The 56,185-nt window shown below is 49.6% G+C and carries 63 protein-coding genes (1 of these 63 running past the window's edge); 15 read left to right on the forward strand and 48 right to left on the reverse strand.

Going from position 1 to position 56,185, the window contains the following annotated elements; genetic code table 11:
- The 5 genes from VN23_RS12600 to VN23_RS12620 form a co-directional block, all read left to right on the forward strand.
- On the forward strand, positions 1-1,516 hold the 3' portion of the coding sequence (locus VN23_RS12600) for a phage tail tape measure protein (protein ID WP_046352212.1). Its footprint begins 1,073 nt before the window's first position; the window shows 1,516 of its 2,589 coding nt (coding positions 1,074-2,589); its start codon lies off the left edge, out of view; it ends in the stop codon at positions 1,514-1,516.
- Positions 1,516-1,926 carry a phage tail protein gene (locus VN23_RS12605; RefSeq protein WP_046352213.1) on the forward strand — a complete coding sequence of 137 codons (411 nt, stop codon included), beginning with the start codon at positions 1,516-1,518 and terminating at the stop codon, positions 1,924-1,926. The genes VN23_RS12600 and VN23_RS12605 overlap by 1 nt, the downstream gene beginning before the upstream one ends.
- The gene (locus tag VN23_RS12610; RefSeq protein WP_046352214.1) at positions 1,923-2,978 is read left to right on the forward strand and encodes a phage late control D family protein; all 1,056 of its coding nucleotides are present in this window, start codon (positions 1,923-1,925) and stop codon (positions 2,976-2,978) included. The genes VN23_RS12605 and VN23_RS12610 overlap by 4 nt, the downstream gene beginning before the upstream one ends.
- A gap of 67 nt (positions 2,979-3,045) precedes the next feature.
- The gene (gene relB / locus VN23_RS12615; protein ID WP_046352215.1) at positions 3,046-3,270 is read left to right on the forward strand and encodes a type II toxin-antitoxin system RelB family antitoxin; all 225 of its coding nucleotides are present in this window, start codon (positions 3,046-3,048) and stop codon (positions 3,268-3,270) included.
- Positions 3,254-3,523 (forward strand): type II toxin-antitoxin system RelE family toxin, encoded by a 270-nt coding sequence (locus VN23_RS12620; protein WP_046352216.1) that lies wholly within the window; start codon positions 3,254-3,256, stop codon positions 3,521-3,523. The genes relB and VN23_RS12620 overlap by 17 nt, the downstream gene beginning before the upstream one ends.
- 406 nt (positions 3,524-3,929) lie before the next feature.
- Here VN23_RS12620 and VN23_RS12625 read toward each other — a convergent pair whose 3' ends face one another.
- Positions 3,930-4,382 carry a helix-turn-helix domain-containing protein gene (locus tag VN23_RS12625; protein ID WP_082752775.1) on the reverse strand — a complete coding sequence of 151 codons (453 nt, stop codon included), beginning with the start codon at positions 4,380-4,382 and terminating at the stop codon, positions 3,930-3,932.
- A gap of 41 nt (positions 4,383-4,423) precedes the next feature.
- On the opposite strand from VN23_RS12625, the gene VN23_RS12630 reads away from it, so the two are divergent.
- From VN23_RS12630 to VN23_RS12660, 7 genes are all read left to right on the forward strand, one after another.
- On the forward strand, positions 4,424-4,705 hold the full coding sequence (locus VN23_RS12630) for a hypothetical protein (protein ID WP_046352217.1): 282 nt from the start codon (positions 4,424-4,426) through the stop codon (positions 4,703-4,705).
- A 110-nt stretch (positions 4,706-4,815) separates the two neighbouring features.
- Positions 4,816-5,073 (forward strand): hypothetical protein, encoded by a 258-nt coding sequence (locus VN23_RS12635; protein ID WP_156455198.1) that lies wholly within the window; start codon positions 4,816-4,818, stop codon positions 5,071-5,073.
- A gap of 81 nt (positions 5,074-5,154) precedes the next feature.
- Positions 5,155-5,616: a hypothetical protein gene (locus VN23_RS12640; RefSeq protein WP_046352219.1), complete on the forward strand. Its 462-nt coding sequence runs from the start codon at positions 5,155-5,157 to the stop codon at positions 5,614-5,616.
- Positions 5,613-7,520 carry a replication endonuclease gene (locus tag VN23_RS12645; protein ID WP_052746616.1) on the forward strand — a complete coding sequence of 636 codons (1,908 nt, stop codon included), beginning with the start codon at positions 5,613-5,615 and terminating at the stop codon, positions 7,518-7,520. Before VN23_RS12640 ends, VN23_RS12645 begins: the two co-directional genes overlap by 4 nt.
- 81 nt (positions 7,521-7,601) lie before the next feature.
- Positions 7,602-7,841 carry a hypothetical protein gene (locus tag VN23_RS12650; protein WP_046352220.1) on the forward strand — a complete coding sequence of 80 codons (240 nt, stop codon included), beginning with the start codon at positions 7,602-7,604 and terminating at the stop codon, positions 7,839-7,841.
- A 160-nt stretch (positions 7,842-8,001) separates the two neighbouring features.
- Positions 8,002-8,232 (forward strand): DUF4224 domain-containing protein, encoded by a 231-nt coding sequence (locus VN23_RS12655; RefSeq protein WP_046352221.1) that lies wholly within the window; start codon positions 8,002-8,004, stop codon positions 8,230-8,232.
- A complete protein-coding gene (locus tag VN23_RS12660; RefSeq protein WP_052746617.1) occupies positions 8,232-9,374 on the forward strand; it encodes a tyrosine-type recombinase/integrase in 1,143 nt (380 codons plus the stop codon). The genes VN23_RS12655 and VN23_RS12660 overlap by 1 nt, the downstream gene beginning before the upstream one ends.
- Before the next feature lie 553 nt (positions 9,375-9,927).
- On the opposite strand, the gene VN23_RS21555 is transcribed toward VN23_RS12660, so the two are convergent.
- The 8 genes from VN23_RS21555 to VN23_RS21560 all read right to left on the reverse strand — a co-directional run bounded on the left by VN23_RS21555 (position 9,928) and on the right by VN23_RS21560 (position 16,700).
- A complete protein-coding gene (locus tag VN23_RS21555) occupies positions 9,928-11,280 on the reverse strand; it encodes a thymidylate synthase (protein WP_197432914.1) in 1,353 nt (450 codons plus the stop codon).
- Positions 11,277-11,618 carry a MazG nucleotide pyrophosphohydrolase domain-containing protein gene (locus tag VN23_RS12670; RefSeq protein ID WP_046352223.1) on the reverse strand — a complete coding sequence of 114 codons (342 nt, stop codon included), beginning with the start codon at positions 11,616-11,618 and terminating at the stop codon, positions 11,277-11,279. Before VN23_RS12670 ends, VN23_RS21555 begins: the two co-directional genes overlap by 4 nt.
- Before the next feature lie 7 nt (positions 11,619-11,625).
- Complete coding sequence (locus tag VN23_RS12675) at positions 11,626-12,522, reverse strand: hypothetical protein (RefSeq protein ID WP_046352224.1); 897 nt, start codon at positions 12,520-12,522, stop codon at positions 11,626-11,628.
- Positions 12,515-13,138, reverse strand: coding sequence for a dTMP kinase (gene tmk / locus VN23_RS12680; RefSeq protein WP_046352225.1), 624 nt, complete (start codon positions 13,136-13,138; stop codon positions 12,515-12,517). The genes VN23_RS12675 and tmk overlap by 8 nt, the downstream gene beginning before the upstream one ends.
- A gap of 18 nt (positions 13,139-13,156) precedes the next feature.
- Positions 13,157-13,978: a metallophosphoesterase family protein gene (locus VN23_RS12685; RefSeq protein WP_046352226.1), complete on the reverse strand. Its 822-nt coding sequence runs from the start codon at positions 13,976-13,978 to the stop codon at positions 13,157-13,159.
- Positions 13,979-14,322: 344 nt separating this feature from the next.
- Positions 14,323-15,564 carry a Fic family protein gene (locus tag VN23_RS12690; RefSeq protein ID WP_046352227.1) on the reverse strand — a complete coding sequence of 414 codons (1,242 nt, stop codon included), beginning with the start codon at positions 15,562-15,564 and terminating at the stop codon, positions 14,323-14,325.
- Between the two features lie 178 nt (positions 15,565-15,742).
- Positions 15,743-16,543: a DNA adenine methylase gene (locus tag VN23_RS12695; protein WP_046352228.1), complete on the reverse strand. Its 801-nt coding sequence runs from the start codon at positions 16,541-16,543 to the stop codon at positions 15,743-15,745.
- Positions 16,506-16,700, reverse strand: coding sequence for a Com family DNA-binding transcriptional regulator (locus tag VN23_RS21560; protein ID WP_082752780.1), 195 nt, complete (start codon positions 16,698-16,700; stop codon positions 16,506-16,508). Before VN23_RS21560 ends, VN23_RS12695 begins: the two co-directional genes overlap by 38 nt.
- A gap of 370 nt (positions 16,701-17,070) precedes the next feature.
- Between VN23_RS21560 and VN23_RS12700 the strand changes: the two genes are divergently transcribed.
- Positions 17,071-17,514, forward strand: coding sequence for a LexA family protein (locus VN23_RS12700; RefSeq protein ID WP_082752781.1), 444 nt, complete (start codon positions 17,071-17,073; stop codon positions 17,512-17,514).
- Positions 17,514-18,785, forward strand: coding sequence for a Y-family DNA polymerase (locus VN23_RS12705; protein WP_046352229.1), 1,272 nt, complete (start codon positions 17,514-17,516; stop codon positions 18,783-18,785). Before VN23_RS12700 ends, VN23_RS12705 begins: the two co-directional genes overlap by 1 nt.
- On the opposite strand, the gene VN23_RS12710 is transcribed toward VN23_RS12705, so the two are convergent.
- From VN23_RS12710 to VN23_RS12815, 22 genes are all read right to left on the reverse strand, one after another.
- On the reverse strand, positions 18,782-19,117 hold the full coding sequence (locus tag VN23_RS12710; RefSeq protein ID WP_046352230.1) for a hypothetical protein: 336 nt from the start codon (positions 19,115-19,117) through the stop codon (positions 18,782-18,784). The genes VN23_RS12705 and VN23_RS12710 overlap by 4 nt on opposite strands.
- A 74-nt stretch (positions 19,118-19,191) precedes the next feature.
- Positions 19,192-20,298: a DUF6708 domain-containing protein gene (locus tag VN23_RS12715; protein ID WP_046352231.1), complete on the reverse strand. Its 1,107-nt coding sequence runs from the start codon at positions 20,296-20,298 to the stop codon at positions 19,192-19,194.
- A gap of 99 nt (positions 20,299-20,397) precedes the next feature.
- On the reverse strand, positions 20,398-21,534 hold the full coding sequence (locus VN23_RS12720) for a DUF6708 domain-containing protein (protein ID WP_046352232.1): 1,137 nt from the start codon (positions 21,532-21,534) through the stop codon (positions 20,398-20,400).
- The gene (locus VN23_RS12725) at positions 21,531-24,395 is read right to left on the reverse strand and encodes a T6SS effector BTH_I2691 family protein (protein WP_046352233.1); all 2,865 of its coding nucleotides are present in this window, start codon (positions 24,393-24,395) and stop codon (positions 21,531-21,533) included. The genes VN23_RS12720 and VN23_RS12725 overlap by 4 nt, the downstream gene beginning before the upstream one ends.
- A complete protein-coding gene (locus VN23_RS12730; RefSeq protein ID WP_046352234.1) occupies positions 24,392-25,387 on the reverse strand; it encodes a DUF4123 domain-containing protein in 996 nt (331 codons plus the stop codon). The genes VN23_RS12725 and VN23_RS12730 overlap by 4 nt, the downstream gene beginning before the upstream one ends.
- Before the next feature lie 17 nt (positions 25,388-25,404).
- Positions 25,405-28,050, reverse strand: a complete 2,646-nt coding sequence (tssI, locus tag VN23_RS12735) for a type VI secretion system Vgr family protein (RefSeq protein ID WP_046352235.1) — start codon at positions 28,048-28,050, stop codon at positions 25,405-25,407.
- A gap of 290 nt (positions 28,051-28,340) precedes the next feature.
- Positions 28,341-28,700: a hypothetical protein gene (locus tag VN23_RS12740; RefSeq protein WP_046352236.1), complete on the reverse strand. Its 360-nt coding sequence runs from the start codon at positions 28,698-28,700 to the stop codon at positions 28,341-28,343.
- Positions 28,697-29,164 (reverse strand): lysozyme, encoded by a 468-nt coding sequence (locus tag VN23_RS12745; RefSeq protein WP_231743257.1) that lies wholly within the window; start codon positions 29,162-29,164, stop codon positions 28,697-28,699. The genes VN23_RS12740 and VN23_RS12745 overlap by 4 nt, the downstream gene beginning before the upstream one ends.
- A complete protein-coding gene (locus VN23_RS12750) occupies positions 29,154-29,357 on the reverse strand; it encodes a hypothetical protein (RefSeq protein ID WP_046352237.1) in 204 nt (67 codons plus the stop codon). Before VN23_RS12750 ends, VN23_RS12745 begins: the two co-directional genes overlap by 11 nt.
- An 80-nt stretch (positions 29,358-29,437) precedes the next feature.
- Positions 29,438-30,502, reverse strand: coding sequence for a contractile injection system protein, VgrG/Pvc8 family (locus VN23_RS12755; RefSeq protein ID WP_046352238.1), 1,065 nt, complete (start codon positions 30,500-30,502; stop codon positions 29,438-29,440).
- Between the two features lie 3 nt (positions 30,503-30,505).
- Positions 30,506-30,712 carry a tail protein X gene (locus VN23_RS12760; RefSeq protein WP_046352239.1) on the reverse strand — a complete coding sequence of 69 codons (207 nt, stop codon included), beginning with the start codon at positions 30,710-30,712 and terminating at the stop codon, positions 30,506-30,508.
- On the reverse strand, positions 30,687-31,508 hold the full coding sequence (locus tag VN23_RS12765) for a phage tail protein (protein ID WP_197432915.1): 822 nt from the start codon (positions 31,506-31,508) through the stop codon (positions 30,687-30,689). The genes VN23_RS12760 and VN23_RS12765 overlap by 26 nt, the downstream gene beginning before the upstream one ends.
- An 11-nt stretch (positions 31,509-31,519) precedes the next feature.
- Positions 31,520-34,978: a phage tail tape measure protein gene (locus tag VN23_RS12770; RefSeq protein ID WP_046352240.1), complete on the reverse strand. Its 3,459-nt coding sequence runs from the start codon at positions 34,976-34,978 to the stop codon at positions 31,520-31,522.
- Between the two features lie 144 nt (positions 34,979-35,122).
- Positions 35,123-35,380 carry a phage tail assembly protein gene (locus VN23_RS12775; protein ID WP_046352241.1) on the reverse strand — a complete coding sequence of 86 codons (258 nt, stop codon included), beginning with the start codon at positions 35,378-35,380 and terminating at the stop codon, positions 35,123-35,125.
- Between the two features lie 41 nt (positions 35,381-35,421).
- Positions 35,422-35,925 carry a phage major tail tube protein gene (locus VN23_RS12780; protein ID WP_046352242.1) on the reverse strand — a complete coding sequence of 168 codons (504 nt, stop codon included), beginning with the start codon at positions 35,923-35,925 and terminating at the stop codon, positions 35,422-35,424.
- Between the two features lie 12 nt (positions 35,926-35,937).
- A complete protein-coding gene (locus tag VN23_RS12785; RefSeq protein ID WP_046352243.1) occupies positions 35,938-37,113 on the reverse strand; it encodes a phage tail sheath subtilisin-like domain-containing protein in 1,176 nt (391 codons plus the stop codon).
- Between the two features lie 77 nt (positions 37,114-37,190).
- Positions 37,191-38,543: a hypothetical protein gene (locus VN23_RS12790; protein ID WP_046352244.1), complete on the reverse strand. Its 1,353-nt coding sequence runs from the start codon at positions 38,541-38,543 to the stop codon at positions 37,191-37,193.
- A gap of 9 nt (positions 38,544-38,552) precedes the next feature.
- The gene (locus VN23_RS12795; protein ID WP_052746620.1) at positions 38,553-39,050 is read right to left on the reverse strand and encodes a phage tail-collar fiber domain-containing protein; all 498 of its coding nucleotides are present in this window, start codon (positions 39,048-39,050) and stop codon (positions 38,553-38,555) included.
- The gene (locus VN23_RS12800) at positions 39,047-39,676 is read right to left on the reverse strand and encodes a phage tail protein I (RefSeq protein ID WP_052746621.1); all 630 of its coding nucleotides are present in this window, start codon (positions 39,674-39,676) and stop codon (positions 39,047-39,049) included. Before VN23_RS12800 ends, VN23_RS12795 begins: the two co-directional genes overlap by 4 nt.
- Positions 39,673-40,638 (reverse strand): baseplate assembly protein, encoded by a 966-nt coding sequence (locus VN23_RS12805; RefSeq protein ID WP_046352245.1) that lies wholly within the window; start codon positions 40,636-40,638, stop codon positions 39,673-39,675. Before VN23_RS12805 ends, VN23_RS12800 begins: the two co-directional genes overlap by 4 nt.
- Entirely contained in the window at positions 40,635-40,961 is a 327-nt protein-coding gene (locus VN23_RS12810) for a GPW/gp25 family protein (RefSeq protein ID WP_046352246.1), read from the reverse strand. Before VN23_RS12810 ends, VN23_RS12805 begins: the two co-directional genes overlap by 4 nt.
- 4 nt (positions 40,962-40,965) lie before the next feature.
- A complete protein-coding gene (locus VN23_RS12815; RefSeq protein WP_046352247.1) occupies positions 40,966-41,169 on the reverse strand; it encodes a hypothetical protein in 204 nt (67 codons plus the stop codon).
- Between the two features lie 157 nt (positions 41,170-41,326).
- On the opposite strand from VN23_RS12815, the gene VN23_RS12820 reads away from it, so the two are divergent.
- Positions 41,327-41,995, forward strand: coding sequence for a hypothetical protein (locus VN23_RS12820; RefSeq protein ID WP_156455201.1), 669 nt, complete (start codon positions 41,327-41,329; stop codon positions 41,993-41,995).
- Between the two features lie 39 nt (positions 41,996-42,034).
- Here VN23_RS12820 and VN23_RS12825 read toward each other — a convergent pair whose 3' ends face one another.
- The 17 genes from VN23_RS12825 to VN23_RS12905 form a co-directional block, all read right to left on the reverse strand.
- A complete protein-coding gene (locus VN23_RS12825; protein ID WP_052746623.1) occupies positions 42,035-42,652 on the reverse strand; it encodes a phage baseplate assembly protein V in 618 nt (205 codons plus the stop codon).
- Positions 42,653-42,663: 11 nt separating this feature from the next.
- Entirely contained in the window at positions 42,664-43,164 is a 501-nt protein-coding gene (locus VN23_RS12830) for a hypothetical protein (RefSeq protein WP_052746624.1), read from the reverse strand.
- Positions 43,164-43,715: a hypothetical protein gene (locus VN23_RS12835; RefSeq protein ID WP_052746625.1), complete on the reverse strand. Its 552-nt coding sequence runs from the start codon at positions 43,713-43,715 to the stop codon at positions 43,164-43,166. The genes VN23_RS12830 and VN23_RS12835 overlap by 1 nt, the downstream gene beginning before the upstream one ends.
- A complete protein-coding gene (locus VN23_RS12840; RefSeq protein WP_046352248.1) occupies positions 43,708-44,007 on the reverse strand; it encodes a head-tail joining protein in 300 nt (99 codons plus the stop codon). The genes VN23_RS12835 and VN23_RS12840 overlap by 8 nt, the downstream gene beginning before the upstream one ends.
- A gap of 3 nt (positions 44,008-44,010) precedes the next feature.
- On the reverse strand, positions 44,011-45,006 hold the full coding sequence (locus VN23_RS12845; RefSeq protein WP_046352249.1) for a major capsid protein: 996 nt from the start codon (positions 45,004-45,006) through the stop codon (positions 44,011-44,013).
- A 65-nt stretch (positions 45,007-45,071) separates the two neighbouring features.
- The gene (locus tag VN23_RS12850; protein WP_046352250.1) at positions 45,072-45,419 is read right to left on the reverse strand and encodes a head decoration protein; all 348 of its coding nucleotides are present in this window, start codon (positions 45,417-45,419) and stop codon (positions 45,072-45,074) included.
- The gene (locus tag VN23_RS12855) at positions 45,416-46,558 is read right to left on the reverse strand and encodes a head maturation protease, ClpP-related (RefSeq protein ID WP_046352251.1); all 1,143 of its coding nucleotides are present in this window, start codon (positions 46,556-46,558) and stop codon (positions 45,416-45,418) included. Before VN23_RS12855 ends, VN23_RS12850 begins: the two co-directional genes overlap by 4 nt.
- The gene (locus VN23_RS12860; RefSeq protein ID WP_046352252.1) at positions 46,548-48,017 is read right to left on the reverse strand and encodes a phage portal protein; all 1,470 of its coding nucleotides are present in this window, start codon (positions 48,015-48,017) and stop codon (positions 46,548-46,550) included. Before VN23_RS12860 ends, VN23_RS12855 begins: the two co-directional genes overlap by 11 nt.
- Positions 48,017-48,226: a phage head-tail joining protein gene (locus tag VN23_RS12865; protein ID WP_046352253.1), complete on the reverse strand. Its 210-nt coding sequence runs from the start codon at positions 48,224-48,226 to the stop codon at positions 48,017-48,019. Before VN23_RS12865 ends, VN23_RS12860 begins: the two co-directional genes overlap by 1 nt.
- Before the next feature lies 1 nt (position 48,227).
- Positions 48,228-50,177, reverse strand: a complete 1,950-nt coding sequence (locus VN23_RS12870; protein ID WP_046352254.1) for a phage terminase large subunit family protein — start codon at positions 50,175-50,177, stop codon at positions 48,228-48,230.
- A 10-nt stretch (positions 50,178-50,187) separates the two neighbouring features.
- Complete coding sequence (locus VN23_RS12875) at positions 50,188-50,778, reverse strand: hypothetical protein (RefSeq protein ID WP_046352255.1); 591 nt, start codon at positions 50,776-50,778, stop codon at positions 50,188-50,190.
- Positions 50,779-51,114: 336 nt separating this feature from the next.
- Positions 51,115-52,416: an FRG domain-containing protein gene (locus tag VN23_RS12880; RefSeq protein WP_046352256.1), complete on the reverse strand. Its 1,302-nt coding sequence runs from the start codon at positions 52,414-52,416 to the stop codon at positions 51,115-51,117.
- A gap of 409 nt (positions 52,417-52,825) precedes the next feature.
- Positions 52,826-53,317, reverse strand: a complete 492-nt coding sequence (locus VN23_RS12885) for a hypothetical protein (protein WP_046352257.1) — start codon at positions 53,315-53,317, stop codon at positions 52,826-52,828.
- Between the two features lie 70 nt (positions 53,318-53,387).
- Positions 53,388-53,975, reverse strand: a complete 588-nt coding sequence (locus VN23_RS12890; protein WP_046352258.1) for a hypothetical protein — start codon at positions 53,973-53,975, stop codon at positions 53,388-53,390.
- 1 nt (position 53,976) lies between these two features.
- Complete coding sequence (locus VN23_RS12895) at positions 53,977-54,792, reverse strand: hypothetical protein (RefSeq protein ID WP_046352259.1); 816 nt, start codon at positions 54,790-54,792, stop codon at positions 53,977-53,979.
- Entirely contained in the window at positions 54,752-55,696 is a 945-nt protein-coding gene (locus tag VN23_RS12900; protein WP_046352260.1) for a hypothetical protein, read from the reverse strand. The genes VN23_RS12895 and VN23_RS12900 overlap by 41 nt, the downstream gene beginning before the upstream one ends.
- Positions 55,693-56,169 (reverse strand): hypothetical protein, encoded by a 477-nt coding sequence (locus tag VN23_RS12905; protein WP_046352261.1) that lies wholly within the window; start codon positions 56,167-56,169, stop codon positions 55,693-55,695. The genes VN23_RS12900 and VN23_RS12905 overlap by 4 nt, the downstream gene beginning before the upstream one ends.
- Positions 56,170-56,185: the final 16 nt, after the last annotated feature.

Raw genomic sequence — 56,185 nt, forward strand, 5'->3', positions numbered from 1 at the left:
GATGACCGGTAAGCTAGGTGACGCGGGGATTCAAGCTAGTATGGGCGGCACGGCCTTACGCGCCATTATGTCCCGCCTAGCGGCTCCTCCCAAAATGGCCGCAGAAGCCATCAAAGAACTCGCCCTACAGACCAAAGATGCAAAGGGCAATCTGCGCGACCTGCCGACGATCCTTGCTGAGCTGGAAGCCAAAACCAAAAACATGGGGAACGCCCAGCGGGCGGGATACTTTAAGCATATTGCGGGCGAAGAAGCTTTTAGTGCCTTGAGCGTGCTCACTGCACAAGCTGGTAGCGGCAAGCTGCAAGAACTAATTGCCACCCTCAGACAATCCGCCGGTGAAGCCAGCGCCAATGCAAAGACCATGAGCGACAACGCGGCGGGCGATATCAAGACGCTGCAATCGGCTTGGGAAGATGTGGGCATTGAAATGTTTGAAGGGAGCAATAGCCCTTTGCGCGAGCTGCTGCAAAATATCACCGACGTCATCCGAAAAGGGGGCGAATGGATGAAGGCCAACCCTCAACTCGCTGCCACCCTTGTCAAAGTCAGCGTATCGGCTGCCGCCATCGTGGCGATATTGGGCGGCTTAGCGCTATCCGCAGCGGCGCTATTAGGCCCGTTTGCCATGATTAAATTTGCTTTAACGACGCTTAATATTCAAATAGGCATCGGCTCAGTCTTAGCCAGAGCGGCCACATGGAGCTATGGCCTGTTGACCGGCGCTCTAAGCATGGCCGGTAATGCCGCATTATTTATGGGCCGCGCCCTGCTGATGAATCCTATCGGCCTATTAGTCACGGGCATCGCCATTGCAGCCCTGTTGATTTACAAATATTGGGAACCCATTAAGGCTTTCTTTAGCGGCCTATGGGATCAGATCAAAGCCGCCTTTCATGGTGGCATTGCAGGTATCGGCGCATTAATCCTGAATTGGTCGCCACTAGGTTTGTTTTACAGCGCCTTTGCAAAAGTCTTCAGCTGGTTTGGCCTGGAACTCCCCGCCACATTTACTGGCTATGGCCAGATGATGGTCGACGGCTTATGGCAAGGGATCGCGGGCAAGTGGGACTGGTTAAAAGGGAAGTTTTACGAGCTGGCCAAAATGCTGCCCGAGCCGGTACAAAAGGCGCTCGATATCCACTCGCCCTCCCGCGTGTTTGCCCAGATCGGGCGGCATACCGTCGCGGGCTTGGATCAAGGTTTAAGCGATAGCCAGCAAGCGCCACTCGATACCATTAAAAACATGGCCCGCAAAATGGCGACCGCTGCCGGTGGCCTGATGATTGGCGGCACCAGCTTGGGGGCTATGGCCGACGTCAAGCTGGATCAGCGCCCGCCCATGTATGCGCAAAGCAACTACGGCCAAAGCCCAGCGCCATCGATCCAGATCACGATCAACGCAGCGCCAGGGATGAACGAACAAACACTGGCCCAGCTGGTCGCGCAAGAAATCGCCAAGGCCGAACGCCAGAAGCAGGTGCGTAGCCGATCACGCTTAGGAGATAGCGACTGATGATGATGGTTTTAGGCATGTTTGTATTTGAGCTATCCAGTGCACCTTACCAAACATTGGAGCAGTCCAAATCATGGCGGCACGCCAGCCAAACACGAATCGGCATCGGCCCCGCTAATCAGTTTTTAGGGCCAGATGCGGAAACCATCGCACTGAGTGGCGTGTTGTATGAAGAACTAAACGCGGGCGAGGTTTCTTTGTTGGCGCTGGACGATATGGCCGACACAGGGGAAAAATATTTTTTAATTGAAGGCACCGGCTGGATTTATGGCGAATACGTCATCGAATCGATTAAAACCACCCGCACCTTGTTTTACAAAAACGGCTCAGCCCGCAAGATTGAATTTAACTTAAGCCTGAAGCGGATCACATCCGACCCTCTCGAAGCCATCATGGGCCTATTGCAATGAATGAAGGCCATAAATCCCCGCGCTTTAAAATTTTAGTGGGCAGCAAGGATATTTCTAAGCTGGTCAACGATAGGCTGGTATCGGTTGGCCTGACAGACAATCGCGGCTTTGAAGCGGATCAGCTCGATATTACGCTGGACGATAGCGACGGCCTGCTAGAGATTCCGCCACGCGGTGCCGTGGTCAGTGTGTCGCTGGGCTGGTCTGATAGTGGCTTAGTCGATAAGGGCCAATATACGGTGGATGAAGTCGAACACAGCGGCGCACCGGATCAGCTCACCATCCGCGCCCGCAGTGCCGATTTACGCGCGGGCTTGTCGGTTAAGAAAGAACGCTCCTGGCATCAAACCACCGTGGGCGCGATTGTTGAAACCATCGCCAAACAAAACAAGATCCAGCACCGGATCGGGCAAGGCTTAGCCGGGCAAGCCATCAATCACATCGACCAAACCAGCGAAAGCGACGCCAGCTTTTTAAGCCGTATCGCTAAAATGTTTGATGCGATTGCCACGGTAAAAGATAACAGCCTGCTGTTTATGAAAGCAGGCCAGGCCACCACGGCCAGCGGCAAGCCCTTGGGTAAAGTGCTGATTACGCGCCAATCAGGGGATAGTCATAGATTCGGTATTGCAGACCGGGGCGCATATAGCGGCGTGAAAGCCGCATGGCAAAACACCAAAACGGCCAAGAAAGAAACCACTACGGTAAAACGTAAGCCCAGAAAAAAAGCAGGCCCCGGGCAAGGTGAAGTCATCCAGGGCGCGGACGATAATGTCAAAACCCTAAGACACGTTTACGCCAGCAAAACCAACGCCGAACGGGCCGCAAAAGCAGAATGGGAAAAACTGCAGCGCGGCGTGGCTCAGTTCTCAATCTCCCTCGCCTATGGCCGCCCCGAACTCTTCCCCGAGCTACCCGCCAGCGTTTCAGGCTTTAAGCCCATTATCGATAAGCAAGACTGGATCATCAGCCGCGCCACGCATAGCCTGACAGATAGCGGCTACACCACGGCTTTGGAGCTGGAAGTAAAGGCTAGTGAGGTAGACGGGTAAAAACCAAGCTGGAACATAAGCCGAACATGTGCTATATGTGTATAGCAAACTCTAAAGGACGAAAGCGATGTTAGCAATCAGACTACCTGCCGAGATAGAAAGTCGCTTAGATTTTTTAGCGAAGAGTACCGGCAGGACTAAAACATTTTACGCCAAAGAGGCCATTCTTCAGCATCTGGATGATTTAGAAGACCTCTATCTGGCCGAACAACGCTTAAGTGCCATCCACTCTGGGCAAAGTAAAACCTATAGTTTAGAAGAAGTGGAGCGCAACCTTGGCTTGGCTGATTAAACTGGATGAAGAAGCTCAGAAAGATCTAGCCAAACTAGATAAACAAGTAGCACGACGAATTACGGCTTTTTTACGGGAGCGGGTAGCAACGCTAGAAGATCCACGCAGCATTGGTGAAGCCTTAAAAGGCTCTAAGCTCGGTGAATTCTGGAAGTACCGCGTGGGTGATTACCGACTTATCAGCAGCATAGAAGATGGCGCATTGCGCATACTGGTTGTGAAAATAGGTAATCGACGTGAAGTGTACAAATAGCTTTAAATCGAGCCAAGCCCCTTTTAAACAAAGGGGCTTTTTTATGCCTGTAACCTACACCGCTGCACTCGCATTAGGTGTCTGCACAAACGAATTAACTGGCGAGTGCATCCCTGCACAGTTTTCTATTTGCCTTCGTGAAGGAAGGTAATCTATGCCTACAGTAAGTCCAAGCAAAAATGCCAATACTAAACACACCGTATTAAGTAGCCATTTTGAAGCGGAAATATGAAAGTGTGCATGTTTAATCTTAATATCCTTACATGCAGTCATACCCGTGGAACCTAAGAATGTTCGATCTTTCATTTTGAATTAGCCATAAAAAAACCCGCCACATTGCGGGTTCAATTAGCAAAAAAACAGCGTTCACAATATAAACGCTGTTTTTTTTAATGGCCGTTCACATTCAAAATTTAAAAGTTTGATCACCATGAATGGTCAAATCACCCTCAATTACTTTGCCGACTCCCCCAACATATTTCTGCTGAACTACTACCTGCTTATCAACGCCTGCATGGGCCATTGATAAAAGAGCAGTCCGCACCGACGGCGTCGCAGCACGTAAAGCAGAAATCATCTGTTGCTCTTCTGGAGACAAAAGACCTGCGGTACGTTCTCCCGTCACAATGTACTGAACATCCGCGCCTATATCAGAGAATGGTAATAGTACAGAAATGGGGGGATTAGTTTTATTTTTTTCGTAGCCATAAAGAGAGTCAACTGAGATACCAAGCGCCTTTGCTGCTGCTTCTTGTGACAAACCAAGCCGCTTTCTTTCCTCTTTTAGGCGAGCAGAAACACCGACCATTCTCTGCTTTACGTTTGACAACCCCGAAGATGATACGGATAATCTATTCATAGATTCTAGCAAGTCTCTTAGTGTCACTCTAAACAGCCTTAATGGTAGCGCAAACAATGGAAGAAAACGATTCAGGCGATCAAAGCATGCCTAGGGCACCACGCGGCATGCTCAGCCGCAGAGGGATAAATTTACGCCTCAAGGAAATTGAACACCCTGTTGTGAGTGGCATCGCCAAGCAAGAATCAAGATCAGTCGCTTCTATGTGCCGGTTGCTCTTATTAGAGGGTTTGGCGTCTCGAGGTATAGAAGTCCCCGAGGAAGAACTAGAAAGCATCGAAGACGTAGCCTTAATCAGTACAGAACAAACGGTAATGGCTTAGTGCCTGCCTAAGTGCCCCTAAGAAATATAAGCGTTTTACCCGACGAATGGTAGTCGTTTGTGGCTCTGCCTTTTGCTTTTGTAATTTTTGTTAGCTTTGGAGTAATCATCATGGCCGTAGAAATTCGTTGTCCCGCTTGTGGCGGTAAAACATCTACACGCAATAGCATTCAATTGACTGCAAAGCTTAGAAGTGCAGAAATTGTGTGCCGAAACTGCAATAGACCGAGCGATGTCATGATTGAAGTCACCAACAATTACAATGTAATAAAAGAAAAAAACCCACTCTTACACACCTACAAAATCGGCGACTGGCACAAAGAAAAAGCCGCTAATGACTCCGAAGAACAACTTCCCCTCGCGCTATAACCCGAAGTAATTCCCCTTTTATCTAAGCCTTCCCGCGCCTGTTTAACAGCCGCAGGGGCTTTGTCACGTCTGGATAAAACAATGCCCGCTATTGCAGAGCAATTACCCCAGCCCTTTACGCCAAGAATCATCAATACATTGGAGCCTAAACGCTGCAATGTAACGAAAATCAAAATGAGTCCGCGTGAATGTGCTGTCGCAATGGTCAGCGGCTATCCAGACATGCCCAAGAGTGAAAGCAAGCGAGAACGCCCCGCCTTTATCTATGCCGACGACGGCGAAGAAGTGCTCGCCACGCTCAAACCACAGCGCAAACCTTTGCCGGTATTGAATCAGGAAGAAAACCAAGAGCTGGCCGATTTATTAGCTTGGGCACAAAAAGCCGATACAGCGATCCATGCCCGCATGGCCCGCCTCAATCAGTTCGACTTGCCCCAAGAATCCGCCAAGCTCAAACAGATGCGCGGCTTGCTGGGGTGCTTGATCGTAGAAGGTGAAACAACGCTACAAAACGCGTGGTATGCCAAGGCGACCGCGCAATGAATCCAAAATTCAATTTGCAAGAATGGCTGGAAACCGCCACAGATAGCGAGTGCCGCGCCAAGGCTAAAGAATTTGCCGTCCGTTGCTCAAGTATCGAAGAGCCACTGGAGTTGCTAGAAATGGTGGTTTCGCGTGGCTGGATCGTACTACCCGAGCACGGCGTAAAACATCTTGACTACAAAAAAATGAAACCGGCCCAGCGCCGCTATGTGCTGGAGCTGGCCGCGCGAATCAAGTCAGATAAGTGGTGGAGTAAGCGCTTGCGTACGCTCGCCATCCGCGCCGCCGAAGCCCGCGCTTATTCCTACGGTATTGGCATGGGTAAGGATAAAGCGTATGTCAGCACTTGGAATTTAGAGCGGATGGTGATCCGCGCCCAGCAAGGCGCGGTGGCCATGGCCGAAGCGGTGGCTATTTCGCCCGATGGTGAAGTCATCGATATGGCCGATGTGCTGGAAGGCAGTATGGCCAACGGCAAAAACAAGCGCACCGAGTTGATAGTTCGTACCAAGGGCATGGCCGAACGGGCTCAAGAACTAGGCTACCGCGCTTACGCCATTACCCTGACTGCGCCAGGCTGCTACCACCGCTGCACCAGCGTCGGCGAAAAGCCGCACTTAAAACTGATCCTCAATAAAAAATGGAATGGCTTTAGCCAGCAACAAACCGCCAGCTATTTGACTAAGTGCTGGGCGCAATGCCGTACCCAATTTAGCAAATCCGAAATTGATTTTATGGGGCTGCGCACTTTAGAGCCGCACAAAGACGGCACCCCGCACTGGCACTTAATCTTTTTTGTGAAGCCGCAAAACGCCAGCGAAGCTCTTAAGATCATCCGCGATAAATATCTACATGCCGAGAGTCAGGAGAAAAACGCCCAAAAAGTCCGCGTAAAGATCGACGCAATCAAGCCACGCAAAGGCCAAGACATGGTTTACGCCGCCGTGGCCTATGCCATTGCCTACATCGCTAAAAATATCGATGGCTATAAAGTGGACGGCGATACCGAGGCGGGCATGAGTGCCATCAACGGCGCACAGCGTGCAACGGTCTGGGCACGTATTTTGGGCCGTCGTCAGTTCCAGATGTTTGGCACAGCGCCGGTCACGCCTTACCGCGAATCCCGACGCGTGCGCAAAGACGCTGAAACCCTACTAGAAGAACTGATCGCGCAGGATAAAGAGCCGGCCATTGTCGAAGCCGCTAAGGGATTAATCGACGGCAATCTAAAGCCCTGCATTACCGAAGCCATGAAGGCCATGAGATCAGGCCGTGCCGATGTACTCGCACCTCTCACCGCTTTACGCGATTTACACCTTGATGGCCAGATCGTTTGCCCTACCCGTATTTTGGGCAGCGCATGGGACGCCGCCGACAAGGGCGACTTTCGCGCCTATATGGTCGCCATGGAAAACGACCCACTGGAGCTGGTAAAACGCGAACAAATCAACGGTTATGGCGAAGTGGTTGCAGTCATTTGCGGCGTAAAGAGCCAACGCGGCCAAGTGCTTACCCATAAGGAAGGCTGGAAAGTGCAGGGTGCCAAAGGCAAAGCGCGGCTGGGCAAAGCTTGCCACGCCCAAAAAGGCCCATTTAAGGGTGCATCACATATCGAATACAGCCCGCACGAAGTCGCAGAAATGAAACGCGCCCAAAAGCAGAAACAAGAGGCTGTGTTTTTAGGTGTGGCCTTTGCCGCTGAAGCGAAGCGCAAGCGTCGGGAGAGGGCGAAGCCTTCGACCCTAGGTCATGTGGCATTAACTGTTTCTTGCACTTTGGATCAGGCACTTAATGATAAAGGCATAAGAAGAGAAGAAGCCCCACCGGATCTAAGCGAGCGGGCCAGATTAAACGCCCAGAAGTACGGCGCTCAGGCTTATCTCGACGCCAAAAACAAAAATTAAAGCACGACCAAGGCACTGCTACGCCTGCCGCATCTAACCCGACGTATGCAGCATTCATTGATCTAAATAGGAATCTGAACCATGAGCGACAAGATAGACCAAGCCAGCGATGTATCAGAGCTGATGCGCTGCAACGCCATAGCCGCCCACTTCGCCAGCGCAAAGCTAAACAAAGATAAAACCCCTCAGCCAAGCGGGGAATGCCGCTGGTGCAGCGCGGTCGCCGTCAATGATGCGGTGTTCTGCTGCGAGGAATGCGCCAAGGACTGGCAAGGGTATAACGCCACGAAGCAAAAAGCCCAGCGCATTGCAGGCAGATAAATGGAAATAAAGCGGATATCCGAACTCACCGAGAGCGGCCACTACTGGTGGCGGGCTCACCCAAAGCAGGACTGGCAAGTTTTATATATCGCCAACCCCGAAAGATTAACTTATGGCATGGCGAGCTTTGAATTCGTTGGACCAATACAGGAGCCAAAACATGAGCAGCATTAGAATTAATAAAGAAGAACTCATCGAGCTAACAGGGAAGCAGCAAACATCAGCACAAGTAAAATGGTTTAAACAGCATTTAAATATCAATATTGCTTGTGATGCGAAAGGGCCAATCCTTAATCATGCAATTTACAGTGAACTATTAAAAAAACAATATGGCCTGATACCTGAAGCCCCCAATGCTGTTAAACGCCCACAAGTAATATTGAGAAACTAATGACTCGAAAACGTGAGAAAAATAAGGGACTAACCAATAGCAGGATTTATATTAAAAATAATCGCTATTATTTTTTCTCTGCCAATTACACAATTAGCCCAATTGATGGGAAGGCAAGGCAGTGGCATAGCCTTTGCCTAGTTTCAGATGGTGAATTAAATGCAAGGCTTGCCGCGCAAAAAATAATTAGCCATAACACTCAAACAGATGAAGAAGGCAACTTTCCTACCCACTTTAAAAACTATGCATCTTATGTCTTTAAAAAGCGAGCGAAAGAAGCCCCAAAAGATCTACCACGCTTGCTGATGCACGAAACAGCCAATAAGAATTTAAATGGTATATTTGAAACGATTGAAACCGCATTTCGCCAATTTAATATTGTTGATGTACTTCCTGTTGATATCGCCTCTTTTGTTGACCAGTGGGAAGGTAAAAGAATGGCGCAGGTGTATCAATCGAGGTTATCTGATTTTTTTAAATGGGCGTGTCGGAGAGGATACAGAGCAGAAAACCCATGCAGAGAAATATCCGTCGCCAAGCCGAAGAAACGAAGCCGCTATATCACCGACGATGAATTTAACGAGGTAAAAGAAGCGCTATTGATGGGGCTAGATGGCCAGCCAACACGAAGTGGCAAAATGGTCAGTTGCTACGTGGATCTTTGTTTCTTGCTGTACCAGCGAACAACAGAAATAAGATTGCTGCGCTGGGATCAAATCACATCCGAAGGAATTTTATTTACGCCGACCAAAACAGAAAAAAGCAGCGGTGCAAAAGTACAAGTTCCAATGACCCAAGCAGTACAGGATGTTTTAAGTAGAGCAAGACAAGCGTATCCAGAGCGCGAGATCAAATCAGAGTATGTAATCCACACTCATGATTTAAAGCCTTACACGACTACAGGAATAGGCTCAGCGTGGAAACGTGCAGCGCAACGAGCAGGTGTTAGCAATGCAACGCTAAAAGACTTACGAGCAAAGGCAATGACCGATGCAAAGCGGGATGGCTATACAGTGAAGCAAATCAGTGTTGGCGGTGCGCATACTGATGAAGAAATGACCGAGAGCTACATCAAGCTCAGGGAAACACCAGTCAGCGAGGTAGTTCTCAAGCTACCAGTAAAAAAACAGCCCGAAAAATAGCCCGTAAGAATGCCGTTTTCTCTGCTTTTTTCCTCGCTTTGCGGGATTATATTAGAACATCTTCTAATATAACGGGCAAAACAAAAGGGCTAGCTTTCGCTAACCCTTTGTTTTTATTGGTCGGAATGAGAGGATTCGAACCTCCGACCCCTTGCACCCCATACTTACAGATCACCACACAACCGCTTTAAAAACAATAAGTTACATCTTTACACTGCACAGACAAACCACCTAAAAGCCCTTGCAGAACACGATAACAAGAAGGCTCCCGTACATTTTTCGTACATGAGAATATCCCAACAATCCCATCACGTTCAACTTTAAATATCAACTGATTAGCAAAAAAAAAACGGCTCTGCTGATTGAATAATGAGCAAAGCAAACAGTCTGAATTAACATCTGTAACAAGATCAATAAAAATTAAAGCAGTACCATAAAATAAGTAGAAAATGACCTGTGCTTGCTAACCGTTATATTTTTCAAACGAAACAATCAAATTAAGACAGCCACAGTATTGTGGTAAAAATATATAAAAAGCACGATCAGTAATACATTACTCTAAAATATTACCAAATATAATGCGAAGACTTTCATCTGATACGTCACGAGCATTTATTTTTTCTGCTGGTAACTCTAAAACATCTCTAATCTCTTGTAGTCTATTTTTCATTCGATCACCGACTGGAGAACGAATCAGCAATGGATCAACACATCCTAAGACTAACTCAAGAACTATATGCACAAGTACACTCTCAGATGCTAATTCATCCAATTCAATACGAACACCACTAGGCAAATTTTTACCTAAAATTTCCAACAAGTATGGGCGAACATTATTAGCAATTTTTTTCAATTGACCTAATAAATTTTCACCAATCACATCATCATCTAAAATCCAATTTTGAATGGCAATATGTGTTGGTAAATTGGAATTATTTCGTAATGTATTATTATTCACAACAGGTTCCTTAGGAGAATTACAACTCTCAATCCAATTATCAATAGTAAAATCTAAAAAATTATTATTTTCAACCTCTTCATGGGAATAATTAGTCCTACAAAGTGTTTCATTTTTATACATTGAATATTTCTTCAATGCACGTAGCAATATAGGTGATTGAACGGCATCAAAATCAACTTTTGACAACGCTAATGTATCTAAAAGCAATGAACTTGCCTCTAATGGTTTGATATTCTTTTCAATTAATTCAATTGATGCATATGAATTTTCACTAACAACTTTTGCAGCTTTTTCAAAATTTGTTTCATATAAATGCATGCATGTACTAATATGTCGTTGTATGCCTGGTTGTACCCCAAGCTCATTCGCGATGAATTGCTGTACCCCCCAGAAAGCAAACCAATTATATGGAACCCCAAGCCACAAATCATTTGAACGATTAATAACTGTCATCGACAATCGATTTTCATCCATACGAAGCATTACTTGTGTATTACAAGGAATATCTCGTGATGAACTACTAATATCTTTCGCCGAATACATAGAAAGAACTACACGCCGACTAAAAGGTAGTTTCCTCAAATGTTCGATTGCATCTTTAATTTGGTCAACGCCAAAATAACTCCTTAAACGAACCCCATAAGCACCATTCAGGGTTTCACCATCATCAGAGTATTGATCATAAGAAGGAAGAATTTCTTGCAATGGAGCAAGCTTATTACTTCCAGTAAGTAACCATGCAGTTTCGACAAGTGCAAAAACAGGATTAATTGTCCTCCCTTGAAGAAAACAAAGTCGCTCACCTTGGTCGAGCTCAACACAAACATGACCTAGTTCAATACATGGACCAACCCTAGATTCAACCTTTGGAAGGTTGTTTTGAGTCGCAATATTTAAAAGCTGTAAATATGCCGCATTAGGAGAGAGTCCTCTTACTAAGATCACGGTAGTCTCCACTTAGAAAACTTATCACTGTTTTTTTTCATCTTTTCAAGATAATTTGACTCAAGATCAATTCCTGTCTGGCCAGAAATTTTAACTAAATAAATAAATACATCAGTCAATTCTTCACTTAATAATGGCTTAGCAGTTTCGTAATCTAAATCACCACGTACTACTTTTTTTAAAATATTTGCATACTCTCCAATTTCACCGAGCATGCAAACAACTAAGTGCTCTAAATCCTGCACATTAGATGATGTAATAGGCACATAAAATGGAACATTGCCTTGATGCTGCTTATCAAACTCTTTTTGAAGCTCAATTATTTTCTCTAAATCCATGTCACACCTATGCATTTAAATTAGAGATTAAATTATCGATACTTTTTTGGTAAATTAATGTCGCATCAGCAATTGCCGTTCCATGAGATCTTTTTTTCCTTAATTGTTCTAAATCACGAGCAGCTTCAATTGCGCCCTCCAACCTTTCAAGAGTCAATTGAGAGGTCAATTTTGGATCTAGTTCAGTCCCTTTTAACCCTGCCTCTAAAGCTTCTTTCAAGCTAAGCAGTGGAGCGGCAGAAACAACCGTTACAGACTCTTTAAGTTCATTAAGCATCTTACTTAAAATACTTAATGGGTTAACCTCATTTGTAAAATATCGAAGTAAGCTTAGGCTGCTTAAAGTTTCTAGACGTGGACGCACCAGAGAAGAAGAACTACTGTTGTAATATGCACGGAAAGCAAAAATAGTTAACTTTACTATTTTTAGATGAGGAATCCCCGCATAAATGTCAGCTAATGTTTGACGAATTTCTTCTAAATTAACTTTCAAAAAATTACAAACTTCTAACGATCTAAAATAACAAGTACAATATAATACATCGTCTTCAATTTGACATTGTAAAATCATAAATGAAGGGATTGGTTTATCATCTTTACCAAGTTCAACAATCTGCTCTTGTGAAATCAAAGAATAAAGAGCTCGATTACTTGATGAGTTTCTTTTTAGATCCTCAATAATATATTCTACCCCATCACCATAATATTGAGCATGAGTGAAATACAAATCTGGAGGACACTTTTTAGAACGCCACTTTGCTGCAACGTTCTCAACATCTAGCATCACGAATCCAGCAAGAGCTGCTGTTTTACACTCAAAGTTCAAAATCCAATTAAATTTCGCCCCGTGTTCCAATTGAACTTTGGCTTGCGCATGTAAGTCATACAAGCTAATTTCACTCATACAATAGCTTTAATTGCTGCATTACTATTTTATGAATATAATTAGGGTCAAGAGTCGCATCCAAAATTAATTTCTTTCCTTTATATTCAGACATTACTCTCTCATAATTCTCAGAAACTATTTTTAATTTATCAGCTTTCTCATAGCTATCAAGAATTGGACGATTACCTAAACGTCGTACAGACTCGTCTACTGGATTACGCAAATACACAACCAGATCAGGATCTGGAAAGTCTTTATTCAGACGCTGTACAAGTTCCCAGTCAGAATCCTGAGTACAATGATATGCAAAAGATGAAAAATAATAGCGGGTACTAATCACTGAAAAGCCACGACTCATCATCTGAGTGACACCATCAGTGTCATTATATAAATGATCAAATCTGTCGGCAGAAAACAAATATGCCATTTGATGATCAAAATGTTGAGCATTTTCTTGGAACTTCACACGCCCTTTAAATGCTTGCCGAATCATATTCCCAACAGGACCAGATGATGGCTCACTCGTCAGCATCACCTTATACCCTGAGGTCAAATAGGCTTTTTCAAGCATTGACGCTTGTGTGGATGTACCAGAACCATCCAAACCTTCAAAAACAATAAATTGTGGCTTCAATCTAATTACACCTAAACGTTATTTAATATCAACCAGACCCGTACTAGAATCTAGCGTTAAACCATAATATTTAATTTCTTTAATTTCCTGATCATCGCAATTATAAATAGCCACGCTATTTATATACCCTGGTGTTAAATAACTCATGGATCCAACACCAGATATTTTCATCCCCCGAGCTCCGAGGCGACAACTTAATCGAGCATGCTGATGTCCATGCAACAGGGCAGAAAATCCATAGTCATCCAACAAAGAAAGCACACTGTAAGCATTTCTTGTTGTAGAACTATCCTCATCTTCAACCGGAATAAAATGATGGTGAGCAATGGCAATTCTAAACCGATGAGAAGTCTTTTCAGGGCAATGTTCTTCAAGCAACGCTTTCACTTTCACTAGATCAACTTTACCCATTTTGTGATCTAAATGATATGAAGTATTCATCAACAAAAAATCTACGTCATCACTCTTAATGAAGCATGCACCGCTATTATTAAACCGACACTGAGTATCATTTCGAATGCCAGCACTCCACGCATCAAAAAGCGAAAATCCAAGCCTCCCTCCACTTTTAATAAGATCATGATTTCCAGGACAAACAAGAACATTTCTGAGATTAAAACCATTTTTAATTATGGCAGACCTAATGATTTCTTGCGCCTCAGCATACCCATCAGGACTACCCTTGAAAGTTACATCACCTGAGATAACGAGAAACGACCCAATTTTGTTCTCAACAACGCCTAAAAGTGAATCTAAAGCAATCTTGATGTCACTACTTTTCTGATGAGCGAGAGGATTTCCAAAATGGAGATCGGAAATGTGTACAATATCAAACTTCATTATGCCAACATGAGTGTAATAGTAAGCAGCAGTATACCTAGCCTAGAATTATTAGGGAGGTGCAACAGACAAGAAGTAAGTACTAAATCAATTATTAACACCTCACAATGCAAACCATTACTTACTTTGCATACCTTGATTTTTATTACTTCACGTATCACCCACTATACTTCTCCCTAAAATAGCCAGCCCAGCGTCCCGCCTTCCCGTTGGTAATCACGAGTTTCTTGCAACTAACAATTGATGCTAACTCCCCCCGACCCAAGCAATTGTGGATAACGCCGGCCATGGCCAAGCCTTGATCAAACTCGAAAAGTACACCGTCCCCTTGTTTTTTTCACGCTCTACTGCCCACTCTCCGCCTCAACCCACAACCCCGGAAACAGGTACCTGAATAGCTTAATGGGAAATGCCAGCTTATAAGGGGCATGCAGTGATTCTGATTTCAGAATACCCAGGGTGGTCAGGTCTTTAATCACTCTGGATTGTGTGCGGTCAGAATCACCGCCCAGCATGGCTTTAAAATCTTGTTTAGGCATCTGGCCTGCATGCAGCAGATATTTTAATGGCAGCAGACTATTTAATTTGAGCAAATTGGGTGTTTCCGCTGAAACAGATTCTGCCATCAGCATTTTATGCAGCCGCTCTTCAAAGCCTGTCAATTCCAGCATTTGATTCATAAAGCTCACCTGATCAAGGCAGGTATCGAGCATAAAGTCGATAAATTGAATAAAGTGCTTTTCAGATAAATTACCGCGCCCGTCCTGATCCCCTTCCCGCGGTAAATCAGCCCGAGCCAGCACCTCGTTATAGCGGGCGTGATTTCGCGCCAACCCTCTCATCGGCGACCAGATCCCCTTGGTCAGCCCCAAGGCATGAAGGCCAGAATGGGTATGCAAACGGATAGTGCGCCCATTCCCATCGCCAAAGGGATGAATCCAGGCCAGCCTGTGATGCGCCGCCAAAATAGCAATCACGGCGCGCTCTCCCCTCAGCTCAAAGCGATAGCCATTATGGAACTCGTCCATAAACGCCGGCAGATAATCTTTGCTGGGCGGGATATGCAATCCCACCTGAACATCATGTTTACGCAATTGGCCTGGGGTCACCTCTTCATTCCAAGCAGAGCCATCCTGATGAACCCCACGCGCCATGCGATCCTCCAGACTCAGATGCTGATACATCGCGTGATGTAAAGAACGAATAAATTCAGAACCAAAAAAAAGCCCCCCGGCAGGCAGAACACCCGGTGAGCCAATAGTGCCCTCTGCCCACACTTCAGCCTGCATACAAGCTAAAGCCGCCCGCTGCTTCTGCGCCTCATCCGGCCGGGCAGAGAAATCCTTGCTCATGGCCTGCGCAATCAACAACGGGGTTGTATGCTGCCCCTCAATCTTATTGGTGTAATAAGAATTCATCGGCCGCAACGCCTCGCGCAGAATCTCTGCAATACCCTGCGGGCAATGCTGCTGATAGGATGAATAGATCAGCGCCGAAGCCTTCTCTGATAGCGCCTCCATCTGAGGCGTGCCTTGGCGTGGCAGCAAGGGAGACATTGAAAACGGGGAGGTGTACAAGCTCGGCATAGGGCAACAATCCTGCGATGATCTTTGGCGTAAACTTTGGCTATTTTTAAAAAACACCTAACTATAGGTTTTATAACATATAATGATGCTAAAAACATCACATAAAAGCTAAATATTGGCGAAAATTTTGGCAGAAATAGTTACCTTAGTGCTTTAAGCAAAATACTCTTTTAGCTATTCAAAATAGTCCCCCCAAGTCCCCCGCATCCCAATTGGTAATCACCAGCTCTTTGCTGCTGGCAATCTGGCCTTGCTTACCATTATTGCCGTTGCTGTACTTGATGCTCAGCCCCTGCATGGTGAGGCCTTCGAAGGCTTGCCGGATGTCAGCGTGGTCGTTGATGCTGACCATTACCCTGCCCTGGCAATTGCGCATAAAGTCGGCCATGGCCAAGTATTGATCAAACTCGAACGGCACACCGTAGCCTTCGGTTTGCCAGTACGGCGGATCGCAATAAAAGAAGGTATGGGCGCGATCGTAGCGGCGCATGCAATCCAGCCAGCTGAGGTTTTCTACCGCGGTACCAGCTAGGCGCAGGTGGGCAGAGGAGATATTTTCTTCGATGCGGCACAGATTAACGATCGGGGCCGTGGTGGCCGTGCCAAATGACTGGCCATTGACCTTGCCGCCAAAGGCATGCTGCTGCAGATAAAAGAACCGCGCTGCACGTTGAATATCGGTCAGCGTTTCTGAGCGCGTATCTTGCAGCCATTTAAAGACTTGGCGCGAGGACAGCGCCCACTTAAATTGCCGGACAAACTCTTCCATATGGTTTTGCACCACGCGGTAGAGATTGACCAAGTCGCCATTGATATCATTAATGATTTCAACCGGCGCAGGCACCGGTCTTAAGAAATACAGCGCCCCGCCGCCACAAAATACTTCTACATAGCACTCGTGAGGGGGAAACAACGCAAGCAGCTTATCCGCAAGGCGGCGTTTACCGCCCATCCAGGGAATGATTGGGGATGTTGACATAGAAAGCTCCGGCCAAAGACCCGCTGATAGGGTCTGATTGGAGGCTCGGGGCCTTCAGATAATTGAATGCACCGCAACGCGGACATTTGATGGATAGCTCTAAATACCGACCCTCTGCGAGCTTTTTATGGCATTGGGCACAACGAATATTTTGCATTACCCATTATAGAACGATCGTTCTGTTTGTTCCATGTTTTAAATACTTAATTTAGCCTCAAACAATAAACACTCAACTGGCCATTTTTTATCCCTAAAGGCTGCGAAAAGGGTTATCCACCATAACTAGGTTCATATTTAGCACGGCCCGTACTCCCTGGCTTAGTAATCCTGTTCAAGTGCGCACACTGAGGACACCAACTTCTATGCAACACCCGGCTTGGCGGAGCCTGCCAAATATGCCCGCGATGACACTGCCATGGCATTGGTCTGCCCTTTTCATGTCTGGTGGTCATTCGTCATATTTCTCTTTACCTCCCGCCTGACTGCACTCAAAATAGAACGATCGTTCTATTTTGGTGATACCCCCAATGGTTAATCTTCATACGGCTGATTGGCCTGTTTATCGCTGTGCTGGTTCGGCCCATCGTATTCCTCTGGCGTATTGCGATACACCGATTCATGCGGGATTCCCAAGCCCCGCCGAGGGCTATCTCGATGATTATCTAAGCCTTGATGAGCATCTAATTCACGATAAAGCCTCGACGGTCTTACTGCGTACTACAGGCGATTCGATGATAGACGCCCATATTTGTGATGGGGATATATTGATTGTGGATCGTGGCAGGCAGGCTGTTTCGGGCGATATTGTGGTAGCGTCTTTGGAGGGTGAATTCACCTTAAAGCGCTTGATTATCCGTGGCTCACAGTTGATTCTGCAGCCGGCAAATGCTTTGTTTTCGCCTATTGTGGTGAGCCCAGGGCAAGAGCTAGAGATCTTTGGGGTGGTATCGGGTATTGCGAGGCGGCTTTGATGTTGCGGCAGATGGCATTGGTGGATTGCAATAATTTCTACGCGTCCTGTGAGCGGGTATTTCAGCCCAAATTACGCACGCGCCCCATTGTGGTGTTGTCGAACAATGATGGCTGTGTGGTCGCACGTAGTGCGGAAAGTAAGGCCTTGGGTATTCCTATGGGCGTGCCGCTGTATCAGATCCGTGATTTGATTAAAGAGCATGGCGTGGTGGTTAGATCGAGTAATTACGCGCTGTATGGGGATTTAAGCCGTAGGGTGATGACAATTTTAGGCCGCTATTCTCCGCAGCAAGAAGTCTATTCAATCGATGAGAGTTTTTTAGATTTAAGCGGCTTTGCCAATGTCACGCAATACAGCCAGCAAATACGCCGTGATGTAAAGCAGCGTACGGGTATTCTGGTGAGTGTGGGGATTGCACCTAGTAAAACACTGGCTAAGCTTTGCAATCATGTGGCGAAGAAGATCCAGCCCTGGGCGGCAACAGGTGTTTGTAATCTGCATGAGATTGAGCCATCTGCGCTTAAAGACTTACTGCAAAGTCTGCCTGTAGGTGAAGTATGGGGGATTGGTCCACGCTTGGCCCGCAAGCTGGAGTTTGATGGCATTTGCACGGTGTATGACTTGAAGTGTGCACCGGCCAGCCAAATGCGCAGCCGTTACAGCGTATTGATGGAGCAGATCATTCGCGAGTTAAATGGTGAGGCCTGCTTGGAGCTGGATGAGGTGCCGGTAGCTAAACTGCAAATTATGTCTAGCCGCTCGTTTGGAAGTAAAACAGGGCTGCAGAGTGAGATTCAGGCCGCCGTTGCTTTGCATGTAAGCACGGCAGCAGAAAAGCTACGCCATCAGCAATCGCTGGCCAGCCAGTTGATGGTGTTTATTCGCACCAATCCATTTAGTGAGCGTGATTTACCGATGCGTCGCTCTATTGTGATGCAGCTGGCTAATCCAACAGATGACACTTTATTGCTACAAAGCGCTGCGATGGCAGGCTTGCAGCAAATCTTTGTGCCGGGCTACCCCTATCAAAAAGCGGGGGTGATGCTGGATGGTATACAAGCAAAAGCTGCGCAACAGATGGATCTATTTGCAGAAGCCGCCAGCCCGCAGCGGGAGAAATTAATGGCGGCAATGGATACGATCAATCAGCGCTTTGGTCGCCATACCCTGCGTAGCGCCGCAGAGTTGATGAGCCACGCCAGCCAGATGAATCAGCATCATCGATCACCACGCTATACAACTTGCTGGGAGGAGTTGTTGAGTATTTAATCAGGCATTCTTCTAAAAACAATGTTTTCATTGTGTCTAATGACAATTTGAACGTCTGTAGTGGCAAGCTCGAGTAGCATGCCACTTAGATTGTAAGAAAATTGCACCTCGCCTTTTCCCCTGAACTTTATGTAATGAGATACTGAGTCAAATAGCGGAGTGATCTCGTGCCTATCAATATCAACAATATTTTCAATGCCAACGGATTTGATACTCGTTAAATCCATGCTGATTGAATCTTTAGACGAAAAAACCAAAACTCCATCTGAGTTAGTAAAGACATCCATCGAGTCATCAGGGGTTATTTTGATAGGTTTTTCATTGTTTGCCATAAAAAATTCTTTTGTAGTTGATGCAGCTTTTTTTAAACTAGTTTGCTAATCATGGGCAACAGCAGCACTGCGGCTTATTTTTTTGGCAGTAATGGCTCCCCCCACTCTGCACGGATTTCTGGAGGGAATGGGGCTTCGAATGCGGTTTTATGCGAAAGCCAATTAAAGGTGCCCCAGAGTAAATACAAGGGTCCAAAGATAGGGAAAAACAAAAAGGAGATCACCACAAAAATAGGATGGTCCTGATTCCACTTTTTTATTTTTGGGCCATATGGGCCAATACACCCCATAGATTGCCACCAACTATTAGGGGCAGCTTCGGCTAAAGTTTCGCCAACAGGCAAGGCCGGACCGTTTTCTTCCATATAGGCATGCAGATACGCCCATGATGCCCGAACGGAATGTTCACTCATGACCAGTGGATTACCAATCGTAAAGAAATCAACAAAGTCTGGCATTGCCTCATGCTTTAGCATTTGATCCCATGCTTTATCATGGTCACTTTTGGCGACTTGTTTTTGTGCAAAATCAGGATCTTTAATTCCCACACCTAGGGAGTGAACCGTCGATGGTAATTGCCCCAACATAACAACTTTTGAAACATAAACAAATATTAATGAATTCCAATCGTATTCAATAATCACTGTTGGCCAAGCATACAATGGATTGCGTTTTTTAAAACTTTTTCTTATATAATCAATAAGCCCGGGTGTGTCACGAAAAACTCTATAAACTTTTTGCTTTTTCTTATCAAAAATTAAGCTATCGTTTTTAAGAGAAAACATATCAGCTCTAAGCTGATAAAGCCCAATATGAAGTGCATAAAACACACCCAAGCCACTAAGAGTCATAAAAACAAATTTAAATAAAAAAGTGAATAATCCTTCTATTTCTAATTCAAAAAAGCAGACATACAATGCGTATGACATTAGGGGTAAGCCCCCAAAAAAGACAAGTAGCGAAAATAAGGTGACCAAGCCTCTTTGATAATGAGTTGTACTCGCCAGCTCGATGGCCTCTGGGTAAATCGTTTTAACGCCGTTCAAGCTGCTACCTTTGCACCGCGCAGTCGTTTCTTTACTTAGGTATGCTGCAATATCAATGCTAGATACATCAATAATGGCGGAAGGGTATTCGCCCTTTAATAGGCGATAGGCTGTTGTTGAGGCAGTTGGAGTCATAAGCTTTTAATTTTTTAGATGGGATTGAATGATTAATCTATTTGCTATGATTCCCACTTCACCCGCGGCTATCGCACAAGGCAATAGCCGCGTTAAGGCTTATTTTTTGGGCAGTACTGGCTCTCCCCACTCTGCACGGATTTCTGGGGGGAATGGGGCTTCGAATGCGGTTTTATGCGAAAGCCAATTAAAGGTTCCCCAGAGTAAATACAATGGTCCAAAGATAGGGAAAAACAAAAAGGACATCACCACAAAAATAGGATGGTCTTGATTCCACTTTTTTATATTTGGACCATATGGGCCAATACACCCCATAGATTGCCACCAACTATTAGGGGCGGCCTCAGCTAAAGACTCACCAACAGGCAAGGCTGGGCCGTTTTCTTCCATATAGGCATGCAGATAGGCCCATAATGCCTGCACAGAATATTCACTCATGACCAGTGGATTACCAATGGTAAAGAAACCAACAAAGTCTGGTATTGCCTCGTGCTTTAGCATTTGATCCCAGGCTTTATCATGGTCACTTTTTGCGACTTGTTTTTGTGCAAAATCAGGATCTTTAATCCCCACCCCCAGGGTGTGAACCGTTGATGGTAATTGCCCCAACATCACAACTTTTGAAACATAAACAAAGATTAAAGAATCCCAATCGTATTCAACAATCACGGTAGGCCAAGCATAAAATGGATTACGTTTTTTTAAGCTGTTTCTAACGTAATCGATAAGGCCAGGTATGTTTCTAAAAACACGGTAAACTTTTTTCTTTTTCCTATCAAAAAACAAGCTGTCGTTTTTAAGTGAAAACATATCGACTCTAAGTTGATAAATGCCGAGATGAAATGAGAAAAATACACTTAAAATACAGATTGTCAGCCCAAAACTCACCATTAGGAAAAGCACCACATCTAGATCAGAGATTGCTGCTGAAAACAACAATAGTCCAATATAAGTGCCATATAACATTACGGGAAAAAAACCAAAAATAACAAGCATTGCAAACACAGTTAAAAGGCCACGCTGATAATGAGTAGTACTGGCCAACTCGATGGCAGCTGGATAGATCGTTTTAACTTCGCTCAGCGTACTGCCACTTTGCCGCGTGGTTGTTTTCTTATTCAGATACGTGACAATGCCCAAGCTGGATGCATTGATCATTGCTGGCGGGTATTCACCTTGCAGTACACGATAAGCAGTGGTGGTTGCCGTATTTAATGTCATTTTTAATAAGCTCACAGATATTTAATCGAGGCGGGTGCAGATTTATTTACGGGCGAAGGTTTTTTTTCTTCATATTTAATTTGAGGTTCAGATTCAGATTGGCGGCTCTTTTTTAAAGCCTTAAATAAAGCTTTTTCTTCTTCTGCCGATGTACTAAACCTATTTTCTTTACCAAAATAGCAATCTTCGGCCCAATCCTGTAGCGCGGTGGGTGTTAGCATTGCAGAGCCAGAATATACAAGTACACCTAGCCCCATTAAAACCAAGGCCCAGCCGGTTAAGCTCATACCCAAAATAGCAATCCCACCCTCTGTGGCCACAGCTGTAGCAGAAACAATCTCCCCTGTTCCTAGCCATGTAGCAACTATTTCTGTTGTTGCCGCAATACCAGCAACTCCACCTGCACCATATAATGCACCAGTAAGGAACCAAGAAGCAGCTAATTTATTGTTGTGTTTATAGTTTTCCCCAGCAAAAACAAAAGCCTGCGCACTATCCACCAGCAAAGCCCCCCAGCCCGCATAGCCCCCTACGGCTTTTAAAACCATAGTAAGAGCACCATGCTTTGCAAATTGCGCCGCAGCAATACCTGCTATATCCCCAGTTGCCCCAACCGTCCCAGAGCCATTACTGGCAATCCCAAACCAAGCATCGCGCAAAGCTTTTTGATCTTCTGGGCTGGCAGCAGCTAAAGATTGAAGGCTGCCATTTAAGCCCAGCATTTGCAGGGATAAAAAGCCGATGGCAATGCGGCCTTCTGCCTTGATAAAGACCGCTTTACTACCACGCCAGCTGTTTTCTTTTAAGTTATATAAGGCTTCTTTGGCCGTCTCTGCCACGTGCCTTTGCTGCGCAAACATTTTGCCAAAATCCTCTGCCGATACTTTTTGTATCCCCTCTAAGCCTTGTGCGGTTAAATTGAGTTTCGAGACTTTGAGGGATACTTTTTCAGCGTCTTTTAGGGCCGTGGCGCTTTGTGTAGCTTGCTTCAGCTTATCGGTATCGGTGAGTACATGCAGCTCAATCAAGCTTTGCTTGCGCATGCTATTTATCAGTTTTTTACTTGGCGTGTAACGCTTACTAGCAAGTAATGCAATCGCCTCATCAAAAGGCAAGAACACACTGACTAATAGGGGCCGAGGCTTGATCTTGGTTTTATTAAGCACACCAGCCAGAATATGCTCCATATTCTGGCCAAGCAAAGTCATGCCCAGTAGCTTACCTTCTATTACTTTAAAGCTACTGTGCTCGCTTGCGTAGCCAACCGCCCCGCCAATTAGCGCTGTAGAAACGCCCTGATGAAAGCCAAAGACCGCCTCATTCAGCCAGCTAAACTTAGGGCTAAGCTGTGGCATAAGTAAATCTTTGAGCAGATTATAGGTTTTGGCCTGATTATCTTCGGCCACATATTCAAACAGCGATTTTTGATTAGAAAGCTGTGCGCGCAGCATCACTGCATCCTGCTCACTAATTTTTTTGATTGCCTGTTTATATGCAAGCTCAGCGCTGCTAGGGCCTAGGCTGCCCCCGCCGTAAACATGAAAAGCCTCCTCGCTATAGCAAGCCCCCGCACTATGGTGGGTTTGCTTAGGATCGTTCGGGTCATTTTCATCAAAATGCAGGGCAAAACAATCAGTCACGTTTTTTTGAGAGGCAGCGACGTAATCATCATCGTATGAGGTGATGATCTGATCCATCTCAGCCATTTTTTTATCATACTCGAGCATAAACTGTGCACGTTTTGGCTCATCAAAAAAAGTACTTAGTTTTGCCCAGTCTGTTTGGGTGCGCTCATTAGCCTTCGTCTTACGAAGTGCATCATCTTCCAGCTGATAAACCTCTCCCATACTTGCTGGTGTAACAGGCTGCCCCGCATGAGTTGGCTTCCATACTGTGTCTTTTAGGCTAGGTCGAAAAGAGGGGTTAAGTTTGTTTTTGTCATATAGCGCTTTGTTCATTGAGCCTATACGTCTTTGTGCCCCATCGAATAAGGTGGTTCCAGTCTTCTTATAATGATCATCACCGATGCATTTCTTTAAACCAATAAGCAAGCCTGAGCATAAGACACCCCGACTGTAAGGGACGGCAACTTCACTCTTCCTCACCAGCGCACGCATGCGCAAGTGATTGAGCTCGGCAGAAACCGCAACTGGGTCTGGTAGGGCAAACACAAGGCCTTTATCTTTGGTCTTGGTGTGCATATTGCCCAATTGCTGCATATGGCCATTCAGTTGATCAAGCGCATCTACTCCGCCTTTAAAGGGGAAGTAGGGCTCCGCATCTTTGCCCGGGCTTACATTGCGCAGCGCATATTCAGCAACAAATTTCCCTGGGCTTTCTGCCTTGGCAACAAATGCATTATCTGGTGCTTTTCCGCTATCTAAGTAGGCTTTAACATCAAGGCATTGCATGACTTTGGGATTGGCTTGATTGGCTTTTTTTAGCTTGTCATTCCATAAGTTGGCGCTATACGCCAGCCATATTTTCCCCGTTTTATGCGCTTGGGGAATCGTCAGCAAACGCACTTTATGCAAATGGCCGGATTTATTACAAGAAAAAGGCTCTGCTAAATAAAAGGAGGGATGTGAGGCAGAGTAAAGCGCCCCTTCTGGCGTAATCCGGTAAATATCCCAGCCATCTTTTTTGCCTGCTGGCGGGGTTTCATAAAACACATATAAATAGCCCCGGCGCAGGGTTCGCAGTACATAGCGCGATTGCTTAGGCGTAGCAAGCTGAGCCGCTTTTTGCGCAATGGCGTGCGAAAGCAGCTTTGCACTGCCGGATGGCTGTAAATCTGCTTTATTCGCAATCACTGAGGGGCGCACCAATAGAATAGGCAGTCCACTTTTTTCACACGCTCTACAGGTATCTGTCATTGGTTTTCTTTTTGTGGTGAGTGCAGCATGATCTGATCCCACTGGCTTGCTGTGATTTCAGCCAAGGCGGTATTCAAAGGCGTTTGAGTTTCTTTGGCGTTTTTAAAAATTGCGCTCATGGATGGGTGCTGCCAAAACTGCGGATATCGATCCGCATAGAGGGCAAAGGCCACTTGATCATCGATTTGCGGCCAGCCCAATTCCCTAGCCGTTTTAACCCATAGCCGTCCATTTAAAAACATCTGGGCATAGGGGGCTGATCGCGTGGCATACCATTGCGCTAAAGTACGGTTAATTGCCTCAGCATCGAGGATGGCTTCTGCTTCATGGGGCTTTAATGTCAGCGTTGCCTGGCTGCCCCTAGTGCTTTGTAGATGAGTGACTCTGCCGTCAATCGATAATAAATACCAGTTAGCAACAGGCCCAAGCCACAGACTGATGCGCTCTTCACCCAGCAGCGCTAAAAGTAAGGGCAATGTTCTGGGGTCAGCTGCTCTTAAATAACGCTTACCTGTTTGCCCCTTTATTCTTTGCTGCATCATTCTGGCCAGCCATGCGGCCAACTCTTCACTACTCGCATGGCTTTGTAGCCAAGCGCATACAGGTAGCCCGCCAAAGCCTCTATCTAGCAGTGCCAGATTATTTTCTAAGGCAATCTGAATAGACTCTGCAAATAAAGGGTCTTCTTTGCCCTGCAATTGCACTAAATAGGGCAATTGAGCATAAGGCAAAGGCGGCTCGTTAAAAGTCAGCATGGTGATGCTTCGCCCGTCCCACGCTGCTGTGCGGGAGTCTTGCAGAGTAGGCGTGTTTTCTGGCGGCGCAGCATCTGGCCCGCCATCCAAGGGGCGTGGCTCGCCCAACATGGGATCAATCAGCAGATAAAAAGCGCCGTCTTGTTTTGATGATCCAATTTGTGCTGCCAGCTGCATAATATGAGTCGGTTCTATAGCCAGTGGAGGCCATGGGTCAAACAGTGCTGTGCTTTGCATTAATTTTGGCCTGTGTATCAAAGAACGGCTGCGCCACCCGCAGCGGCATCTTTCATTTTTTGTGAACAATCCTTGGCTTTAACAAAGGGCACAAATTGGGGTGTTAAGCTCGCTGGGCCGCTCATATCGTGATTAGCGCCTTTCACCGTGACAGTGCCGGGGCAATGAATCTCGATATTGCCGCCTTTTAGCCGGATATACCCGCCACCAGCCGTAACTAAAACTTCATCTTTAGCCGAAATACTGAGCAGCCCCTTGCAAGCAGTTACTTTCAGGTCTTTATCACCAGTGATTTCGATATCGTCGCTCTGCGCTTGCAACTGGATTTTGCCTTTGGCTGCGATCAGTTTTAAAGCGACTTTGTCTTTTACCCCAGCTACAAACAAGCTGATGTTCTGGCGGACGTTGTGAATCCAGCGGCGGCCAGAAGTTTGGTTGGTGTCTCTTTGGGCGACCAGATCTAAGTTGGTGCCTGCGGTAAGAGTTTGGCTTTGCGGGCTGGTGATAGCCACGCCGTCTTCACCGTGCAGCAGGATAATATTCTGCTGGCCCGCTTGTTTTTCGGACTGGCTTTTACCGTCTTTATCCGTATTCGTGCCTGCTTCTAGGCTTTTACTGGCGTGGATATGATGGTGCAAATGGCCTTGGATGTTTTTATCACCCGCGCTATTGTCCGGATTGATTGTTTTATTGTCTTCGCCAGTTTCTATGGTGTCTGCAAGCTGGTTGGTCGCTGTTTCACCTAGGCTTTGTGCAAGCGCCAAGGCCGATTCAAGCTGGCTTTGCGCGGGGCTGTGGTCGAGCTGTTTACCGGATGCACCGCCTTTGGCTTCGGTGCTGATCAGCAAGCCATTGGCGCGGATTGCGCCTTGATTATCTGTGCGTAATTCAAACCCTTCACCGCGTGGCTCACCTTTGCCGTCGGTGCGCGGATGGATTAAATAGCCAAGATTGAGCTGGGTTTTGCCGTGTTCGCTCGATAGCTTGGTGCGCACTTCACCCTTAGTATCGTCAAACAGCAGCTCGCCGTATTGGCCACCTTCATGCTCTTTGGTTTTGATGCCGGATAACGTTTTGTTTGCAGGTAAGACGCCTGCGCTGCTTAAGGTGGGCACGGAATGGCTTCCGTTATAGACAGCGCCAGTGACTACGGGGCGGTCGATGTCTCCCTCTATAAAGCTGACGGTTACTTCTTGCCCGATACGCGGGATAAACTGATGCCCCCAGCCTGCGCCTGCCGATGGCGCGGCGACGCGTATCCAGCAGGAGGACTTGTCATCTAGGTTGGCGCCAAACTCCGGGTGCTCGGCAGCACGCTGCCAGTGAAATTGCACCTTTATCCGCCCTTGCTCGTCGGTATGGACTTCGGAGCCGGCAGGGCCAACCACCGTGGCAGTTTGCAATCCAAGACTGGTGGGCTTGGTAAATTCTTGCTCACCAAGATGGCTAAGCACAGGCTGGCCGCGTCTTTGGGCGGTGAAATCGGCTTGGTAAGGCGCGTTACCTTTACCCGAAGTGGCAAGCAGGCTTGGGGCAACTAAGCCAAGTTGCTGGGTTAGATCCACCGGCAAATTATTATTGGCGGTGAATTGAAGCGCGGTGACGGCAAATTCGCGCTGCTCGGCGCTATCCCATTCGTGGGCGGGGTGATCTTCTAAGCAAAACCATTGCCCGGCTTGCAAGCTACGTAATGTGCCGGAGCCGCTAAATGATTTCTTTTGCCCGTCTAAAGCGTCCTGGCGCAGCTTGGCATCGTGGTTGAGCTGGTCTAAATCGCTGGCGTAGTAATGCGCTTGTGGGTCGTAATATTCGAAGCTGGATTGGATTTGCTGCCCGCCATCGCCTTGATCAACCGTGCTATCGCTTAGGCTATGGCTGGTGCTGCTGGCTTTGTAATCAAAGCTGGCAAGGGAAACTGAGCTGCTACCAATTTGCCGCTGAGTATTCCATGTGGTGAGCGAATCACTTTCTTCTGTGGCGTCCGAGCGGTGGAATCTCACCGCACTTTCTGCAGCTTCGGGTAGGGCAAAGGCGTCATCAAATACAATAAGTTGAACCTGAGGCGTGTCTCCGGCCAAATGCTCGAAGCGCCATACCAAGCCGCTTTCTTTCATTAAGCGGCACAAAAACGCAAAATCGTCTTCTCGGTATTGCAAGCAATAAGAGCGCGGCGGGTATTCGCCTGATAATTTAAAATCCAGCGTTTGTACCGAAGCAAATACAGGGTTTTTGGCCTGATGCTCGGCCAGTACCTGTTTCACAATATCGGGGGCGGATAAATCCTGAAAAACGCGAGAAGTGCGGCGGTATCTGAGCAGCGCAAAAGGTGGCTCTACGGTGATGGAATATTTAGCGAAGCCGCCATCCGAGCCTAAAAGCTGCGCCTGCGAGATTACACCACAGCGCTCAATCTCATCGCCATTGGCATCTGCCACAGATAAAACAATCGGCAGGCCAAGCAGCGATTTAAGCTCTAAAGCCCCATCGGGTGACAAGCAATCGATCTGATAACGGTAAGCCTGATTAATCCCCTCGCTGCCCGTCACACGCTGAGGTAAAAGCTGCTCGCCCCACGCTGCGCCATCGCCCAATTGGAGAGAGATAAGACGCTGCTCTTGACTAAACGCAGAGGCAAAGGAAGCAAGCAGATCACTAAGATTCATAATAAATCAACGAGGTATGGCGACCGCAAAATATTACACGAAGCTTTAACCTACCTGTTTTATGATTTACCCTGTTTGTGTATATTCACTAATTCATCAGCCAGTCAACGTAAGTAAAATACCGTACGGACTAAAAACAGGTGTGTAAAGCTTCAAATAAAGTAGAGTAACGGGGCGTTTTTTTAACCATTTATAAAGCCCAATCAATCACCCCATCATGCCTAATCCGGCAATCATGATAAATGGCAGCCCATTCGGTCATGGTTTGCAGGACATCCCCGGCAGATCCGTCAGTCAGCGGCGGCAGCTCTGAGGGGCAGCGCACCAGCAGGCTGGCTTGCGGCATGGCCTTTGGCGGCGGCATTGATGAGCAAGCGCCCAGCAGCAGGCAAGCACTCACGGCTATAGATCGTGCTATTGGTTTTAATTTCACGGATGACTCCTCGGTCGATAATGCGTTCTGTAATTTTCAGCGCGGCCAGGCGCCCTTCTACGGCTGAAGCAATGGCCTCGCTTTTTGCCTGAGTTTTAACTGCCGCGCTGATGGCGGCTTTTTGAGCGACTAATTCCAGCGCATCCTGCCGCCAGCCATTCACCAGCCAGCCCGCGCCAAAACCCAGCGCGGCAGCAATGATCGTGGCCCGTATCATGAGGTTTGCTCGCACAAAGCCCGCTCTGCAGCGCGGCGGCGAACCAGCCCGGGGAGTTTTTCTCCGCCGGCGTAGACCCATTTACTCAGCTCTGCACATGCGCCCGCTGTATCGCCGGCATTGAGTTCTTTAAGCAAGCTTGAGCGGCAGAACTTCCCTCCCCCAACATTAAAGGTAAAAGAGGCAAAAGCACCGCGTTGATTGGCAGTGAGCGGCACGGTGACGCAAGCATCGATCGCTCGGTTGGCCGTCAGCAGATCCGCGATCAGTAAGTCTTTGCAGGCATCCGAACTTTTCTTTTGCCCCAGCTTGACCTCTGCCCCAGTATGGCCCCAGCAGATGGTTGGAATGCCAACCGGATCCGAGTACGCCGCGGTGCGCAGCCCTTCAAAGTGCATCACCACCGGCGTGGCCAGCCCGATGGCCGCCGCCACCGCAGCACTGATGATTTTCTTATTCATCATTCGCTTTCTCCTCTTTATTTCCACGTTTACGCAGCACGCGCCAGTACTTGAGCGCAAGTAAGCCAATCTGCAATACGAGATAAAGCAAGGTCACCAGCTGGATCAGTTCATCCATGCTCCATGAGCCCACCGCCGAAATGCTGAGGGTGAATCCTGTTCTAATGCCGACGCTGCCGATATCGTCTTTCAACATGTTTTGATCCATAAAAAAACCCGCTCGAGGCGGGTGTGGTTTCTTCAATAAAAGGGGCTTTATGCGCGTAAACGGCTTTTTTATGCGGTGATTGAGACCAGTTTCTTAGCGGGCTTTTTCTTCTTCGCGGGTTTTCTGGATTTCTTAAGCTGGGCTTTGCTGATCACCAGCTCTAGACTGCTGGACCAGCCATTGGCACTAAAATCATGGGTAATCGTATCCACTACCCACTGGCCATCTACCCCCAGCTTCACGCCTGACAGGCTGATTTTACGTTCGGCCACGATATCTGCCCTGCCTGCCAGATCCAGCGTTAAGGTGCCGGTGGAGCGGTTATTTCGCTCTAACGCCCCTTTTGCGCTTGCCCCCGCCCTACCTGTGCTGGGCACAGAATGGCGAGCGGCCCGCACAGGCGCAGAAGGATTGTCTTTGTCCGGCACAATGATTTCCAGCGTTTTACCGGTCTTTTTGTTATGGCTTTTAACGGCAACGCCGCCCGACTCATTCCGGTCTGAAAGGGTGTAGCGCCAGCTTTTAATATCGGCCCTGTGTAACACCAGCAGCGGAATCGCTTTGCCACTCACGCTTTTAGTCTGCCCGCCACGCGGAACGACCAGCAGTTTTCCGGCTTTGACGGAGGCGGTGGCGTCGTACTGTCTCGCAATCCGCGTAATAAAGTGGATATCCGATTCATTCACCTGATCCAGCCGCTCTACCCTGGCCTTCATCGTGCACACCGGCGTCAGCTTATTACGCTGCGCAATCTCTTTGACCACCTGAGCGAGGGTGACGTTTTCCCATGCATGGCGGCGCACCGCTTTTACCGTGCCGGATAAATCCGCAGGCCGGCCACGCAGGGTAATTTGTTGTGGCGGGCCGCTGGATTCCACTTCATCAATCCGATAGCTGCCCAGCGTTGTCAGCCCTGTTTCCTGATAGCCCAACGAAATCTGCAGCCGTGCACCTCGCGCCGGCAATGCCACTGCGCCATCCCGATCATCCAGCGAAATCTCCGCCTCATCACTCTCCATCCCCGCTTTATCTGTAATCCGGATACTGAGCAGCCGATCCGACAACAGGGCCGTAATATCACGCCCAGTGGCCTGGCCTGCAGCCGTGGCTACAATTTTAAAGATGGGTTGCATGCTCTACTCCCAAAGCGTAATGGTTTCGCGCATCGGCGCAGCTAAATCAGGAAAATGGATCATGACGCCCGAGGGATAAGGTTGTTTGATCGCAGCCAGCCCGTGATTGCGGGCCAGCACCGCTTCGACCGTGCCTTTCACATGGCCGTAAACGGCATAGCACAGGCGATCGAGCAGGTCGCCATCACACGTTCTGATAGTCTTCGCCATAGCGTTTAAACTCCATATTAAAAGTCTGTTTACGCGGTGCACCATCGGTAAAGAGAAACTCCTGATCCTCTTCAATGTGAGTGATGTACCAGCGTCCAAATGATTGCCCATAGCCCGTTGTCAGCGTGACGGGTTTCAATGCGCTGGCGATCTCACGTAAGGTATCGAGATGCCCCGTCCCCTGCTGCGCCAAATAGATCACGCCATTAATTTTGATGGTTTCACCGCCTTTAGAAACCGCTTGCTCAGCCGGCGTGCGGGTCAGCCGCTCTTGTGACTGAATACCGTACTGGCTGGACCGGCTCAGGCGATCAAATGCGGCCTGCCCCAGCGCGAAACGAAAGATCCGGCCTTTTTCAGCGGCGATTTCTAATAAAAAGCCTTTGGCAATCGGGGTCTCATCCCGACGAATTCCTTCATCAAATAAAACATCACGCGCACGAATAGCGCCATTAACGCCAGCAGAACGCATATCCAGCACGCCCCCCATCGATTTCTTTAAGGCGCCATGGCTCAAATCCAGCCATGCACCGGCTTCACGCAACGCCTGGCTGGTGCTGCGGGTAATATCTTGCACAGCGAGCTGAAGCACACCAGCGGAACGACTCACCGCACGGGCATTGGGGCCATCCAGCAGTTCCCCCGCACTGGCAATCAACCCCACCGCTTTTTGAGTGAGCTCGGCCGCAGTTCTGGTGTCTTTGATTGCCACAGAGATATCCCGCGGCAATATCCGCATATTGGCGACAGCAGCAGACCGGCCAGCCACTTGGGTGGCAACCTGAAGTAAGGGCATAAAATCCATAATCAGCCTATTGGGTCATACATGGCAGAGCGGCTGGCCTGTTGCTGCCAGCCATCAAAAATGCGCTTCAAATGCGGGGCGATTTCAGCGGCAATCTGCTGCGGGTTTTTAACATCGCCCTTTACCGTCACCTGAATCGTGGGCTGAAAGGTAAAGACCTGACTGGGAATGACTTTAGGTTCAGGCTTCACAACCGGAGGGACAATGACCGGCGGTGCAACAGGTGGCACAGGGACAGTAGGAGCAGGCGGTTTTGCTTCCTCTTTACCCGCAATCGCCTTACCAATCAGCGCGCCGATTTTTTCACCGCCCAACGCGCCTATGGCCCCGCCCAGCAAGCCACCAATCGCAGTCCCTATACCCGGCGCAATCATGGTGCCGATCACGGCCCCCATTTTGGCACCTGCCAGCCCCCCTCCTAATGAGCCTGCAGCCCCGCCATAGCCTTCGCCTTTCTCCGGCGCTGTCTTGGCGTTTTTGTAAGTGTCATAGGCCGTATAGCCAGCACCGGCTACCGACAAAGCCGCACCGCCCACCTTGCCCAAGACTTTGCTGCCGGTTTTAAATGCCTGGCCTATCTTGGCTAATTTGCCAACCCGCTCCACGGCAGGCAGAGGCCCCAGCGCAGGTCTTACCCGACCTGCACCGCGCCCACGCCTTCGGCGTGATCGCTCGCGGCCCCCTCCGGATCGATCGGCGCCTTCCCCTGAAAGATCAAGACCGCCCCCTGTCGGCAGATTTGTGACAAAGACTTCTTGCACACCGCCCGCGTCCCCACCTTGCCCGCCTTCTTCTCCCTGTCCACCCCGTAAGACGCCCACGGCATCATCTAAAAAGCCACCTACCGCCGAACCAATGCCTGGCGCAATCATTTCGCCAAGGGTGGCGCCAATTTTGAGGCCATCGGGTGGATCACTTGCCTGCGCTTTTTGCTCCCCTGCATGCAGTGCAGCTTCGGGGGCGTGCTCTCCATTTTTGTAATTGCCATAAGCGGATGCTCCTAAGGTCCCCAGCGCCATGACTGATCCGCCAAAGCGGCTCACCAAACGCCCGCCCGCCTTAAATGCGCGGCCGATTTTGGCCCGCTTTCCTGTCCGTACGGGCCCTTCTGCTTGCGGTGCATCAGGGCTGGTAGACGATGTGGCGCCACCTACTGACGGCCTGCGGCTTGATCCGCCCAAAGACCCGCCCGGCCAATTGGTCACAAAGACCTGCTGTACACCGACCTCTGCGTGACCAGCCCCGCCTGCGGCGCTGCCCTCACTCCCTGCACCGGGCAAACGCAGGCCCATTTTTTCCAGCGACTTACCAACCAGCCAAGTACCCGCACCTGCGGCGACCCGTTTTAGCGCAACCAACCCCACACCAATGCCAGCCGCTAAGGCAGTCAGTGCAATTGCCGGATTATTTGCCGTGATCGTTGTGCCAAACTTCAACACTTGCGCCGCCGTATCCGCCACAAAGTCTGTCACCGGGCGAATCGCATCGCCAATCGTCACCATGGCCGCCGTAAATTCACTGGCGACCACATCCCATTTACGGTTTGAGGTTTCATCCCGTTTGGATTTATCGGTATCGAGTTTTTTAATCCCGTCGGTATTTTGAATTTTGATCAGATCATCTTTAATTTGCTGACCATATTTAATCTGTGCCAGTGCGGCAGAACGCGCCTGCATATCACTGAGCACTTCCCCCAGCCCTGCCGCCTGCATATAGGCCGAGAGCGCTTCTTCTTCGGCTTTTTTATCTCCGCTGGCGTTTTTAATCCGGGCTTTGATATCCGCCAGCTTTTTAGCTCGGGTTGCATCGCCACTGGTGGCTAGGTTTTCGGTCAGACGCATAAAGGCCGCGACCGGCCCATCGCCATGGGCACGCATGGTGGCTTCCATCGAGCCTTGCAGATCGATCCCTGCATCTGCAAATTTCTTATTGGAATCCGGCGCGATGATTTTAGAGAGTAAGTTTTTAAAGTTATTGGCCGCGCTGTCGGCATTACCCGTCAGCTTAATCTGCGCTTGCAAGCTGGCAGCGATATAACGCACGGCCTCCGGACCTTGCATCCCCATGCTGCCCACCGTGGCCAGCAGCTCCGGCATAAACTTGGCCATCTTGTCGGATTCAAAAGCCCCGATGTCACCGGCCACCGCAATCTGGCCCATGACTTTTTCCATCTCAGCCTGATTCACGCCGTTTTGCTGTAATGAGTAAATCAGTTGCGCAGCATCGCCGGATTCCATCTTTTGACCGATGGTGAGCTTGCCCAGCAAATCGCTATAGCCCACCGCTTCACGCCAGTCCATGCCTTGAGTAACAAGCCCATTCACAGAAGCGGCCAGATCACTCTGGGCCATTTTTTGCCGTTTGGCGGCAGCGCGGATCGCCCCGTCCAGCTCTTTTTCTCCGCCTTGTCCGGCAATGCCGGCTTTTATGGCGATATCACGGATTTCGGCCTGATAGTCGCCAGCTATTTTGGTCGGAATAGCCGCCGTAGCCAGCCCAAGCCCTGCGATACGGCCCAGCTTCACGCCCGAGTCCATTTGCGTTTTGCCCGCTTCCTGCAAGGCTAAACCACGGCTGGTGCGGCCCAGGCGAATGTATTCTCGGTCCAGCTTATCAACCGCAACGCCCGCTTGTCTGAGCTGCCCAATATGCGTATCCAGGCGACGGCGCAGGCCACCATCTGCCACCGCGCGCTGAGAAGTCGCCACGTCCCGCATGCTGGAGCCTAATGCCGTACTGGCTTGCCTTGCGCCACCTAAAGCTTGCGTCTGCTGCTTTAATTCATTTTTACTGGCATGCAAAGCCGCACGCTTTGCTTCAAACGCTTGCTTGGCCCGTTTTGCTTCTTGCTGGGTTTTTTCCAGTTCATGGGATAGCTTACTTTCTGCAGCAGTTGCATCTTTACTTGCCGCAATCTGCGCCCTTTTTTCAGCAAGCAGTGCCTTTTGCCCTTTGGCCGCCAGCAGTGCGGCCTGGTACTCTGCTTTTAGCGCCAGCACTTCTCCACTTGGGCCGGTTTTATCTTTGCGGGCGTGCAGCCAGGTGTTTTTCTTTGCCTCAGCTGCCGACTGAGTCAGCTTCAGTGAGCGGCTCAGCGCGGTGTGTTCTGCCTCAAGTACAGATACATCCGCCTTGCCCGCCGTGCCCTTACGCATCGTCGCCAGCTGTTTCGCCATGCCGCCGACCCGATCGGTCGCGCCTTTCCAGTCTTTTTCAAGGCCGGTGACTTCTGAGCGTAAGGTGCGAACACCATCCAAGCCAATCCGGCGTGAGGCGCGATCAGCCTGCTCCATACTGCGCTGCAGGCGCTGGGTCTCTCCCACCAGCGATTGCAAGCCCTTGGTATTGGCGAGCTTTCCCTGTAAACCCTCGACCGAGCGCTGGGTTTTAGTGATCGCAGAACCAAAGGTCGATGAGACAGCGCCGCCGATCACAATGCCGATGGCCAGATCTCTAGACATAACAGCCTCCTATAAAAAAACAGCGGGCCTCAGCCCGCTTCATCACGATTCAGCCAGTGCCCGATCTCGCTAACCGGCACACTGCGTACCGTCTCACGCGACCAGCCCAGCTCACGCGCCAGCCGTCTGGCTAACGGCCACCACTCATGGCTCCCTATCATCGCTAAGTAAACGAAAATAAGCGTCCTGCAGCTTTTTGTAATCGCGCAAGGTCAGCTGCCGCAGATCATTGGGCGCACAATCGCACAGCCGCGCAAACATCAGCTGTTCCCGCTCCGCATCGCTTTTGCCCAAGACCTGCACATCGAGTTGATCGCCCACCGTCGGCTCACGTAGCTGCAGCTGATTCACCAGCACATCGTTTAATTTAATGGCGGTGCTTAACTTAATCATTTCTTGCATGATGGTTTCCTGATCGGCCCGCCGTGTGCGGGCCTTTGTGATTAAAGGCCGATTGCGGCGCGCTCTGCGGCCAGCTCGTCATTGCCATTGATAATGCGGATTGCGTTGACCGGATCAATTTCAAAGATCACCCGGTTATCCACTTCCAGCTTGTAATAGCTCAGGCTGGCGCTGTACTTGGTTTCGCTTTTGTCCCCCGGCTTCCAGCTACCGGAATCCACTTCGGTCAGCAGGCCTCGCCAAGTCACGATCACCGCCATCACTGCGCCTTTCTGATCCGTGAATGCCCCCCGAAAATTGCCGGCAAACAAGGTGCTGTCAGCAATCCCGAAGAAAGTCAGCGCTTCTGGGCTGACGCCGGCCAGCGTAAAACCGCACTCCAGTTTTTCCAGTCCCATGGGCATATCGACTTCGGCATCCATCCCACCGGCCCGATAGGCATCTGTTTTGCGTTTTAACTTGGGCAGCGTAATTTCCATCACCCTGGCGGCAAAGCCACGGCCATCGAGAAACATATTTAAATTGGTAAGAACTTGAGGAATCATCGTGTGCGCTCCTTAGCGGCCGAAGTCGAGGACTTCGGTGATCCATTGATTGGTCACTTCCACCTGGAAGACAGGGTTTTCAGCGGGCGGTACATCGGTAAAGCGGATGGTCCAATAAATACGTCCCTGCTCGATTGCGCTGGCGGTGTTTTTATCCGGGTCCGGAAACACTTCAAAATTAATCACCGCCCCCAGCGCTTTAAGGTCGCGCATAAAAGCATCCAAGCCATCAGTCACATCTTTGACATAGGTTTTGGTAATTCCGCGATCCACCGCCCATTGATGGCCTTTGAGAATTGCATCCATCACCATATCCACGGTGCGCACCCGGGTGACAAAGCTCCACTTTGGATCCGCCGACAAGGTACGGTTACCCCAGAGGCGAAAGCCGCCTTCGCGAATAATGGTGGTGATATGCGCTTCATTCAGCAGATTGGCGCGGCAGGTGGCATCGCCATAAAGATATTCAATCGGGCGCTTGGTCCCCAGCACTTCGCTGAATTCGGTATTAGACGGGCTGGCCCAGAAACCGACACTGGCATCCTGACGGGCAAACAAACCCGCAGTGGCCGCCGATGCGGGTGCATCGGCTTCGGCGCTCAGCTTGCTATCCCAAACCCGCAGGCCCGGATCCACCACATAGGAGCGCTTGCTGCCCAGATTTTTAACAAACGCCAGCGCCGCTTCATCGTCGGTATTGGGGCCGTCAATGATGGCGATCGCCCGCAGCTTATCGGCCAGTGAAACCATGGCAGAGGCCACGGCCGCACTGCTGCTGTGGCCCGGCGCCACAATCAGCCGCGGGGATTGATTGGTTTTAGATTTTGCATCCAGCAAAGCCTGTAAACCGGTGCGCTTACCCTTGGCATCAACGCCACCAATAATGGCGCTGGTCAGCTGTGCCGGCGTTTCAGCGGTTTGGCTGACGCCAACCGCTACCACTACGGCAGCAGCCTGGGCGTAGATTTCTTTGAGACGCTTAGCCATGGCGCTCTCTTCGCCAAACTGCGCTACGCCTTCCCGTAAATTGGTAATCAAAATGGGGGTATCTGCCGCAGCCAAACCCGCACCCGGTGTAAATGTATCGACAATGCCAATAATCGATGAAGACGGCAGCGCAATGACGCGCGGCCCTGTATCCACCAGCGTAACCGTCACGCCATGGAAAAAACCACCTGTTCCGGCCATAGGGCCTCCTGAAAATAGGCGAAAAAAAACCGCCTTAGGGCGGGTGAAATAAATAAAAAACTTATTAAAAAATGATTCTAAATAGGCTTAACCACAACGATCGCTGTGCCATCATTTAATACTTTGCGCACCTGGCCAATGGCCTGGCGATAGTCACCTGGCACTTGATCAATGTCGGCAGATGAGACCCAGCGGCCAGAAATACCTGCCCCCTTCGTAACTGGCAGCAGATAATCACCTAACTTTGCACCAGCCAGCAGTACCGGCACTTTGCCGCAATATGCAATCCGGTCAACATTGGCGCGGGCCGCCTCTAATTTAGCGTCCCAGACCGCCAGTTCCGCTTCATAGTCCTGCACCGCTTTGGCCTGTCTTAAATTTTCAGCCTCTAATAAACATGCATGTTCAGCCTGCTCACTCAGCCAGAGAAGGTGGTCCTCGTGATATTCACTGATTGCAGAATGAAACATATTGATATCACCATCAAACTGATCTGGTGCCGGACTTTGGGGTTCCATGCGTAACGCTGGCAGCTCAGGCACTGGTCGTTCTTGAGGTTTAAGGCCAACCACATTTTCATCTCCCCATGAATCACCACCGACAATGCTTGGATTGGTAGATTTAATGGCGAATGTGACTGCCTTAGAAAATTGATCCGTAATTAAACCACCCGCATCAAAACCAATAATCTGACCGGCCAATACAGGCGCACATGTAGCAGCTTTATACTCATATTCGGCATAATCTGCGCCACTGGCATTAAGCGTTCCCCCCGCATTCAAAGAGCGCCCTGTCACTGAGTTTTTACCTAAAAGTACCCCTGCATTTGCAGCATTAATCCCCAGGGCGGTTACGGCTCTGAATTCAGCGGTTACATTGGAGCCCGCACCAAAGACTTGCGCAACGGCAACGCCTTCTGGCACCGACTTATAAAGCACATGGCAGGATGCTGAACCTATTCCTAATAATAAGTTGCCAGCTTGATCCAATCGCATAGCCATGGGTGCATCTGCAACGCCATCAGCAGTGCCATTAGAGGTATAAAAAACTAAATCTCCGTCATTGCCACCACTCCCCATATTGACACGAGCAGAACGAATACCAGCTCCTCGGCCAAGATTTCTCGCGGAAGCATTAATGCCAAATGTCAATTCAGCGTAATCACCTAAATTAGTCCCCCGTGTCAGATAAACACCTCCCCGCCCTGCCCCTGTAATCAGCTGTTCGCTGTTTAATTTTTTAAAGGCTCCATCTGCAGCATTACTTAGCCCGATTAGGCAAGCATCCAGCGTACTGTTTGTGATGGTTTTTCCCTCTACTACTTTGGCTTTGGCAATAGCCACGACCTGATCCATCCGATCATTCACGCTACCCGTCAGGGCGGTTGTGGCCGTAACTAAATCCGCAACTTGAGACTCAAGCGTCGACATATTTAATCCTTATAGTTTTGTTTGAATAAGCATGTGCTGGGTTCGAATTAGCCCAGCGGCAAATTGGGTTAGTTCTTTAGCCAGCATCAGATTGATTGGCGCATTCATTGAAATAATATTGATACTGTCCGCCGGCACAGCACTCAGCGCTAAGTCATAAGCAAGCAGGTGCTTTTGCCCTGCTTTGTTGTAAACCAAAGGGGTATCCGGATGGCTCCATACCGCGATCAAAATACCCGTATCCGAAATAAACCCCACCTCTCGAATCCAGAAGTCCTCGTTGCTGTCGAGCAGGGTGTTGACATGAATTTGCGTCGGGCCGACTTTCTCGCCCCCTGTGAGCGTGCGGCGGGCACGTTCGTTTTTTAAGGCTATTTGTGTGCGGTCAGGGCGATAAGCAGCATCGCCCACGGCAATGGCCGCGATCTTTATATCAAGGCCGGTGCTGCTGGCATTAAAACAAGCAGCCAGCCCCGCATCCGTCATCAGCGGAATAAGCGCACTCATTGAATCTCCATCGCGATGCGAGTCAGGGTAAAAAAACAGGAGGCACTGGCAAGCGCCATTTCCTGCGTAAAAGCGAGCGGCGCCGCCTTAATATCAGCGCCAAAACGGCTGAGGGTTGTGAGATCGGCCCTGCTGGCCAAGGCCAGCGACTGATTAAATTGTGACCCCGTGATCAGCTCGTAATAACTACGAACAGGCTTAAGCTCATCGACCAGTGTTTTAATTTGCTGATATGTTTCTGGGCTCAGCGGCGCACCACCATCACGATTCTCATTGGCCCAGGCCATGAGCGAAAAACTATGCGGACTCCCTTTGGGCGATGTTTGCCACCACTCGATCAAATCCACATTGATATTAAGCGCCGCCAGCGCCCCTTTAACCGCGCCGACGGTGCCCTTAATCCGATGCGTTGGCAGCGAATTAGCAATCAAATCACGCTGCATTTGTTCGGTAATGGCCAGCTCCCACCCTTCAACAGATGCCCCCCATGCAAGTAAGGGCAAAAAGGGCACGGGGCAGAATTTAGCCGCCCCCAGGCAGGCAATGGGTGAGGGGTCCAGCTCTGAACAACAAGCACTTGATAAGGCCAGCTCAAGCGATGTGGCATTGGGAGGCAGTAAGCTCATATCGCCTCCAGCGTAATGCCCTCACACTGAGGAAAATGCCGTGCGTCACAAGTGATATCAGCCCCCGGCTCAGCCAGCGTGACACGGCGAACCCCAGCAATATGCAAGGCAGCAAAAATGGCCGAGCGTGACAAAGTACCGCCCAGTTTTCTGGCGCTCTTCAGCGCGATTTCCAGCCTGTCTTTTGCCTCTGCCAGCACAGACTGTGATGCAGGGCCATTTTCCAGCTCAATCTGTGCCGCCACCTTAAACCCGATCCTGCTGCCTGGCTGTACTCTGGGCCGGTCAGTCAGCGGCCTTACATCATCAGCAGAGAGTGCGGTTTGCACGGCGGCCGTTAAAACAGAACCATCAATATCGGGTGCATGTGGTAAAACCGTGACCGAAACATCCCCCGGTAAAGGCAACAACAAACCCGCATCATAAGTACAAGCCAAAACAAGGCTATCCGCTGGCAACTGATGGCGCAGCTCATCACTGATCGCTACCGCCATAAACACGGGGGCATCAATGGACACATCCGCAATCTGTGCCGACGCGCTCAAACTATGAAATAAATAAGCTCCGCGTGAACCGGCCACCGATAAACCTTCCAGCGCCATCTGGCAGCGATAACGCAGACGCTCATCTTCTTCATAAACAGCCTCAAGTGGCGGCTCTGCATCCGGATTGGCGGGCGTCATCAACAGCCGGCTAACGCCATAATCGGCGGCCTTATTGTCCAAATCGGTGCCCCGCGCATACGCCAGCATGGTGGACACAGCCGCATCATTCACCCAGGCCCGCAGCATCAGCTCCTGATAGGCCGATAATTCCAGCAGTTTTACTACTGGGTCGCTTTCTAGCACCGCGCTCCAATCGGGATAAATCGCCTTAAACTGCGCCAGCTTACGGGCATAGATCGCCTCAAAATCTAGCGTTTCCAGCAACTGTGGCGGCGGGAGTTGGCTTAAATCGATCATGCGGTCACCTCCAGCAACATGCTGTCGCCCAGATAAATCCCTGAAATTTTCATATTCACCCTGCCATCAATCACAGAAATAATCGTGACCTTGCTGACTTTAATCCGCGGCTCCCAGCGCACTAGATTGCGGGCGATCTCCGCTTGCGCCGCTGCAATCCAGCCCGCATTGACCGGCAAATCCACCATGCGTGGTAAATGGCTGCCATATTCTGGCCGCTCCCTGCGGCTGCCCAAGGGCGTGGTCAAAATATCGGCAATGGATTGAGCCAGATGAGCAGAGCCAGACATGAGCTGCCCTGTTGTGCGATCCATGCCCATCATCGGATTAAGCCTCGCTGGCAGGCGGCAGGATCAAACGCTCAAAGTCTAGGCGCTGATCCAGATGAGCAATCAGTACATCATCGTCGCTACTGATGGCGCGATTGATCACCGCAAACGAGCGGCCATCATCAAGAAGAATCGTTCGGGATCGAAAAGCCTTATCCGTAAAGGAAACGGGCTGAATCGGTGTATTACTGGGCTTAGCCATATTGGCCTCCTGCAGATGTAAAAACGCCCCAGAGCCGTGAAGCGCTGGGGCGTAAAAAAGGAAACATTTTTTATAAAACTTGTAAAATCTAATTTATCTTATTTAATTAAGGCATATTAAATCCTACAAACATGCCTCACCGATAAGAGATCATATTTTGGAACCAATTGAATTAAATACAAACAATGGTACCATGCACATTGAAGGTTTTCCTGACGCAGTAAGAGTTATCAAACTAACTGGCGAAAAATCTAAACGCTTATCTCATCTTAGTTTGCACAAAATGGATTTACTCTTTGCAGAAAGTTATTTCAATGCAGTGACATACTCCTATGAGGATTCAGGACTTATTCAAGAGTCACTTTGGCGCTCTGCAATAATCTTCTACATAAAATGTTTTGGTAACTCCAAAAGCAGAGGTCCACTTTCTGCAGAGCGTATTTACAGAAATAACCCACCCGCCTTAAAAACACATAAAGAATTCAAACATCTGCGCGACAAGCACTTTATTCATGATGAAAACTCATTTTCGCAAAGTCATACAGGGGCCATAATAGCTAGCAAAGACAAGCCCTATAAAATAGAAAAAATAATTTCCACATCGACAGAGGCTGTCACTCTCAACAATGGCTTCTACAACAATTTAAGATTATTAATTAACCACACAATGAATTGGGTAAATATAGAATATGAAAATATTTGTAATGATTTAACTATAGAACTAGAAAAAGAAAGTTATGAATCACTTTTAAAATATCCAGAAATACAAATTAGAGCACCATCGATTGATACAATTTCTCAGACGAGAGCCGATAACCATTCATAACTATTAATTTTAACTTCCTTAAAAAAAAATAGCATCCATTCAAACCGCCTCACTCGTCATCTGCCCATCGCCCTGCTCCCTGTGTGCGTGTTTCATCAGGCTAATATCTCCCGCGCTCACGTCGCCTTTGGCTTCAATTGCACCACCAAAGCTGGCTTTCGCGCCGCCATTAGCCAGATGATTAATAGCCGCGCCTACCGTCAAATTCTGGGTCACGATGACATTATCGGCATCAAGGGTAATGGTGGTGGCTTTAACCGTGACGCTCTCTGCCGCATTCACAGTCACGGCTTTACAGCCATTGATCAGGGCGGCGCCAGCGGTGAAGTCATACTCTATTTTGCAACCATCGGGCATCTGCCACGCCACCACATTGGCTCGCCCGTCATGGCCCAGCGCATCGGTGTAAAAACCCACCAGCGCAAAACCATTGTCTGGCTCCCCGGATGGATTCAGCATTAATGCTTGCTCGCCCACCGAAGGCAGGCGCCAGTGCCGTGCTTTACCCGCAGCTAAACCCAGCCAAGGAATCCAACTTGATACCCAACCATCTGAGGCGATTCGCACTCTGGCCTTGCCCGCATCAACAGCAGATACCACGCCAGGAATCAGCAAGCCAGACAACATGCGGTCTAATTCTGATATCTCATAACGCATCGCGTTCTGCCCTATAGATCTTGCGGTTTCAAATAGGCATCAGCGGGTTCTTGCCTGTTGTCATCATAAGGTGACAACTCGCCCAACTCTGGAATCGGCCATTCTTCTACGTCTCCCACATGAAGCTCGTGCTCAAAGGTCACGCACCAGACCAGATATCCTTCTAGTTCGCCTTTAAATCCATCCGGGGCAACGCTTTGAATCCGCGCCAAACCCACTGGCTGGCCCCAAGTTTTAAAATGAATGGCTGCGGCCAAGCGGCAAACTAACTGCCGGATATGTAACTCGGCATCGGCGCGGGTTGGATCCATCACCAGCCGCGCTTCAAAGCGGGCAATTAAAGACAACTCGCCATTCCCTGGCTGAGTGCCATCACTAAATTCAGCCAGCTCGATCAGCAGTAAAGGTAAGCTGACCCGCCCTTCTAAATCCGGATAGGTCAGTACTTCCATCTTCGGAAAAACGCCCTGTAGCTGCTGTTCGATAGCCCGGTGCAAATCAGCAATATCCATCAGCGCGCCCTCCCGGACAGCTTATGCAGCTCATAATTTAATTCCTGCTGCATCAGGGTCTGCAAGCGGCCGGGTATCAAACCCGAAACTCTGGAAAAAGCCGTATTAGCCATCAGATCTACCTCCACCTTTGCCCGCTTGATCGGCAGGCGGGCCTTTGAGGTGCGCTGATACAACTTGCCGTTAAACCGTGAATTTTTAGAGGGCGTAAACGCGGCTTCAAAATGCCATGACTTCACCCGATAGCCTCTCGCGGTTTTAATAGGTTTACCCAGCTCATCCGCATTCAGGGCCGAAATCCCAAACCAGATTTTGACGGCTGGCCCACCATCGCTGCCTTCCCGCCATTGTTTGTCGTAGATCCGGACACGATGCACAATCATCTTGCGGCGGATCCCGCCGTCTTTCAGCTCCCGCAGCAAATGCGTGCGCGTCCACAAAGCGGTTTTTCGGACCGCCCGTTTCGTCGCACGCTCCAGCGCATGAAGACTCAGCCCAGAAGCCAAGGCTTTGATCGATGCATCATCAAAATCGATCTTGATATCAATCATAAATCCCCCTTAGCACCAGTACCGTCAGCCCGCTGCCATCAGGCTCCAGATTCACGACGCTGTATTCCCCCTGTCCCGCCACACTGACACGGCTGTTTTTAATCACGCCATGGGCTCGCTCGTCTCGCACCACAAAATGCGGCTCGCGCAGGCCGGTATTTAATTTGCCGATCATGGGCTGCAGCCAAGGCGCAGCAAACATGCCTTGCGCCGGCTGCCCGTCAATCAGCGCTTGGTCTCCCAGCGAATCAAAAACAGCCGTATCCATTTCTGCAATCAGATCGCGAAACATGGCTTACACCTTGAGTTTGATCACCGCACCGGGCCGAGTGCAGAGATTGAGTGGATTAGATTGTGATTCCATATCAATGCCCTTGCCGTGGAGCATGGTTTCTTGTGAGGTGTAATACGGCAGGCCATTGGTGTTCACGGTTTCGATATGATCAGCTGGCGCAAAGCGCGTTACAAATAGCTCAGTTACACCTTCCGGTACGGCATAGGCTTCGTCATCACCGACAAAGGCCTTACCACCTACTTTGCCGCGATAACGCTCAAAGACGCAGCCGCCAAACTCAATCACTTCCCGCGGCTCGCCACGCAATGCGGCAGCCAGCTCACTGTTTAAATAAGTGGCTTCAAACGAATCATTGGAGAGCAATGCAGCCCAGAAATTTTTACCGCAAAACACCCGCACCCCTGTATGCGTCAGGGCACCAAGCGCATCCTCGATCGCCTCATGAATTTCAAGGCACTTACTGCGTAAATGCATATCCGGCTTAGCCAGATCCATCGTAATCACGACCTGTTTAATACCAAACCGGTCATATAAATTAAGCAGCGGCGTCTTGCCATCCGCATCCAGAATCACACCCTTGATAGCGCCAATGCGGTGAAACTCAATCGTGGCATCCAACTGGCGGCGATGTTTAGCTAGGCGCTTGGAGACAAGGTTTTGCACCGATTCCATTTCGGTCTCGCTACCAAATGAGCGCAAGCCTTGCACCTCATCAGCACGAATACTGGAGCGCTGTGGCAGGTGAATCGTATTAAACGGGATCAGCTGACGCTTGGTTCCGCCAACCACTTGCCCAGGTGCGCCGCGCTCACCGGCTGACACCAGCGCCAGCGTATCGCCGTCTTTTTCAATCTGCACCGTGGTCGTAGTGATGCCTTCTTCTTCAAACAGACCCAGCGTCCCGATACGCCCAGGCACATGCGGCATGCTATTAATTGCCGCGGTCAGTGTGGACATAGAAAATGCGCCGTCGTTAAAAATATCGATGCTAGCCATATAGCGGCTTCCTTAAATGAAAAAACCCAGCAGCGCTGGGTTATGGGTAGAGGGGGAGATCGGCCTTAGCGGACGATAATGTTCAGTTCAGCCAGTTGCGCCGTGACCTGCGCATCTAAACCGGTCAATTCAGCCGCACTGACCTCGGCCAGCCGGGCCGTGATCGTCACTTGCAAAGGCGCTTCGCGCGCTCCTGCCGGCGCATACAAAATGGCGCTGGCTTTAACCACCGCCTTACTGCCTTCAGCCGGTGCGGCATAGGCCGAATAGAGCAGTGTTTTGTCATCAAAAGAGAGAATCTGCCCAGAAGGCAAAGCAGGCCCAGCGGCCAGTTGCGCCAGATCGGCGCTCAGCGTACCCACGGTTGACAGTAAATACTGACCCGCGCGGGCCTTTTGAGTAATGACGTTCATGATAAACCTCGGATCGTGATGGGATTAACCGCCGGAGAGCGGCGCTGTGCATAAATACTGTGGGCATTCGGGCCACTGTTCACCGGTTTGGCGGGTGTTTCATCAGGTGGAGTCGCATCCAGCTCTTCCCCCGCCGCCGTCACCAATTTGTTAAATAAGCGCTCCCGCGCCGCATCGATGCTGATCCCTGCGGCAATCAGACTGGCCGCCATTTCTGGCAACTTGGCCGTCAGCGTCATATCGCGAATGGCGATCGCTTCATTCACGCTGCTCCGTACCGCCTGCTCGTTGGCCAGCGCCGAAACAGCCACCACCCGCATCACGGCGACACTGGGCAATTGAGCGCTATTACATAACTCAGCCGCCAGTGCAGCCATGGCCACGGTATCAACCGGTTGAATCACCGGCGCGGGCTCAGGGGGTAAATCAGGCGGCACGATCTCTGCCGAATCCTTTAGCGCAGCCATCAATGCCACCGGCGCATTACCGATCCGGCCCACCGCCGCAGTCATTGCTGCACTGGCCTGCATATTGACGGTCGGTGCAATCTCATCAGCAAAGCCCAGCGCAAGCGACTCCTGCGCGGTCAACCATGTGGTTTCATTCATCATTTTGGACAGCGTTTCAACATCCACCCCACTGGCTTTCACACGGTAGCAAGCAATCAGGCATTGCTTGGCCTGATCCATAAAATCAGCCACCGCCCGCAAATCACCCGATTCCCCCATCGCCACCGTTGCTGGGTTATGGATCATCAGCATGGCGTTGTCTGGCATCACCACTTTATGAGCGCCCATTGCAATTACACTGGCAATACTGGCGGCAAGGCCATCAATACGAGCCGTAACGCGCTCACCCATGCGGCGCAGCACGTTATGAATGGCAAGACCATCCCATACATCGCCACCGATGCTGTTAATCGCCACCACCACCGGCCGCTTGCCATCATCGACCGCATTCAGATCACGGATAAAATCAGCAGCACGAATGCCCCAGTCACCGATCTGGTCGTATAAAAACACTTCGATCGGTGCATCGGGCTTGCCTTCCGCCGCATTGCGAATGCTGTACCAGCTGCTGCCACTGCCATCACCCGCAGATGCGGCACTATTCATCAGCCGCGGAGCGTTATTTTTCATCTTCATCATTTTCCTTTGGAGATCCGTCTGCTGCCTCGACAAGGCGGGCATCAGAATCAAAATGCAGATTCATCCGGTCTGCCCGGGCGTTGTCTTCTTCGATCTCACGATCGATCGTTTCAGGGTCTTCACCGCGTTTAAGAATGACGGCAGAGCGACTGGTAAACCCAGCCCGCACCAGTTTTTGATCGGCCTGCACATCCTGTACCGGGTGCAGATACGGCCAGCCTTGCGGCACCCAATTAGTCCGGCGATAAACACGCGGATTATTGGCATAGCCCGGCAACACAATCGCCCCCGACAGCACCGCCATATCCATCCAGGCATTACGAGTGGGCCTGCACAACTGATGCACAAAAACACCGTGCTGCCGTTGCTCCACCCTTCGGCGAAATTCATTCAAAATGACGCGCATCACTCGGTCACTGATATTGCGTAAGTCGCCGGAGAGCAGCTCATAAGGCAAGCCAATCCCAGCCGCGACCGCAGCCAGTTGCTGGCGCATAAATTCGTCATAGTTATTGCCAGCATCCGGCGGTTTAGAAAACGCCACCTCTTCGCCCGGCTCCAGCTCCTGCATCGTGCCGGGCTCTAAACCCACCATCGAAAAGCCCTGCGTTTCAGTGGTCTGCATCCCGGGGAACATTGCGCCTTCCGGACTGGGCTTGCTGATAAAACCAGCAAACAGATTGGCCACCTCTTGCCGGAACAACACTGCATCATCGAATTCATCCAGCGTTTTCATGCGCAGCAAAACGGGTGCCAGATGCGGCACACCCCGCAGCTGCCCCGGTCGGGTGGGTTCAAAGATATGCAGAATCTGACTGGCCTCGATGCGGATCAGATCGTTATAAACACCCTGACCCCGCTCGCCTGGATGGCTGCGATACATCCAATAGGCAATACGCTGGCCAGTTTGATTAAATTCAATCCCTTGCCGAATATCGTTGCCATTGGGCGCCTTGCCATTTTTGTCATGCGGGATAAACTCCGGTTCCAAAATCTGGATCTGCAAAGGCACGGCCAATCCTTCTTTCAGGCTACGCGGCCGCAGGCGCACAAAACACTCGCCAGACTCAAACATCGAGCGGGCCGCCAACAGCTGCTGGCCATAAAAATCCAGCTGGCCGTCAGCATCCGATTCCTCGCACCAATCGCCCCATAAATCCTGTAATTCACGGCGAATAGTCGCGTCTGAATGCTTAGGCATCGGCACAATGCCAGTGCCGATATGATTACTGCCCAGCTTATCCAGTGCCGTGGCGGCGTAAGGATCATTACGAACCGCCGCCCTGCTGCGATTTCGCAGTGTTTGTAAACCAGCACTGCCGGTGCTGACCGGACCGTTGCCGCCGGGTTGCCAGTTGGCCGCCCGGCGCCCTTGCCCTGCGCCGTCATAACTGTTTTTTAAACGCGCCGGCAAGATAAACCCCTTAGAAGCCAGTGCTGAATAAGCCATCAGATCCCCTTTCCGGCATGAAACATCCGGTGCTGACGCGTTTTAGCATGGCCCGCTTGTACTGACAGATCACTGATCGCGAGATGCCTCGCCGCAATCAGCTCAGAAATATTGCGGTATTCAACCCGGCGGTCTGCGTACTGAATCACCCGCTCGCCCCGGGCGATGGCTTTATTGATTGCGTCCAGATCTTGCTGAGTAAATGCCATATTAACGTCGCTTCAAATAGCCAGAGCGCGCCACCCGGCGAGCTGCAATGGGAGGGTCAGAAACAAAAGACCCCGCAGTTGCGGGGTCTCGTCGGGGTGATGCGTGGGCTTGCGCCGGCTTGGGCTCATCAAATAAGCCTGTTTGCGCGTAGCGCATCTTCAGCACATTCCAATCGGCCTGCTGAAAACGGTGCAAGCCCATGTAATGCGCCATCGCTAAGCTGTATACGGTTAAATCCAGCACCTCATTGCGGTCTGATTTGGCCTTGGTCCAGTCGGTGATTTCACGGCCTTTAATAAAGCGCCGGATTTTGCGCTCTACCGTCAGCTGATCGTAGAACTCAGCCGGTAGATCTTTACTAAAGTGCTGCGCGCCCGGCCCGTCGAGTAGTTTAAAACGGTTATAAAGCCAGTCTTTAGCGGTGTCGGTTCCGATCATCCACAGCTCACAACCGCCTTTATCGGTGGTTCCCCGCCAAGTGACATCGACCTTGCTGGCCCGCGCCGCCAGAATCGGCCGGCCTCGTTTGCTCTCGCCCTTAATCGCCAGCACATGGCGATAACGGCGCAGCCGGCAGAACTGATAAACCTCCTGCGTGTGATGGCCACCGGTATCGATGGCCGTCGCAGAAATCCCCATGCTCTGGCCATGCGGGTGAATAAATTCTTTTTTTAATTCTTCATCCAGCATTTCCCATGAGCGCTCTTCGGCCGGATCACACATCATCACCCGATGATCGATGGTCCAGCTTTCCAGCCCTTCGCCCCAGCCTTTAATCAGCAGCTCCAAGCGGTTGGCCTGCACGTCAACAGAGGCCGTCAGGATCAACACGCCCAGCGGAAGACTACGCAAAGCGTAGTCCTCGGCCCGCGCCATCAGCTCACTGCCTCGGGTGCGCTCTTGCGCGTTATCCCAAACCTGTGCCAGCCGCGTATTGTAAAAAACCTGCATCGGCTCCGGGTCTCCCCGCTGTAATGCAATGGCGGCTTTTTCATATTGCTTCAGTAATGAGCCCCAAGACACCCAACCGAGCGGCATATTTAAAGCATTAATCTGAAAGGATTCGGTTTCCCCGTCTCCTGCCGCACCGGCCCGCCACTCACCAGCAGGGAGCATTGCTGTTTTATGGTGCTCATCAATCAGACAACCGCTGGCAGTACACACATAGTGGGCCTCGCTGTGCTCGCTATTCCAGCGCAGCTGCTCAAACACCAGCGTCTGAAACTCGCCGCAATGCGGGCAGCCCACATAAAATCGCTGCTGAGTGCCTTCCAAATACAGATCATTAATCCGGCTGGAGCCTTCAAGCGTGGGCGAACTGGAATAATAAATCTTGGCGTTACGGCCAAAGGTACTGGTCCGCGCCTCGGCCAGATCAACCGGGTCGCCTTCTTCGTTTACATTGCGCTCCCAGCGATCAATCTCATCGCCGTATAAATAACGCGCACTGACTTCGGCCAGATTGGCGGCCGAGCCCGCGGTGGTAATCATCAAAGTGCCGCCGGAAAATTCTTTGGTATCGATGGTATTGCGGCTGTCGCGGCTACGTGGGGAGGCGACTTTTTCGCGCAGCACGGGAATAGCATCGATGTTTTTACCGATGCGCCCAGACAAACGCTTTGCCAGATTTAAGGACGGCTCCAGCGCCAGAATATTGCTGGGCGCCATATGGATTACCGCGCACATCCAGTTTAAAAACACCTGCGTCTTCAGCATCTGCGAAGCGCCCATCACCACCACCCGGCGGCAAGGATGCGTCGGAGATAACACCCGCATCACCTGCTGCGCATACGGCGTGCGACGGGTTAAATACTTGCCCGGCTCAGCGGCGCCCGAATCGGTGGGGATCCGCTGATACTGGTCGGCCCATTCATCAATCCATAAGGCCGGATCAGGCATCAGGCCTGCGGCAAAGCCATCCAGATAAGTGGTAAATCCGTCTGCATACATCGTGGGGTCCTTAGTTCATGGCGCGATCCATATCGTCTTTGCCCAATTTAGAAACGTCTTCCAGCGTCTGACGTAAACGCTCGGTTAACAGCTGCTCAAGCGCCCACGGATCAGTGATCGCTGCTAGATCAGACGAGATTTGTTTGGGTACACCCAGCAAGGTATCGCGCAAAAGGCGGCCATAGCGGTGGGCCGCATCGAGCACCGCCTGCCGGTCCACCGTCTGCTGGCAGACACGCTCGTATTCCACCTTAGCCAGTTTGGCCAGATAGCCTTCACGGCTGGTACGGGCTTCCTGAAAGTCGGTAAACATCAGTTCGCCAGACAAAGGCACTGCAGCGGCTTTAACCGGCAGAACCGGCCTGTCGGCGTGGACTTCGTTATACACATCGCGCTGAATCCGCGCCTGCTCATGCCGTTGCCGCACGCCCTCTTTTGCGGGGTCGATGGTTTTACCGATCAGCACCAGAGTAGCGGCACCATCGACTTTCTTACCATCGGGGGAAAGAATTAAACGGCCTGTTTTTAACAGCTTGGTCACATAGCTGGGCGACCAGCCTTGCGAATCCGCAAAGGCCTTCTTGCTCAGATATGGGTCCATGCTTTCACCGGTTATTTTAGGATTTCACTCGATTTCACCTGAGGTGAAATTTCACTAACTTCACCCGACAGCCACTAAAAAGAAGCTGCGAGTCCAAGGCCCCGTACTGCCTCGGAAAGTGCCAGGGTCCCCGGCGGGGAATCTCAGAATCGTATGAAAGGTCAAGGTGCTTGGCTCGTAGCCAGATCACCTCCTTCGAGGCTTAATAAAACAAGTGAACGGCATGGCCACCAAATAAAAAAGCCCAGCCGATGGGCTGAGCTTTGGTGGCTGATCCACTTTGAACATATTAGGCTAACAATCAATAAAACGATTTAAAAACCCTATTAAAAAAATTCAACCGTTATTAAATTCATATTTTCTAGCAATATATTTAGCAGAGTTTTCAATGTAAGGAAAAACTGTGCTTTCATTAATATTCAAAAGATCAAGTTCTTGCAAAATACTATTTTCCTTTGAAACTCTAATTCTAAAAATTACAATATCATCAGCCCCTGTCTCTGCCAAAATAGCCTCAGAACCAAACAATAAAAAAGCACCGGATTGAGAGTATATTCTATCATTACTTCTTTTACTTTCCACACAAACAACTTTCCGCAAATCTTCTGGAACAATTTCATTTTTAAAAAATGACTTTTCTTTACGAATAAAATGAACAAGCCTTTTGACTTGATCTTGTTTATTAAACTCATCAACATCAGAAATATTGTATTTTATATCTTCTTTTTCTTCATGAGTAAGCCTAACAAGGTTGGCAATACAGCTAACTGTATCTGAATCAAAGTGTTTCACTTCCTTCTTAGGAATAGTAAACACAATAACCTCACCCCCCTCACTGTTCCCCATTGACTTACAAGCAAAATACAGCGCAATCAATGGATTTGAAGTTATATCAAAAAGCCTTGTCGGCAGGGAGTAATGCTGCATTCTAACCAATCGATCTATTGTAGATTCATCAGAAGCAAAATCTGCCGAGTTTGAAACAATTAGTTCTCTATAGAGGGCATCTTCATCTTTCAAATACATATAGTCACCCTTATCATTCTTTCTGAACAAAGATGGCTCTAACTTATATTTATCACGATTAGAGTGTCCTCGATAGAAAACAGAAAATTCTTTTCCCGCTTTACATTTCAGTATTTCCTCTATAAAACTCTGTACTGTTTTCACCTCTAATACTTTACTATTGCCCACTTCACTAGGGCCAGCTTCATCTTTAGGAAAATCATACGAACCAATAAATTTATTTTCTTTTAAAATAGAAATTAAATCTTTATCTTTAACCGCCCAATGAGTACGATTATTTTCCCACTTTCTAATATCCAAATCAAATGCAATATTATTTACAGACAAAAAATCTATCGCAACTACTTCATTATTCAATTCAAATGAAATTTCTATACTTTTAGCAGTCTTTATTATGTTACTTATCCTGCCAACTCGAACAGGCCCTTCCGTTCCACGTTCATACATAAACAGACATGGAAAAGATTTTAACCTTTTAATTTCATCGTCACTTAGCAAGCTAAATTGTTTGGCAACCTCTTCATTTGTATGCTCAAGAAAGCGACTCCTATCATATGTATAAGTACCTGAATCCCAAGCATTATCCTCAGCGGTCACTAATAAATTATACATGCTGTACTTCCTCAAATTAACGACATCTTCTTGACAAGAATAAATGTATTTATCCTAATTTATTAGAAATAATACAGCATATTCATAAAGCATATGAATATCTATAACTTAGCTTCATCGTTATCGTTTTTTTCGACTACAAACCTTGTTATGCTTGACTTGCTCACCAGTGCTGCTTATCCATTCCCGAATAACCGAAGACTTAAAACAAAAATAAAACCCATTGGGCTGACGGCCAGCACTAAAACGCATTCAAGCTGAATGCATACGATTGGGGATCTGGGGGCTGGCCATCAGGCCGATGGGTTCAAACGGCGGGCAACAAAAAAGCCCCGATTTCTCAGGGCTTTGTATTTTGTAGGCGTGATTGTATCCGCTGAAAACATGGTAGTTTTGTCCGGAACTAAAGTCAAGCAGAGATCATTGTAAGTTCATTACGACACGCCAATAGCTCTCTGCACTGCTCCTCAATAGTGGCGTATGCCTTCGTCGCAAGCAGCTCCAGTTGCATGACGTATTTCTGCTCATACTCATTAGCGCGGGTACGGCCAACACCATGAAGAGCCGCGACTTGACGGCAAGTTGGCACTCCACAACCCGTGGCCCACTTACGAATAAGCGCTTGGTTTGTAGTTAAACCAAACCTCCCGCCAATGACCCCTGCCAAATAAATCATTTCTGTATCTCGCTGCAGATGTAACGCCCATAAAGCGGCCCTTTCTTCTACACACAACCTGCCCACCTTAGCCAACACCATCGCGGCCTGATAGCGCTGGTCCTCCATACTCATGGCACCAAAGCCTGCACCAGTCTGCTCACCATAAGTCGCAATTTTAATGCCTGCCGAGCACTCAATTTGAAACGCCCAAGCCAGTAAAGATTTAATATTTTTGAATTGCATTATTGTCCCCAATCATTCCCCGAGGCTCTTAGCCCGATCATTGTCAGGCTTTATTTTTGGTACTGCGTACTTAAGCGACGATCATTTGCGCTCTTAATGCAGCCATGGCTTCATCCCTGGCAAACCTTGTGGCCCGCTGAAAGATCTTTACCGGTTCTGCTGCCGGAATAGCCGGGCAATGTTCTGCTTCCAGCCGCCGGGCATAAACCTCAATCCAGCGCACCTTGGTTTTACTTCGGTAAAAGGCAGAGCGCAGCGTGGTAAAGCCAAAATCAAATGCCGCCCAATATAATTCCGGGCTGCTCCAACTGGCCATCAATGGATCAGGTGATTGCGCATTGCGCTTAGCTTCTTCAAAAGCAATCGCATAATCTGTTTCAGGTCTGCACATTGCCGCCAGCTCCCCCAAGCTGGGCGGTAATGATTCGGCCTTTAACTGGCCACGCAAACGATCCAAAGCCAGCCGCATCCATTGCCACTTGATGCCTTCGGCGTACAAATAGGCGGCGGCTTCATCTTGCCAGGCGATTACGGCAGACTCATCCGAAAACAAAGCCTGCCATCTGGCACCATACATTGCGGCCAAGCGCTGGCGTAAGACGATTACCGGCACAAAACCATCTGCCCCGGCCGGGCGATTCCATGCATTTTTGCTCATCTCATTCCCCTAAGCCTAATTGCCGGCCCAAGCCTAATTCTCTGGCCCGCAGGATTAAGCTACTTGGCACTTCTTCGTGCAGGCCGCGTAAAGCCAAGACAGCCGAAGTGATTTGCACCATGCCTGCCTGCTTAGCCGTTTCGGCAATCTGATGCGGCCATGATTTAGCATTGCGTAAGCCACTAATCGCCAATTTAAGCTGAGCCGCTTTCTCATTAGCCTGTGCCTTAGTCATCATGCGTTTGGCAGGCGGTGGCAATAGCACTTGGGTACTGGCATCTGGAATGGTGCGGTTACTATCCCGCTCTGCATCCATCCACGCGGCCACCCATTTGGCTTTTAAGCGCCAAGGCTCCTGGATCAGCAAATCATTGCCGATACGTTGTGCAGCCCAAAAGGTGCGGTTATCAGGCCAGTTTTCTTCCAAATATTGGCGGCGGCGGCTCATCTGGGTAATCGCCAGCTGCATCCGCACTTCTATATCGATCTCAACGGTTTGGCGGCACGCCACCTGAAACTTATCCAAATCTGGTGCTCCGTATAAAAACTTGGCGGCCATGCCGCGAGCAATCTCTTCCCCAGAAAATCCCGCCAGCTCTTCGGCCCACACCGTTTTGGCGTTCTCAATGCCGGTATCGCGCTCTTCGGTATTGCCATCCATCAGCGTGACTTCAAAGCTTTCGCCAGAGCGAAATTTATCTACAAACTGGTTACCAAAACGCCCGTGCATCTTTCTGAAAATCTTCTCAACCCAAGCCAGTGGCAAGGCGTGGCTTTCAGTTAATCGTTGTGTATTCAGCGTTGACTGTACGTTCATGTCGGCCCTCCTCAAATGATCCAAAGATGGAGCGCACTGCAGGAGCGCGCCCTTTATGCCCGCCTTGGGCGAATGATTGTTTTGCTGACGGTTTTAAGCGTTGCTGCCGCATAATCGCCGCCAGATACAGCGGGCTGGTCGGCATGCCGACAATGGCTTTGGCCTGAAATAAAGCCTGATTAAACTCAGCCTGACTGGCTTGTTCGGCCAGCCAAGACTGGTACTGCACCATTGCCTTGGGGCTTTTTGCACTGGTCGCTGAAAAACCGGCTTTCATGGTGATCACCCGCCATTGCCAGATCTCGCTGGGTACTTCTGGAATCGATACATCAATTTTGTTGGCAGGCTCTGAATCATCTTTCGCACTGTGCTCACCCAACACTGTTTGAGATCGCATAGATGATGAAAAGAACTTAGAGGTTTTGGTTTTATGAACTGGTGAACTACTGATTATGTGCCGCTCCTCCCCGCCCATGCTTTGCCCTTCCTCAGCCCCAAACCCTTGCTGTATATGACTTTGCTCGGTCGGCGCTGCTCCTGCCATGCTCCTCCGATCCTCTACAGGACGAATGAAGCCGTTTGCGCTATACACGAGGAAAATTTTAAGGCATCGATAGTGCTCACCATGTTGTGAGTCACGCTGAATTAGCCCCCCACGGGTCAGCTTATCCAGCAACTCGCGCACCTGGCGGGTGCTGTAATTCAAAGCTTTAGCGTGTGATCCGGCAGGCGGTAAATAGCCCATCCGAGTGGCCAAGCCCCCCAAGGAAACCTTGCTAACCTCACCGGTTTCAAAGCTGGCCAGTGGCTTTAAATACATCAGAAACAAACGCTGGCAATCCGGGCTAAGCCCTTCCAGCAGCTCCAGCTCAGTTTGCAGATAGGTATAAAACGCTTCCCTCATACCGCCTCTCTGTGTGCCGTACTACGAATCACGTTGATCATGGTTTGTAATTGATCCAAAGCCGCATCAAGCTCTGGCAGCTCACGGTGCTCCACCTTCCAATCCTCAAACACACCGGCCAGCGTCATTCCTGCCCGTGAGGTTTCGGTCATAAACTGCGCCAGCACCTTATTTGCCAGCTGCTGTGGACCATCTGCATGCAGCAAGCCACCCACTGAAACCGGCACCGCCACATAACCGGCCAGCGCCGCAATCTGCTGCACCAGCGCCCCACACTTGGATTCTTCGACCAGGGAAAACAGGTGATTCGCCAGATACTGCTGCGAATGCAGATTAGGATTAGCGCAATTGGCCACCGATGAAGTAGCGCGATCAATGATCTCGCTAAACCGGCGCACCCCCACTCGGGTCGTCGCCAGCTGCACCGCCTCATTCAAAGCCCGGTAGCGGTCGTTTAATAATTCAGGAGTCATGTTTAAACCTCTAAGT

It is taken from the genome of Janthinobacterium sp. B9-8, from assembly GCF_000969645.2.
Classification (GTDB): domain Bacteria; phylum Pseudomonadota; class Gammaproteobacteria; order Burkholderiales; family Chitinibacteraceae; genus Iodobacter.

Excerpts from the sequence above, each read along its gene's own strand:
- VN23_RS12835 (WP_052746625.1), bottom strand. The coding sequence starts at position 43,715 with ATGATTGATATCAAGATCGATTTTGATGATGCATCGATCAAAGCCTTG.
- VN23_RS12870 (WP_046352254.1), bottom strand. The coding sequence starts at position 50,177 with ATGTATGCAGACGGATTTACCACTTATCTGGATGGCTTTGCCGCAGGC.
- VN23_RS12875 (WP_046352255.1), bottom strand. The coding sequence starts at position 50,778 with ATGGACCCATATCTGAGCAAGAAGGCCTTTGCGGATTCGCAAGGCTGG.
- VN23_RS12630 (WP_046352217.1), top strand. The coding sequence starts at position 4,424 with ATGGTAGCGCAAACAATGGAAGAAAACGATTCAGGCGATCAAAGCATG.
- VN23_RS12690 (WP_046352227.1), bottom strand. The coding sequence starts at position 15,564 with ATGCCGAGCTTGTACACCTCCCCGTTTTCAATGTCTCCCTTGCTGCCA.
- VN23_RS12610 (WP_046352214.1), top strand. The coding sequence starts at position 1,923 with ATGAATGAAGGCCATAAATCCCCGCGCTTTAAAATTTTAGTGGGCAGC.
- VN23_RS12755 (WP_046352238.1), bottom strand. The coding sequence starts at position 30,502 with ATGCAACCCATCTTTAAAATTGTAGCCACGGCTGCAGGCCAGGCCACT.
- VN23_RS12810 (WP_046352246.1), bottom strand. The coding sequence starts at position 40,961 with ATGATGGGCATGGATCGCACAACAGGGCAGCTCATGTCTGGCTCTGCT.
- VN23_RS12695 (WP_046352228.1), bottom strand. The coding sequence starts at position 16,543 with ATGTCAACATCCCCAATCATTCCCTGGATGGGCGGTAAACGCCGCCTT.
- VN23_RS12650 (WP_046352220.1), top strand. The coding sequence starts at position 7,602 with ATGAGCGACAAGATAGACCAAGCCAGCGATGTATCAGAGCTGATGCGC.
- VN23_RS12780 (WP_046352242.1), bottom strand. The coding sequence starts at position 35,925 with ATGATTCCTCAAGTTCTTACCAATTTAAATATGTTTCTCGATGGCCGT.
- VN23_RS12785 (WP_046352243.1), bottom strand. The coding sequence starts at position 37,113 with ATGGCCGGAACAGGTGGTTTTTTCCATGGCGTGACGGTTACGCTGGTG.
- VN23_RS12705 (WP_046352229.1), top strand. The coding sequence starts at position 17,514 with ATGTTGCGGCAGATGGCATTGGTGGATTGCAATAATTTCTACGCGTCC.
- VN23_RS12640 (WP_046352219.1), top strand. The coding sequence starts at position 5,155 with ATGCCCGCTATTGCAGAGCAATTACCCCAGCCCTTTACGCCAAGAATC.
- VN23_RS12765 (WP_197432915.1), bottom strand. The coding sequence starts at position 31,508 with ATGCCCTTACTTCAGGTTGCCACCCAAGTGGCTGGCCGGTCTGCTGCT.
- VN23_RS12800 (WP_052746621.1), bottom strand. The coding sequence starts at position 39,676 with ATGAGCTTACTGCCTCCCAATGCCACATCGCTTGAGCTGGCCTTATCA.
- VN23_RS21560 (WP_082752780.1), bottom strand. The coding sequence starts at position 16,700 with ATGCAAAATATTCGTTGTGCCCAATGCCATAAAAAGCTCGCAGAGGGT.
- VN23_RS12670 (WP_046352223.1), bottom strand. The coding sequence starts at position 11,618 with ATGGATTTAGAGAAAATAATTGAGCTTCAAAAAGAGTTTGATAAGCAG.
- VN23_RS12740 (WP_046352236.1), bottom strand. The coding sequence starts at position 28,700 with ATGATACGGGCCACGATCATTGCTGCCGCGCTGGGTTTTGGCGCGGGC.
- VN23_RS12675 (WP_046352224.1), bottom strand. The coding sequence starts at position 12,522 with ATGAGTGAAATTAGCTTGTATGACTTACATGCGCAAGCCAAAGTTCAA.
- VN23_RS12760 (WP_046352239.1), bottom strand. The coding sequence starts at position 30,712 with ATGGCGAAGACTATCAGAACGTGTGATGGCGACCTGCTCGATCGCCTG.
- VN23_RS12715 (WP_046352231.1), bottom strand. The coding sequence starts at position 20,298 with ATGACTCCAACTGCCTCAACAACAGCCTATCGCCTATTAAAGGGCGAA.
- VN23_RS12890 (WP_046352258.1), bottom strand. The coding sequence starts at position 53,975 with ATGAGCAAAAATGCATGGAATCGCCCGGCCGGGGCAGATGGTTTTGTG.
- VN23_RS12775 (WP_046352241.1), bottom strand. The coding sequence starts at position 35,380 with ATGCAAGAAATGATTAAGTTAAGCACCGCCATTAAATTAAACGATGTG.
- VN23_RS12840 (WP_046352248.1), bottom strand. The coding sequence starts at position 44,007 with ATGTTTCGCGATCTGATTGCAGAAATGGATACGGCTGTTTTTGATTCG.
- VN23_RS12825 (WP_052746623.1), bottom strand. The coding sequence starts at position 42,652 with ATGCGTTATGAGATATCAGAATTAGACCGCATGTTGTCTGGCTTGCTG.
- VN23_RS12830 (WP_052746624.1), bottom strand. The coding sequence starts at position 43,164 with ATGGATATTGCTGATTTGCACCGGGCTATCGAACAGCAGCTACAGGGC.
- tssI (WP_046352235.1), bottom strand. The coding sequence starts at position 28,050 with ATGAATCTTAGTGATCTGCTTGCTTCCTTTGCCTCTGCGTTTAGTCAA.
- VN23_RS12700 (WP_082752781.1), top strand. The coding sequence starts at position 17,071 with ATGGTTAATCTTCATACGGCTGATTGGCCTGTTTATCGCTGTGCTGGT.
- VN23_RS12850 (WP_046352250.1), bottom strand. The coding sequence starts at position 45,419 with ATGAACGTCATTACTCAAAAGGCCCGCGCGGGTCAGTATTTACTGTCA.
- VN23_RS12855 (WP_046352251.1), bottom strand. The coding sequence starts at position 46,558 with ATGAAAAATAACGCTCCGCGGCTGATGAATAGTGCCGCATCTGCGGGT.
- VN23_RS12625 (WP_082752775.1), bottom strand. The coding sequence starts at position 4,382 with ATGAATAGATTATCCGTATCATCTTCGGGGTTGTCAAACGTAAAGCAG.
- VN23_RS12900 (WP_046352260.1), bottom strand. The coding sequence starts at position 55,696 with ATGAGGGAAGCGTTTTATACCTATCTGCAAACTGAGCTGGAGCTGCTG.
- VN23_RS12845 (WP_046352249.1), bottom strand. The coding sequence starts at position 45,006 with ATGGCTAGCATCGATATTTTTAACGACGGCGCATTTTCTATGTCCACA.
- VN23_RS12635 (WP_156455198.1), top strand. The coding sequence starts at position 4,816 with ATGGCCGTAGAAATTCGTTGTCCCGCTTGTGGCGGTAAAACATCTACA.
- VN23_RS12750 (WP_046352237.1), bottom strand. The coding sequence starts at position 29,357 with ATGTTGAAAGACGATATCGGCAGCGTCGGCATTAGAACAGGATTCACC.
- VN23_RS12880 (WP_046352256.1), bottom strand. The coding sequence starts at position 52,416 with ATGTATAATTTATTAGTGACCGCTGAGGATAATGCTTGGGATTCAGGT.
- VN23_RS12685 (WP_046352226.1), bottom strand. The coding sequence starts at position 13,978 with ATGAAGTTTGATATTGTACACATTTCCGATCTCCATTTTGGAAATCCT.
- VN23_RS12725 (WP_046352233.1), bottom strand. The coding sequence starts at position 24,395 with ATGACAGATACCTGTAGAGCGTGTGAAAAAAGTGGACTGCCTATTCTA.
- VN23_RS12605 (WP_046352213.1), top strand. The coding sequence starts at position 1,516 with ATGATGATGGTTTTAGGCATGTTTGTATTTGAGCTATCCAGTGCACCT.
- VN23_RS12795 (WP_052746620.1), bottom strand. The coding sequence starts at position 39,050 with ATGAGTGCGCTTATTCCGCTGATGACGGATGCGGGGCTGGCTGCTTGT.
- VN23_RS12745 (WP_231743257.1), bottom strand. The coding sequence starts at position 29,164 with ATGATGAATAAGAAAATCATCAGTGCTGCGGTGGCGGCGGCCATCGGG.
- VN23_RS12660 (WP_052746617.1), top strand. The coding sequence starts at position 8,232 with ATGACTCGAAAACGTGAGAAAAATAAGGGACTAACCAATAGCAGGATT.
- VN23_RS12865 (WP_046352253.1), bottom strand. The coding sequence starts at position 48,226 with ATGGCATTTACTCAGCAAGATCTGGACGCAATCAATAAAGCCATCGCC.
- VN23_RS12790 (WP_046352244.1), bottom strand. The coding sequence starts at position 38,543 with ATGTCGACGCTTGAGTCTCAAGTTGCGGATTTAGTTACGGCCACAACC.
- VN23_RS12805 (WP_046352245.1), bottom strand. The coding sequence starts at position 40,638 with ATGATCGATTTAAGCCAACTCCCGCCGCCACAGTTGCTGGAAACGCTA.
- VN23_RS12710 (WP_046352230.1), bottom strand. The coding sequence starts at position 19,117 with ATGGCAAACAATGAAAAACCTATCAAAATAACCCCTGATGACTCGATG.
- VN23_RS12815 (WP_046352247.1), bottom strand. The coding sequence starts at position 41,169 with ATGGCTAAGCCCAGTAATACACCGATTCAGCCCGTTTCCTTTACGGAT.
- VN23_RS12730 (WP_046352234.1), bottom strand. The coding sequence starts at position 25,387 with ATGCAAAGCACAGCACTGTTTGACCCATGGCCTCCACTGGCTATAGAA.
- VN23_RS12645 (WP_052746616.1), top strand. The coding sequence starts at position 5,613 with ATGAATCCAAAATTCAATTTGCAAGAATGGCTGGAAACCGCCACAGAT.
- VN23_RS12655 (WP_046352221.1), top strand. The coding sequence starts at position 8,002 with ATGAGCAGCATTAGAATTAATAAAGAAGAACTCATCGAGCTAACAGGG.
- VN23_RS12770 (WP_046352240.1), bottom strand. The coding sequence starts at position 34,978 with ATGTCTAGAGATCTGGCCATCGGCATTGTGATCGGCGGCGCTGTCTCA.
- VN23_RS12885 (WP_046352257.1), bottom strand. The coding sequence starts at position 53,317 with ATGCAATTCAAAAATATTAAATCTTTACTGGCTTGGGCGTTTCAAATT.
- VN23_RS12895 (WP_046352259.1), bottom strand. The coding sequence starts at position 54,792 with ATGAACGTACAGTCAACGCTGAATACACAACGATTAACTGAAAGCCAC.
- VN23_RS12905 (WP_046352261.1), bottom strand. The coding sequence starts at position 56,169 with ATGACTCCTGAATTATTAAACGACCGCTACCGGGCTTTGAATGAGGCG.
- relB (WP_046352215.1), top strand. The coding sequence starts at position 3,046 with ATGTTAGCAATCAGACTACCTGCCGAGATAGAAAGTCGCTTAGATTTT.
- VN23_RS12860 (WP_046352252.1), bottom strand. The coding sequence starts at position 48,017 with ATGGCTTATTCAGCACTGGCTTCTAAGGGGTTTATCTTGCCGGCGCGT.